Annotated in this window: 60 protein-coding genes, 1 tRNA gene and 3 rRNA genes (2 of these 64 running past the window's edge); 26 read left to right on the top strand and 38 right to left on the bottom strand. The window is 48.3% G+C overall.

Annotation, left to right across the window (positions count from 1 at the left end):
- Positions 1–1,153 carry the 3' portion of a methyl-accepting chemotaxis protein gene (locus N5E87_RS01425; RefSeq protein ID WP_279774935.1) on the top strand. Its footprint begins 764 nt before the window's first position, so 1,153 of the gene's 1,917 nt are visible here — the last part of the coding sequence; the start codon falls outside the window, past its left edge; its stop codon occupies positions 1,151–1,153.
- 82 nt (positions 1,154–1,235) lie between these two features.
- Here the strand turns inward: N5E87_RS01425 and N5E87_RS01420 are convergent, their stop codons facing one another.
- The 4 genes from N5E87_RS01420 to N5E87_RS01405 all read right to left on the bottom strand — a co-directional run bounded on the left by N5E87_RS01420 (position 1,236) and on the right by N5E87_RS01405 (position 5,046).
- A complete protein-coding gene (locus tag N5E87_RS01420; RefSeq protein WP_011621077.1) occupies positions 1,236–1,592 on the bottom strand; it encodes a DUF4870 domain-containing protein in 357 nt (118 codons plus the stop codon).
- Between the two features lie 36 nt (positions 1,593–1,628).
- Positions 1,629–2,324, bottom strand: a complete 696-nt coding sequence (locus tag N5E87_RS01415; RefSeq protein WP_220054421.1) for an MOSC domain-containing protein — start codon at positions 2,322–2,324, stop codon at positions 1,629–1,631.
- A gap of 116 nt (positions 2,325–2,440) precedes the next feature.
- Positions 2,441–3,898 carry a diguanylate cyclase gene (locus N5E87_RS01410; RefSeq protein ID WP_279774934.1) on the bottom strand — a complete coding sequence of 486 codons (1,458 nt, stop codon included), beginning with the start codon at positions 3,896–3,898 and terminating at the stop codon, positions 2,441–2,443.
- 308 nt (positions 3,899–4,206) lie between these two features.
- Positions 4,207–5,046 (bottom strand): PfkB family carbohydrate kinase, encoded by an 840-nt coding sequence (locus tag N5E87_RS01405; RefSeq protein WP_279774933.1) that lies wholly within the window; start codon positions 5,044–5,046, stop codon positions 4,207–4,209.
- A gap of 366 nt (positions 5,047–5,412) precedes the next feature.
- On the opposite strand from N5E87_RS01405, the gene N5E87_RS01400 reads away from it, so the two are divergent.
- Positions 5,413–5,610, top strand: a complete 198-nt coding sequence (locus N5E87_RS01400; protein WP_086903937.1) for a hypothetical protein — start codon at positions 5,413–5,415, stop codon at positions 5,608–5,610.
- Between the two features lie 8 nt (positions 5,611–5,618).
- Here the strand turns inward: N5E87_RS01400 and N5E87_RS01395 are convergent, their stop codons facing one another.
- Complete coding sequence (locus N5E87_RS01395) at positions 5,619–6,014, bottom strand: hypothetical protein (RefSeq protein ID WP_086903936.1); 396 nt, start codon at positions 6,012–6,014, stop codon at positions 5,619–5,621.
- A 339-nt stretch (positions 6,015–6,353) separates the two neighbouring features.
- Between N5E87_RS01395 and ovoA the strand changes: the two genes are divergently transcribed.
- Complete coding sequence (gene ovoA / locus N5E87_RS01390; RefSeq protein ID WP_086903935.1) at positions 6,354–8,453, top strand: 5-histidylcysteine sulfoxide synthase; 2,100 nt, start codon at positions 6,354–6,356, stop codon at positions 8,451–8,453.
- Positions 8,454–8,600: 147 nt separating this feature from the next.
- On the opposite strand, the gene N5E87_RS01385 is transcribed toward ovoA, so the two are convergent.
- Positions 8,601–10,556, bottom strand: a complete 1,956-nt coding sequence (locus tag N5E87_RS01385) for a methyl-accepting chemotaxis protein (RefSeq protein WP_126512279.1) — start codon at positions 10,554–10,556, stop codon at positions 8,601–8,603.
- Positions 10,557–10,867: 311 nt separating this feature from the next.
- Between N5E87_RS01385 and N5E87_RS01380 the strand changes: the two genes are divergently transcribed.
- The 6 genes from N5E87_RS01380 to glnG all read left to right on the top strand — a co-directional run bounded on the left by N5E87_RS01380 (position 10,868) and on the right by glnG (position 16,629).
- Entirely contained in the window at positions 10,868–11,179 is a 312-nt protein-coding gene (locus tag N5E87_RS01380) for a pyrimidine/purine nucleoside phosphorylase (RefSeq protein ID WP_086903933.1), read from the top strand.
- Positions 11,180–11,295: 116 nt separating this feature from the next.
- Entirely contained in the window at positions 11,296–11,892 is a 597-nt protein-coding gene (locus tag N5E87_RS01375) for a TetR/AcrR family transcriptional regulator (RefSeq protein WP_126512278.1), read from the top strand.
- 150 nt (positions 11,893–12,042) lie between these two features.
- Positions 12,043–13,200: an iron-containing alcohol dehydrogenase gene (locus N5E87_RS01370; RefSeq protein ID WP_126512277.1), complete on the top strand. Its 1,158-nt coding sequence runs from the start codon at positions 12,043–12,045 to the stop codon at positions 13,198–13,200.
- A gap of 274 nt (positions 13,201–13,474) precedes the next feature.
- The gene (locus N5E87_RS01365) at positions 13,475–14,008 is read left to right on the top strand and encodes a DUF4124 domain-containing protein (protein WP_086903930.1); all 534 of its coding nucleotides are present in this window, start codon (positions 13,475–13,477) and stop codon (positions 14,006–14,008) included.
- A 121-nt stretch (positions 14,009–14,129) separates the two neighbouring features.
- The gene (gene glnL / locus N5E87_RS01360) at positions 14,130–15,176 is read left to right on the top strand and encodes a nitrogen regulation protein NR(II) (protein ID WP_279774931.1); all 1,047 of its coding nucleotides are present in this window, start codon (positions 14,130–14,132) and stop codon (positions 15,174–15,176) included.
- Between the two features lie 37 nt (positions 15,177–15,213).
- A complete protein-coding gene (glnG, locus tag N5E87_RS01355; RefSeq protein ID WP_279774930.1) occupies positions 15,214–16,629 on the top strand; it encodes a nitrogen regulation protein NR(I) in 1,416 nt (471 codons plus the stop codon).
- 68 nt (positions 16,630–16,697) lie between these two features.
- On the opposite strand, the gene N5E87_RS01350 is transcribed toward glnG, so the two are convergent.
- The 3 genes from N5E87_RS01350 to N5E87_RS01340 form a co-directional block, all read right to left on the bottom strand.
- Positions 16,698–17,255: a porin family protein gene (locus N5E87_RS01350; RefSeq protein WP_037425095.1), complete on the bottom strand. Its 558-nt coding sequence runs from the start codon at positions 17,253–17,255 to the stop codon at positions 16,698–16,700.
- A gap of 616 nt (positions 17,256–17,871) precedes the next feature.
- Positions 17,872–18,762: a cation diffusion facilitator family transporter gene (locus N5E87_RS01345; protein ID WP_140907479.1), complete on the bottom strand. Its 891-nt coding sequence runs from the start codon at positions 18,760–18,762 to the stop codon at positions 17,872–17,874.
- Between the two features lie 50 nt (positions 18,763–18,812).
- Entirely contained in the window at positions 18,813–19,205 is a 393-nt protein-coding gene (locus N5E87_RS01340; RefSeq protein ID WP_176370344.1) for a Spy/CpxP family protein refolding chaperone, read from the bottom strand.
- A 305-nt stretch (positions 19,206–19,510) separates the two neighbouring features.
- Between N5E87_RS01340 and N5E87_RS01335 the strand changes: the two genes are divergently transcribed.
- Positions 19,511–20,197 (top strand): response regulator, encoded by a 687-nt coding sequence (locus N5E87_RS01335; RefSeq protein WP_086903926.1) that lies wholly within the window; start codon positions 19,511–19,513, stop codon positions 20,195–20,197.
- A 14-nt stretch (positions 20,198–20,211) separates the two neighbouring features.
- Entirely contained in the window at positions 20,212–21,561 is a 1,350-nt protein-coding gene (locus N5E87_RS01330) for an ATP-binding protein (protein ID WP_140907478.1), read from the top strand.
- 58 nt (positions 21,562–21,619) lie between these two features.
- Here N5E87_RS01330 and N5E87_RS01325 read toward each other — a convergent pair whose 3' ends face one another.
- Positions 21,620–23,479 carry a sigma-54-dependent Fis family transcriptional regulator gene (locus N5E87_RS01325; RefSeq protein ID WP_099458485.1) on the bottom strand — a complete coding sequence of 620 codons (1,860 nt, stop codon included), beginning with the start codon at positions 23,477–23,479 and terminating at the stop codon, positions 21,620–21,622.
- A 367-nt stretch (positions 23,480–23,846) separates the two neighbouring features.
- On the opposite strand from N5E87_RS01325, the gene N5E87_RS01320 reads away from it, so the two are divergent.
- On the top strand, positions 23,847–25,367 hold the full coding sequence (locus tag N5E87_RS01320) for an aldehyde dehydrogenase family protein (protein WP_140907477.1): 1,521 nt from the start codon (positions 23,847–23,849) through the stop codon (positions 25,365–25,367).
- 68 nt (positions 25,368–25,435) lie between these two features.
- Here the strand turns inward: N5E87_RS01320 and N5E87_RS01315 are convergent, their stop codons facing one another.
- Positions 25,436–26,197 (bottom strand): SDR family oxidoreductase, encoded by a 762-nt coding sequence (locus N5E87_RS01315; protein ID WP_279774929.1) that lies wholly within the window; start codon positions 26,195–26,197, stop codon positions 25,436–25,438.
- Positions 26,198–26,334: 137 nt separating this feature from the next.
- Here N5E87_RS01315 and N5E87_RS01310 point away from each other — a divergent pair, with 137 nt between their 5' ends.
- Positions 26,335–27,252: a LysR family transcriptional regulator gene (locus tag N5E87_RS01310; RefSeq protein WP_279774928.1), complete on the top strand. Its 918-nt coding sequence runs from the start codon at positions 26,335–26,337 to the stop codon at positions 27,250–27,252.
- Here the strand turns inward: N5E87_RS01310 and N5E87_RS01305 are convergent.
- Both N5E87_RS01305 and N5E87_RS01300 read right to left on the bottom strand, forming a co-directional pair.
- A complete protein-coding gene (locus N5E87_RS01305) occupies positions 27,249–27,737 on the bottom strand; it encodes a hypothetical protein (protein ID WP_279774927.1) in 489 nt (162 codons plus the stop codon). The two genes, N5E87_RS01310 and N5E87_RS01305, sit on opposite strands and share 4 nt — an antisense overlap.
- A gap of 28 nt (positions 27,738–27,765) precedes the next feature.
- Complete coding sequence (locus N5E87_RS01300) at positions 27,766–28,188, bottom strand: DUF2809 domain-containing protein (RefSeq protein ID WP_279774926.1); 423 nt, start codon at positions 28,186–28,188, stop codon at positions 27,766–27,768.
- A gap of 206 nt (positions 28,189–28,394) precedes the next feature.
- Between N5E87_RS01300 and N5E87_RS01295 the strand changes: the two genes are divergently transcribed.
- From N5E87_RS01295 to N5E87_RS01270, 6 genes are read left to right on the top strand one after another with little or no spacing between them, the layout of a single operon-like run.
- The gene (locus tag N5E87_RS01295; RefSeq protein WP_086903919.1) at positions 28,395–28,991 is read left to right on the top strand and encodes a cytochrome b/b6 domain-containing protein; all 597 of its coding nucleotides are present in this window, start codon (positions 28,395–28,397) and stop codon (positions 28,989–28,991) included.
- A gap of 33 nt (positions 28,992–29,024) precedes the next feature.
- Positions 29,025–29,459, top strand: coding sequence for a DUF1924 domain-containing protein (locus N5E87_RS01290; RefSeq protein ID WP_086903918.1), 435 nt, complete (start codon positions 29,025–29,027; stop codon positions 29,457–29,459).
- A gap of 47 nt (positions 29,460–29,506) precedes the next feature.
- A complete protein-coding gene (locus tag N5E87_RS01285; RefSeq protein ID WP_086903917.1) occupies positions 29,507–30,070 on the top strand; it encodes a diheme cytochrome c in 564 nt (187 codons plus the stop codon).
- A complete protein-coding gene (locus tag N5E87_RS01280) occupies positions 30,063–30,329 on the top strand; it encodes a PepSY domain-containing protein (protein ID WP_011621049.1) in 267 nt (88 codons plus the stop codon). The genes N5E87_RS01285 and N5E87_RS01280 overlap by 8 nt, the downstream gene beginning before the upstream one ends.
- Entirely contained in the window at positions 30,329–30,991 is a 663-nt protein-coding gene (locus N5E87_RS01275; protein ID WP_086903916.1) for a response regulator transcription factor, read from the top strand. The genes N5E87_RS01280 and N5E87_RS01275 overlap by 1 nt, the downstream gene beginning before the upstream one ends.
- Positions 30,992–30,993: 2 nt before the next feature.
- Positions 30,994–32,310 (top strand): sensor histidine kinase, encoded by a 1,317-nt coding sequence (locus N5E87_RS01270; protein ID WP_086903915.1) that lies wholly within the window; start codon positions 30,994–30,996, stop codon positions 32,308–32,310.
- A gap of 38 nt (positions 32,311–32,348) precedes the next feature.
- Here N5E87_RS01270 and N5E87_RS01265 read toward each other — a convergent pair whose 3' ends face one another.
- The 9 genes from N5E87_RS01265 to N5E87_RS01225 all read right to left on the bottom strand — a co-directional run bounded on the left by N5E87_RS01265 (position 32,349) and on the right by N5E87_RS01225 (position 42,325).
- Positions 32,349–32,861: a DUF1993 domain-containing protein gene (locus tag N5E87_RS01265; protein ID WP_086903914.1), complete on the bottom strand. Its 513-nt coding sequence runs from the start codon at positions 32,859–32,861 to the stop codon at positions 32,349–32,351.
- A 201-nt stretch (positions 32,862–33,062) separates the two neighbouring features.
- A tRNA-Asp gene (locus tag N5E87_RS01260) sits at positions 33,063–33,139 on the bottom strand.
- A gap of 36 nt (positions 33,140–33,175) precedes the next feature.
- Positions 33,176–33,291 (bottom strand): 5S ribosomal RNA (rrf, locus tag N5E87_RS01255).
- Positions 33,292–33,512: 221 nt separating this feature from the next.
- A 23S ribosomal RNA gene (locus N5E87_RS01250) occupies positions 33,513–36,406 on the bottom strand.
- A gap of 306 nt (positions 36,407–36,712) precedes the next feature.
- Positions 36,713–38,255, bottom strand: a 16S ribosomal RNA gene (locus tag N5E87_RS01245).
- Together the 16S, 23S and 5S rRNA genes with 1 tRNA gene alongside form the textbook arrangement of a ribosomal RNA operon.
- A 470-nt stretch (positions 38,256–38,725) precedes the next feature.
- Positions 38,726–39,307, bottom strand: coding sequence for a TlpA disulfide reductase family protein (locus tag N5E87_RS01240; protein ID WP_086904161.1), 582 nt, complete (start codon positions 39,305–39,307; stop codon positions 38,726–38,728).
- Positions 39,304–39,783: a heme lyase NrfEFG subunit NrfF gene (nrfF, locus tag N5E87_RS01235; protein ID WP_086904162.1), complete on the bottom strand. Its 480-nt coding sequence runs from the start codon at positions 39,781–39,783 to the stop codon at positions 39,304–39,306. The genes N5E87_RS01240 and nrfF overlap by 4 nt, the downstream gene beginning before the upstream one ends.
- Positions 39,780–40,334: a DsbE family thiol:disulfide interchange protein gene (locus N5E87_RS01230; protein ID WP_011715476.1), complete on the bottom strand. Its 555-nt coding sequence runs from the start codon at positions 40,332–40,334 to the stop codon at positions 39,780–39,782. The genes nrfF and N5E87_RS01230 overlap by 4 nt, the downstream gene beginning before the upstream one ends.
- Positions 40,335–40,345: 11 nt before the next feature.
- A complete protein-coding gene (locus N5E87_RS01225; RefSeq protein ID WP_011715475.1) occupies positions 40,346–42,325 on the bottom strand; it encodes a heme lyase CcmF/NrfE family subunit in 1,980 nt (659 codons plus the stop codon).
- A gap of 399 nt (positions 42,326–42,724) precedes the next feature.
- Between N5E87_RS01225 and ccmI the strand changes: the two genes are divergently transcribed.
- The gene (gene ccmI / locus N5E87_RS01220; protein WP_279775835.1) at positions 42,725–43,972 is read left to right on the top strand and encodes a c-type cytochrome biogenesis protein CcmI; all 1,248 of its coding nucleotides are present in this window, start codon (positions 42,725–42,727) and stop codon (positions 43,970–43,972) included.
- A gap of 83 nt (positions 43,973–44,055) precedes the next feature.
- Here the strand turns inward: ccmI and N5E87_RS01215 are convergent, their stop codons facing one another.
- Positions 44,056–44,355, bottom strand: a complete 300-nt coding sequence (locus N5E87_RS01215; protein WP_011621040.1) for a c-type cytochrome — start codon at positions 44,353–44,355, stop codon at positions 44,056–44,058.
- Positions 44,356–44,680: 325 nt separating this feature from the next.
- On the opposite strand from N5E87_RS01215, the gene ccmA reads away from it, so the two are divergent.
- The 6 genes from ccmA to N5E87_RS01185 all read left to right on the top strand — a co-directional run bounded on the left by ccmA (position 44,681) and on the right by N5E87_RS01185 (position 48,578).
- A complete protein-coding gene (ccmA, locus tag N5E87_RS01210; RefSeq protein ID WP_086904164.1) occupies positions 44,681–45,331 on the top strand; it encodes a cytochrome c biogenesis heme-transporting ATPase CcmA in 651 nt (216 codons plus the stop codon).
- 11 nt (positions 45,332–45,342) lie between these two features.
- Positions 45,343–46,029, top strand: a complete 687-nt coding sequence (gene ccmB, locus N5E87_RS01205) for a heme exporter protein CcmB (RefSeq protein ID WP_011715472.1) — start codon at positions 45,343–45,345, stop codon at positions 46,027–46,029.
- A gap of 1 nt (position 46,030) precedes the next feature.
- On the top strand, positions 46,031–46,777 hold the full coding sequence (locus tag N5E87_RS01200) for a heme ABC transporter permease (RefSeq protein ID WP_086904165.1): 747 nt from the start codon (positions 46,031–46,033) through the stop codon (positions 46,775–46,777).
- Complete coding sequence (gene ccmD, locus N5E87_RS01195) at positions 46,777–46,977, top strand: heme exporter protein CcmD (protein ID WP_011621036.1); 201 nt, start codon at positions 46,777–46,779, stop codon at positions 46,975–46,977. The genes N5E87_RS01200 and ccmD overlap by 1 nt, the downstream gene beginning before the upstream one ends.
- Positions 46,974–47,459: a cytochrome c maturation protein CcmE gene (gene ccmE, locus N5E87_RS01190; protein ID WP_011715470.1), complete on the top strand. Its 486-nt coding sequence runs from the start codon at positions 46,974–46,976 to the stop codon at positions 47,457–47,459. The genes ccmD and ccmE overlap by 4 nt, the downstream gene beginning before the upstream one ends.
- Positions 47,460–47,624: 165 nt before the next feature.
- Positions 47,625–48,578 carry an ABC transporter substrate binding protein gene (locus N5E87_RS01185; protein ID WP_279774925.1) on the top strand — a complete coding sequence of 318 codons (954 nt, stop codon included), beginning with the start codon at positions 47,625–47,627 and terminating at the stop codon, positions 48,576–48,578.
- A 64-nt stretch (positions 48,579–48,642) separates the two neighbouring features.
- Here N5E87_RS01185 and rplQ read toward each other — a convergent pair whose 3' ends face one another.
- From rplQ to rplE, 15 genes are all read right to left on the bottom strand, one after another.
- Positions 48,643–49,038, bottom strand: a complete 396-nt coding sequence (rplQ, locus tag N5E87_RS01180; RefSeq protein WP_011621033.1) for a 50S ribosomal protein L17 — start codon at positions 49,036–49,038, stop codon at positions 48,643–48,645.
- 40 nt (positions 49,039–49,078) lie between these two features.
- Positions 49,079–50,068: a DNA-directed RNA polymerase subunit alpha gene (gene rpoA / locus N5E87_RS01175; protein WP_011070632.1), complete on the bottom strand. Its 990-nt coding sequence runs from the start codon at positions 50,066–50,068 to the stop codon at positions 49,079–49,081.
- A 24-nt stretch (positions 50,069–50,092) separates the two neighbouring features.
- Positions 50,093–50,713 carry a 30S ribosomal protein S4 gene (rpsD, locus tag N5E87_RS01170; protein ID WP_011715468.1) on the bottom strand — a complete coding sequence of 207 codons (621 nt, stop codon included), beginning with the start codon at positions 50,711–50,713 and terminating at the stop codon, positions 50,093–50,095.
- Between the two features lie 31 nt (positions 50,714–50,744).
- The gene (gene rpsK, locus N5E87_RS01165) at positions 50,745–51,137 is read right to left on the bottom strand and encodes a 30S ribosomal protein S11 (RefSeq protein ID WP_006083577.1); all 393 of its coding nucleotides are present in this window, start codon (positions 51,135–51,137) and stop codon (positions 50,745–50,747) included.
- Positions 51,138–51,151: 14 nt separating this feature from the next.
- Entirely contained in the window at positions 51,152–51,508 is a 357-nt protein-coding gene (gene rpsM, locus N5E87_RS01160) for a 30S ribosomal protein S13 (protein ID WP_011070630.1), read from the bottom strand.
- Positions 51,509–51,623: 115 nt separating this feature from the next.
- Positions 51,624–51,737: a 50S ribosomal protein L36 gene (gene rpmJ, locus N5E87_RS01155; RefSeq protein WP_006083579.1), complete on the bottom strand. Its 114-nt coding sequence runs from the start codon at positions 51,735–51,737 to the stop codon at positions 51,624–51,626.
- A gap of 21 nt (positions 51,738–51,758) precedes the next feature.
- A complete protein-coding gene (gene secY / locus N5E87_RS01150; RefSeq protein WP_011621032.1) occupies positions 51,759–53,099 on the bottom strand; it encodes a preprotein translocase subunit SecY in 1,341 nt (446 codons plus the stop codon).
- A 7-nt stretch (positions 53,100–53,106) separates the two neighbouring features.
- Positions 53,107–53,541 carry a 50S ribosomal protein L15 gene (gene rplO / locus N5E87_RS01145; RefSeq protein WP_011070628.1) on the bottom strand — a complete coding sequence of 145 codons (435 nt, stop codon included), beginning with the start codon at positions 53,539–53,541 and terminating at the stop codon, positions 53,107–53,109.
- A 3-nt stretch (positions 53,542–53,544) separates the two neighbouring features.
- The gene (gene rpmD / locus N5E87_RS01140) at positions 53,545–53,727 is read right to left on the bottom strand and encodes a 50S ribosomal protein L30 (RefSeq protein WP_007644440.1); all 183 of its coding nucleotides are present in this window, start codon (positions 53,725–53,727) and stop codon (positions 53,545–53,547) included.
- A gap of 6 nt (positions 53,728–53,733) precedes the next feature.
- The gene (rpsE, locus tag N5E87_RS01135; RefSeq protein WP_007644438.1) at positions 53,734–54,237 is read right to left on the bottom strand and encodes a 30S ribosomal protein S5; all 504 of its coding nucleotides are present in this window, start codon (positions 54,235–54,237) and stop codon (positions 53,734–53,736) included.
- Positions 54,238–54,249: 12 nt separating this feature from the next.
- Entirely contained in the window at positions 54,250–54,600 is a 351-nt protein-coding gene (rplR, locus tag N5E87_RS01130; RefSeq protein WP_086904166.1) for a 50S ribosomal protein L18, read from the bottom strand.
- Positions 54,601–54,610: 10 nt separating this feature from the next.
- On the bottom strand, positions 54,611–55,144 hold the full coding sequence (rplF, locus tag N5E87_RS01125) for a 50S ribosomal protein L6 (protein WP_011715466.1): 534 nt from the start codon (positions 55,142–55,144) through the stop codon (positions 54,611–54,613).
- 10 nt (positions 55,145–55,154) lie between these two features.
- A complete protein-coding gene (gene rpsH, locus N5E87_RS01120) occupies positions 55,155–55,547 on the bottom strand; it encodes a 30S ribosomal protein S8 (RefSeq protein ID WP_007644434.1) in 393 nt (130 codons plus the stop codon).
- Between the two features lie 24 nt (positions 55,548–55,571).
- Positions 55,572–55,877, bottom strand: a complete 306-nt coding sequence (gene rpsN / locus N5E87_RS01115; RefSeq protein WP_011715465.1) for a 30S ribosomal protein S14 — start codon at positions 55,875–55,877, stop codon at positions 55,572–55,574.
- 10 nt (positions 55,878–55,887) lie between these two features.
- Positions 55,888–56,033, bottom strand: partial view of a 50S ribosomal protein L5 gene (rplE, locus tag N5E87_RS01110; protein WP_011715464.1) — the 3' portion only. The gene runs 394 nt beyond the window's last position; the window shows 146 of its 540 coding nt (coding positions 395–540); its start codon lies beyond the right edge, outside the window — the gene reads right to left on this strand; the stop codon is at positions 55,888–55,890.

The following is a 56,033-nucleotide window of genomic DNA, read 5'->3' as shown; positions in this document are numbered from 1 at the left end:
AGCCAGCAGCTATATTCCCTCCATGGATTGGTATCTCGTGGCTCAAGTGCCCGAAGCCGAAGTGTTCGCCCTGCTAACGGATGCCGCCTACCAGATCTTAATTTGGACCTTCATCATTGCCGCGGGCTTTATCATGCTGGCGATTGTGGTGGCAGGTTCAGTAAGCCGCCCTATCGCACAAGTCGCGGCAATGTTCCGTGATATCGGCGAAGGTGAAGGCGATTTACGTCAGCGCCTACCCGTTAAAGGTGAAGATGAGATTGCCCAACTGGCACAAGGATTTAATAGCTTTATCAGCAAAATCCAAGACTCAGTGATTGAGGTTGCGCAGACCAGTGAACAGCTCGGCTTCTCGGCGAAGGATGTGTCTAATCAGGCGCAGCAAACCCTTGAAGACAGCCATGAGCAAAAAGATCGCACTATGATGGTAGTGACCGCCATCAATGAGATGGGTGCCACTGTAAATGAAATCGCCAGCAATGCCGCCCAAGCCGCTGTTGCGGCGAAAGATGCCGATACCGAATCCAATAGTGGCCAAGTGGTGGTAACCCGTGCTCGAGATACCATTAATCAGCTCTCTCAGGATGTGGAACAAGTTGGTGAAGTGATTGAATCCCTCGCGACTCATACCAAGTCTATCGGTGGCATTCTCGATGTGATCCGCGCGATTTCGGAGCAAACTAACCTGTTAGCCCTAAACGCCGCGATTGAAGCCGCACGTGCTGGTGAGGCGGGACGAGGCTTTGCAGTGGTAGCCGATGAAGTCCGTAATCTGGCATCGCGCACCGCCGCATCGACCAACGAAGTCCAAGGCATGATCGACAAGTTGCAATCCGAAGCCAGCCGAGCGGTGAATGCCATGGCCCAAAGCCGTGCGCGCTCCCACGAAGGGGTGGCCGCCGTCGATGAGGCCAGCCAATCTCTGGTAGGCATTAGTGACCGTATTGGCCTGATCAGCGATATGAACATTCAAGTGGCCGCGGCGACGGAAGAGCAATCGACCGTAGTGGAAGATATCAACCGCAACGTGACCGAAATTAACGAGATCACCCAGCGCACCGCCAGCACGGCACAAGCTGCGGCACAGGCGAGCTTAGCGCTAAATCAACTCGCCCACCGCTTAGACACCTTAGTGGCGAAATTTAAGGTGTAAGTCCAAGATGGGTTGAAACCAAACAACAACGCCTTAGCGAATCTCTCCCTAAGGCGTTTTTATTGAATCGCTTTAAAAGCAATTAGTTGTCGGAAAGGAACTTAATCGTCAGCGGATAACGATACACTTGCCCTTCGCTCGCCTTAATGATCCCAAGGATAGTGCAAACTAAGTCGAGAATGCCGAGGATGATCAAGAAGATAAACCCAATGCCCACAAAGGCTAACAGCCCGCTGATAATCACATAGATCAACAGGCTTAATTTAAAGTTCAAGCAACTACGGCCGCATTGGTCGACAAAAGCCGACTCTTCACGTTTCATCAACCACATAATCAGTGGTCCGAGAATCGAGCCTAATGGCACTAAATAACCGATTAAACTGGAGGCATACACAAGTAAGCCAAAATCTCTTTCACTCTTAGTCACTGACTCTATCATTACACTTTCCCTGTATTATTGTTTGAAAAATAAAGTTTATTTACCTTTTGGCCCATATAAGCGCATCTGCCAATCTTCGACTTGCTGTGTCGCTAAGCGCCGCTGCAGACTATTCACCCAGCTTTGTGCCAACCCTTCACATGAGGCGAGTCTATCATAGGCTTTGGCATCGTATTCGGGTGAGAAGTACAGCGCCATGGCCTCGGCAACACTGATATCGGTTTTACGCTCGACTAATTCTATCCTGTCGTTTAGCTGAATCACACCAGGGGTTAATACTCTGTAAAACCAACCACATAGCTGACTCTGCTGCATGGCGAGGGCAAAGTCTCTATGGCCAAATTGCAAGTTCAATTTAAAGCAAGGTGAACGCGGCTGAGTCACCTGCACTGTGACGGCACCGATTTGCAGGATATCGCCGATATTGACCTCGGTTTCATTCAAACCAACAGTGCTGATGTTTTCACCCATGCTCGGCGCATCTTCGAGTTGGGTGATTAAATCCCAGCGACGATACTGACCATAATGCTCGCGGGGAAAATGATGCAGCACTCGGTCGAGTCCGCCATGGTGCTTAGGATCGGCTTGCGCATCGCCTTCGACACGATCGACATTCACTCGCAACTGCTGCGCCGATTTTTTACCGTCGATACCAGTAGAAACACCGTCAATCTCTTGCAGAACCGCCCCTAAATACAAACCCGATAATCTATTTACCAACAAGGTCGACATTTGTTACTCCTACTTCATCGCTATCCGTCACCGAACTCTGCCCGCACGCCTCAGCCACTAAACGCGGCGTTAAGCAAAACAATCCCTTTGGCAGATTTGGCCATCATAACAGCATACTACTGATTGAGAACCACTTGATTGCGCCCCGCTTCTTTCGCCTGATACAAGGCGAGATCCGCTCGTTTAATCAAATCTTCCGCGGGCTCAAGTTTTTGGTATTCGGCAACCCCAATACTCACAGTGATAGCGATATGCACGCCATTGACTTTTAATTCGCGCTGGAAAATTAAATCACGGAAATGCTCCGCCAATTCAGCGGCATGGCTAAGATCCATCTCAGGCAATAACACGATAAATTCCTCGCCGCCCCAACGGCAAAGTACATCCTGCTCTTTTAACTGACTACGCAGCAGGTTAGTGACGGTTTTTAATACTAAGTCACCAATGCTGTGACCATAGCTATCGTTCACTTTTTTAAAGTGGTCGATATCGACAAGGAGGATTGAAATCGCTTGCTTGGATAGCTTTGCCTTCTCTAATGCCTGATGGAAATACTCTTCAAACACTTGGCGATTAGCGGCACCAGTGAGTTTATCGGTTGAGGCCATAATCTCCAGTTTGCGCTGATAACGACCTAAGGTCATGTTTGAAATCAGTAAAATCCCAATTGTCACCAATAAACTTAAGCCCAAGTTACCCCAAAAGGTATTCAGCAGCTCTTGCTCCTGCGGCACATCTTCCTGCTCAACGATAAGATACCATTTGAATTCAGGCACGAGGCGACTGTTTAAGTGGACCGTTTTACCATTGCGTTGATAGCTAAAGGCCGCGCTCGGGCTGGTTAAAATCCGCGTGGCTAGCAGCTCGAGTCCGGCAGTAGTCTGCAAAGAATCGGCACCATCATATTCATCCCCATGGAGGGTGACGTTGCCCTGCCTATCGGTGAAAAATACCCGGCGGTTGTAACGTTTCTGATAGAGCTCGATCAGCGCCTTGACCTTTTCAACCGCAAGGCCGACACCGGTGACGCCAATAAACTTACCTTCAAAATCAAAAACCTTGTAATTAACAAATACGGTTGTCTTAGTCCGATCCGCCGTATCGGCATCGATATTAATCTCGTAATGTTCTGACTCGGGTAACGAGCGCACACGAAAATACCAGGCATCGTTTGGGTCGATATCTTGGATTTTCTTTAGGACTCCCGAAGAATGGTAGTAATTACGGCTCTGCTCCGAGACAAAAAAGCTGGTGACTGTGTCGTATTTATCTTGGATTTCTTTGAGATAACGGATCAGTTTTTCGGGTTCTTGTTCATGGTTTAACATCCAGTCACGCACAAAGGTATCCTGCGCCATAAGCGAGGAGATAAAGATGGGACGAAGCAGATCCTGTTGAATTTCAGAATAAATATTGTCACTGGTTAGGGGTAAAGTATTGCTCTCAATCTGCTGACTCAAGGAGTCATGGGCCACTTTATAACTAATGCCACTGGTGACTAAAAAGGCCACCAGTAACAATACTGACAGCAACCAAATAAACTTCTTTTTATCATTCCAAACGTGATTGCCCATTTCCAACTCCAACAACTGCAGGCTTATTATTCTATTTCAACGAGATGCGTTGCCTGAATGTTAACGTAAACCCTCGCCAACCGCACAATATTTCCACAATATGAATGTTCGGTAACGGAATAACATTATTCGAGCTAAAAAAATGCCCCGTTGGGGAAACGGGGCAAACATGCGAACCAACAAAATGGGAGAAAAGCACAAGAAAACGTTAAGGGACAAGAGCTATTCGTCACTGAACACACTCTAGCAAGCCTAGATGACAGAAAGATGACTTCCCTTGGACGTCACATTGAGGCTAATCAGCCATTCTAACCTTCTAAATAGTGTTTCAATGCTTCACCGGGGATAGAGCTGTCGGTGGCCACGGCAAATGCTGCCCAAATCGCGCCTTCGGCCATAGCTTCGGTAATGGTTTTTCCCGCACATAAGCCATGGATAAGCCCTGCGGCATAGGCATCTCCCGCTCCTGTAGTATCGACAACCTCAGCAGGCACAGCCGGCACATGCTGCACATCATCTCGGGTGTACACCTTAGCGCCACGCACACCGTCGGTGACAACAAAATAACGTAATGATTCTCCACCAATGCTCACGCCATAATCCCAAGACGCGACATCACAGCGGCCTTGCATATCACTCACAGAAGCCAGTAACACGTGGCAAGGGCGCGGCCTGTCATCCTTCGCCAGTTGTGCGATCACAAGGCAATGCTCCAGTGCGGTTTTCGCCCAACTAACGGTACCCTCAGCCGAGGTATTAAAATACAGCGCATCCCAATGCTGCCATTTGGGTGGCACAGATAATTCAAAAACTGGCCGCTGCGGACGAATGATGGTGCGCTCACCATCGGGCGTCATCACCAGTAACATTTCACAGGTATTTCCCGCGCGGCGCTGCACTAAACGACAATCGAGCCCTTGAGTACTCGCCTCTGCGATGACCCAGTCGCCCATTTCATCCCGCCCGACTTGGCTCACCAAGGCAACTCTATGACCCGCCCATACCAGTCCGAGCCCAGTATTGGCGCCACCACCACCTAACCTTTGTCCACCATCTTGATAATGAAAGCGCCCGCCCGTTTTCAATGGCTTATCAAGGATCAGCACTCGGTCACAGTTAAGATTGGCCACCAGCAAAATATTTGCCATGACAGGACTCCATAATGAAACAACAGACCGCGCTAACTCTCGGCGATGACTCGGTTAAAAGAGCCCTCAATCTAGACCAAAACCTCAGGTGACACAATCGCCGCTATCAAGGTGTTGAACCCCATCACAGCAGCCAATAGCAGTTTTTGCTGTAAGACTTTATCCATATTTGAATTCAGCGAGTTAACCCACCAGGCAACTTAAACGTTAAATACAATCACTCAATATATTGATAAATAATAAAAATATTCTTCAATGTGTGATTTTTAGACATTTATTCATAAAAGTGTCATCAAATGCCATCCCACACTAGATTAGAAAAAGGTTAAGCTGGCGCTTCAAGGATGAAAGACGAAAGGAATTCGTATGCTTATCGACTGGCTACATCAAGATATTGATGGACAAGAGCAACTGCGTCGTTATCGACAATGTTTAGAAGAGTTTAGCGAGTTGGAGTTTCATGACGCCTATGTCGCCAAGATTCAGCATGAATATCAGTTATTAAAGGCGTTATTTGAGGAGCAGTCGGTTCAACATTTTGAGCCTAACTGCTCCGAACAATAGGATGTTGGTTAATCGATCATCTTAAAGGGAGAAAGCGAGGTAAACTTTACATCCAGTTGCCAATCTTGGATCACCATCTCCGAAGGTTGCCAACTGTCATCCACCCATTCGTAAATGAGGCCAGGATCTTCCTCTGCGTTCACCAATAAACGACGACCATCTTTTAACACAACCGTATAATCAAGCCCTTGAGCATCAACACTTTCAATATCCCCCAAGACTTTGTGATGAATGCTTGAAATTGCGCCTGTCGCTTTCACTGCATCAGCTTCTTTCGCGCCACTGTAAAATCTCAGTGCCTCATTGGTAGCGGGTTTATGAAATACAAACTCTTCAGTCACGCCCACAACGATCGACGGATCAAGCTCATACCAAGCGGGTATCCATAATGCGTTCATTGCCATCCCGTTATATCCTGCATAATAATTTTACGGACGAGAACATTCTGCCTTAACCTTGGCAGATAAAATACTGGTCAGGGATAAAATAATTTTAACCTTCTGCAGACAATTCCCCTCAGACTGTAACCCACATAACTGCAATAAAAATGACGCCGCTAAGGTCATATGCTGAACTTCGAGTTAATGATTGGAGCCATGAGGACTTTCTGTTAGCTTGAAAAAACAGCTCAATAACTGCCACATTTTGTTGATAGAGTGATCCAATAAACCCGCGCCACGTATTGAGCCTGACAACCCATAGCCACCACTATGGCACCAGCTTGCCCTATGGAGAAATCGAATATGCCAGTTTTGCAAACACTCAAACTTACGGGTGAGAATGAGGCGCTGAAACGTCAAGAGCTTAAACAATACTTCAATCAAACTTGGGCACTCTACGAATCCCTCTTCGAGCTGATAAAACACGACGAGGCTTATTACGTTAAAGCCGAACCGCTGCGCCATCCGCTGATTTTTTACTTTGGTCATACCGCCACTTTCTATATCAATAAACTCAAGCTGGGTAAGTATCTCGATGAACGAGTGAATGATCACTTTGAATCTATGTTTGCCATCGGTGTAGACGAAATGTCTTGGGATGACCTCGACGAAACCCACTATCAATGGCCAAGTGTCGCAGAGGTAAAGACTTATCGGGATCAAGTCAAACAGGTCGTCAATCAACTGATTGATACCATGCCAATCACTCTGCCGATCAGCCAAGACAGTCCCGCTTGGGTCATCTTGATGGGCATAGAACACGAGCGCATTCACTTAGAGACCTCTTCCGCCATTATTCGCCAGCTTCCATTAGAGGATGTGTGTGCTAATTCCCAGTGGCCAGAATGTCAGGATGTGGGTAGCGCCGAACCCAATCAACTGCTTACCGTAGCGGGTAAAAAAATCACCTTAGGTAAAAAAGAGCAAGACAACACCTACGGCTGGGATAACGAATACGGTAATAAGAGCTTTAAAGTCGCCGACTTTAAAGCCTCAAAGTACTTAGTGAGCAATCAAGAATACCTAGCTTTTGTCGAAGCGGGAGGCTATCAAACTCAAGACTATTGGAATGAGGAAGGCCAAGCTTGGCTGGCGTATACCCAAGCCCAAATGCCGCGCTTTTGGCGTCGCCGCGATGATAAATGGTGGCAACGTAACCTCACCAGCGAAATCCCTTTGCCGCTCAATTGGCCCGTCGAAGTCAATCAACTCGAAGCTAAGGCCTTTTGTAATTGGAAGGCGCGCCAAAGCCAGAGCAATATTCGCCTACTCACCGAGGCCGAGTGGTATATCTTGCGGGAAAATGTACCGAGCGATGCCCCCGATTGGCATGAAGTTCCAGGCAATATCTCACTGGCTTATTACGCCTCTTCCTGCCCGGTGAACCGCTTTAAACACAATGATTTTTATGACATTGTCGGCAATGTCTGGCAATGGACTGAAACCGCTATCGACGGTTTTAATGGTTTTGCAGTACATCCGCTCTACGATGATTTTTCGACGCCTACCTTCGATGGCAAGCACAATCTGATTAAGGGCGGCTCGTGGATTTCAACGGGCAATGAAGCCATTGCCGCTTCACGCTATGCCTTTAGGCGTCACTTTTATCAACATGCCGGATTCCGTTACGTTGAGTCGTTGCAAAATCCAGAGCAAATGGCCGAGGTCAATGTGTACGAAACCGATGAACTGATTTCCCAGTATTTAGAATTCCACTATGGTGCCGAGTACTTTGGTGTGCCGAATTTTTGCGTAAATGGGGTACAACAAGCACTCAACGAGATCCAACTCGAGCACACCACCAAAGCCTTAGATATAGGTTGCTCAGTCGGACGTGCTAGTTTTGAGTTAGCCAAAGTGTTCGACCACGTGGATGGCATCGACTTTTCGGCGCGCTTTATCCAGCAGGCTTACGCCCTGACCGAACAAGGCGAAAAACGCTACACCATTCGCACCGAGGGAGACTTACAGGAATTCAAGAGTGCCAGTCTTGCTAAACTGGGATACCTTGGCGAAGCCAAAAAAGTCAATTTTATCCAAGGGGATGCCTGTAATCTCAAGCCTCTCTACACAGGATACGATTTGGTCTATGCCTCAAATCTCATCGACAGATTGAACGATCCTCAACATTTCCTCACCAGTATTGGGCAACGCATCAATCAAGGAGGATATCTGGTTATCGCCTCGCCCTATACTTGGCTCGAAGACTACACGCCAAAGGATAAATGGCTTGGGGGGATTAAAGTCAAAGGGGAAAACTTCACCACTTTAGATGGGTTAACCGAAACCTTGATAGGCCAATTTGAACTGGTCGCAGTGAAAGAAATCCCCTTCGTTATCCGCGAAACCAAGCGTAAATTCCAGCATTCGATTTCAGAGATGACGATCTGGCGTAAGCGTTAGCTTTCAAGATTAATAGTCGCCCTAAAGAAAAAATCCGCCAGATAATCCCTTCTGGCGGATGCATAACAAACGGCGCAGCAATAATAGTCATCCAGTTGCAAGAACGACGAATGCTCGGCATTGCTTACCTATGCTTGGCACTGCGTCCTAGACCTTAAACTGAGCCGTTGTTAAACCAAGTTGGTTTGCTAGCCCTAACAGGCTTCGGGTGCTCGCGGCCACTTGGCTGATAGCCGCGCTATTTTCCTCCGCCGCCGCGCTGAGCCCTGCAATGCCTTGGGCTATCGTCGCCGACACTGTGGTTTGTTCCTCTGCGGCCGTTGCCGTTTGGATCATTAAGGCTTTAAGTGTTTCAAGCCGCATAGCAATATCATCCACCGCCGCTTGCATGCCTTCGGCATCCTCAGCCGTTTTAGATGCCTCAGACGAACAAGTCACACTATGCTGCGCCAGCACACCCGATTGCTGCTGGATCCCCTGCAATACCTTTCCAATGTCCTGCGTCGCCTCTTGTACCTTCACCGCAAGTTGCCGCACTTCATCGGCTACCACCGCAAATCCACGCCCATGCTCTCCTGCTCGGGCAGCTTCAATCGCCGCATTGAGGGCTAACAGATTGGTTTGCTCGGCAATCGCATTAATCACATCCAGAACGCTGCCGATTTTCTGGCTATCTGCCTCAAGATTTCCGACCTGCTGATGAATGGCGGCAAAACTTGCTAGCGTCACCTGTAAGCTTTGGCGAGTACTCGCAAGATTTTGTGAAAGAATGCCACTCGATTGAGTACAAGAGGCCACCTCGTCGGAGGATTTCAGTGTATTGGTACTGATTTCGGCGGCGGCATAACTCATTTCCTCTACGGCCGTGGCCAACATATCTGTCTCTTTCGCCTGCAATTGAATGCTGCAATCGGCCTGACACATAGCCGCAGAATTTTGCTCCGCGGCAGACTCTAGCTCGTGGCCCATCCCCACCAATTGGCTAATAATTTCCTTTAATTTGGTCTGCATCCTCGCCAGCCAGCTCATTAAATGATTATCAGCATGGCCGTGGGAGAGACTATGGGTTAAGTCCCCAGAGGCGATAAGGCTAGTCAAATGGCACATATCCTCGGGCTCACCGCCCAGAGGTTTAAGCACAAAGCTGGTCACGAGTTTTGCCGCCGCGATCGCCAGCACCACAGACAAGGCACACACCATCAGCCCGATATACATCATATGGTAGGCAGGCGCGGCAATTTCACTCACATCAATCTCGGCCATTAAGCCCCATTTGAGCCCCATTTCAATGACAGGCGAGTAGGCTGAGAGAACAAGATTATGATTGTAATCATAAACCTGCATAACCCCCTCTTTACCAGCTAACGCAGCTGCCACCGCCAGAGTATCGACCCCATTTTTAGCGACCGAGCCTGCAAAGGAGGCAGATACGGTGCGATTGATGGGGTCAAGAAAAGAGTCAGAACGCATTCGATTATCGGGGCCGATGAGATAGGTTGCCCCCGAATCCCCCATCCCTTCGCGGATCTGCATCACGCGGTTGATCCGCTCGATAGAAACCTGTGCAGCCACCACAATATGCTGCCCATGGTATTGAATGCCTTGGCCAATAAAGGCGGCCGCTTGTCCGTTTGATGGTGCATAGGCAGAAAAATCCTGTAAAAACACAGTGTCCGATGTCGTAAGTGCCTTATCGAAGAGTTGTGCAAGCCCTGAAGAACGATAGGGCCCAGTACGCAAATTGGTCCCGTAATCAGGCTCTTTCGCCACAGTATAAAAAACCGTACCGTCATCGGTGATGATAAACAGATCGTAAAAACCCAGCAGTTTGTTGAGGGATTTGAGCGTTGAGTCTAAATCGCTCAAGGTTTCTAGATTCGGCTGGCTGGCAATCACCGCGCTAACGGACTGTAAGTTATCTGAGAAATCTTGAAACATACCGTTGATCTGCCGCTGTTTAATCTCTCGAACGGCCACCAAACGGGATTGAGCCTCTGCAAATAACTCATTTTTGGCAAGATAGGTCACTATCGCTGTCGATAGGATCAGAGGTAACAGAACGATCAACAGACTAATCAGTTGAATTTTACGCGTAAATCCCATGGAGACACTCCTTGTCGCACCCAAGATTCCATAATTACTGGCAAAACAACCACCGTTAAAACTATAGGTGAAGATTGAAACCTCAACCAAGTGAGGCCATTTTTTTATTCAGTACGCAACTCGCTAATTAAATAACCATTAACCTTGCTCAGGCGCTTTTATGCATATTTCATTGAAATGTATAAGAGGCAATAGAAATAGCGTTGTTAAGTGATACATAACGTTGACGATGAAAATTTTCACATTGACGCAAGAATAAAAATCACATCAAATTGAATACAAATTCACATCTGCACAAATGGGAGCGTAACATGGAGTTAATCGAGCAAGTCTCAGTCGCGAAAAAAGCCAATATTTACTTTGAGGGTAAAGTTGCCAGCCGCAGTGTATTTTTCAGCGATGGCAGCAAAAAGACCTTAGGCGTGGTCCTCCCTGGAGAATATGAGTTTTCCACCTCTCAGGGAGAAATCATGCAGGTTACCAGCGGCAGTTTCGAGGTGTTACTGCCAAATAACACAACCTGGCAAACCTTTAGCGAAGGCAGTCAATTCGAACTCGCGGCCAACGTCAGCTTTAAAATCCGCAACAATGCGATAGCCGAGTATTGCTGTAGCTACCTGTAAGACCCTTACCGAGGAATGCTTAACCAGCTTAGGCATTCCTTAATCGTTAGCGCTTTTGTATTGATGCAAACCAGACTACTAGACGACTGGTCTAATACACTTTATAATCCTTCGCCATGAAATCTGAAACCCAATCGACACGTCAGCATATTCTCGACGTTGGATACTCACTGATCCTCAAACAAGGCTTTTCGTGCCTAGGCTTAGCCCAATTACTCAAGGCTGCCCAGGTCCCTAAAGGCTCGTTTTATCATTATTTTAAATCCAAAGAGCAATTTGGTGAGGCCTTGTTAACGGGGTATTTCGAGCAATACCAAGCTGAGCTTGATGGCCTGTTTAACGAGACTCAACTCTCAGGCTTTGAGCGCCAAATGCAATACTGGCAAAGATGGTTGCACGTACAGCAGGACGGCTGTGTCGATCAAAAATGCCTAGTCGTTAAGTTAAGTGCTGAGGTGGCCGATCTCTCTGAGGCCATGCGCCTTGTGCTTTTAAAGGGGTCGGCAGGGATCATCGAGCGCTTAACCCAGTGCATTCAAGTGGGGATTGCCGATAAATCCATCTGTGAACAGGATGCCCAGGCAACAGCAGAGTTGTTGTATCACATGTGGCTCGGCGCCAGTTTGATGAATAAACTCGGCCACAGCCACGCAGCTTTAGAGCGCGCCCTTGCAATGACCGAATCTATTTTAAAGACCAAAACCATGGGTTAATGCCAGCAACACTGGCACACCAATTAATCCGCAACCCGTTAATGAACAATGAAATATCGCCTCATCGGCTTGATTTATCATATAGTAGCCAAACAAATCTAGACGACTGGTCTACTAAAATCATTTTCCAACCATAGGACACATAGCAGTATGTTCAATTTCGCCTACTACAACCCAACCCGAATCCACTTTGGTAAAAACACCATAGCTGAAATCGACACCTTAGTGCCTCGCGATGCCAGAGTCATGGTGTTATTTGGCGGCAGCAGCGCCAGAAGAACAGGCACCTTAACCGAAGTAAAACAAGCGCTTGGAAATCGTTTCGTGGTCGAGTTCGAGGGAATAGAACCTAACCCAACCTACGAAACCCTGATGCAGGCTGTCGAGCAAGTTCGTGAATTAAACATCGACTTTTTACTCGCAGTCGGCGGCGGTTCTGTGATCGATGGAACTAAATTTGTTGCGGCGGCAGCGGTATTTGAAGGCGAGCCTTGGGATATTCTCACCAACTGGGGCGCGAATGTGACTAAAGCCATGCCATTTGGCTCGGTATTAACCTTGCCAGCGACGGGTTCGGAGATGAACAACGCCAGCGTGGTGACCCGTAAGTCATTGAAAGCTAAACTGCCGTTCCGTAACGACTTAGTTTATCCGCAATTCTCAATCCTCGACCCAACTAAGACCTTCACCCTGCCAGAAAGACAAGTGACGAACGGCGTGGTCGATGCCTTTGTGCATATCACAGAGCAGTACCTCACCTACCCAGTCAATGCGGCGGTGCAGGACAGATTCGCCGAAGGCTTGCTGCAAATTTTGATTGAACTGGGGCCACAGGCACTCACACAGCCAGAAGATTACGATATCCGCGCTAACTTGATGTGGGTCGCGACTATGGCACTCAATGGCACTATCGCGACGGGTGTACCGCACGACTGGGCAACACACATGATCGGCCATGAGCTCACAGCCTTATATGATATTGACCATGCCCGCACCTTAGCCATTGTATTGCCAGCATTATTACGCTGCACTAAAGCCGCTAAGCGTGAAAAATTACTGCAGTTTGCTGACAGAGTGTGGCACATCAACACCGGCTCGGAAGATGAACGTATTGAGGCGGCTATTGCGAAAACCCAAGCCTTCTTCGAATCCATGGGCATTGCAACCCACTTATCTGCCTACGATTTAGGTAAAGAAGCTGTCGATGCTGTCGTCACTCAGCTTGAGCAACATGGCATGGTTGCCCTAGGCGAACATGGCAATATCGATCCCGCTATGAGCCGCGATATTTTAACCCTGGCGCTCTAAGCTTTCGTTACTGCAGTCAACGCACCATAGTGGTGCGTTGACACTCACCTAAAAGAGGCAAACTCGGCTGCGCCTCAACATCCAAACCGCTCTCACCTTCACTCCACTAGATATTTGCCGACAGAACCAGGCGCTCCACCGATTTGAAGGCATAAAATCAACCCCGCGTTTATTCCCACGCTAAACCTCAACCGAGCTGAATAAACACCATGATTTTTGGTGAAAAAACGACTAATCTTGTAGAACTTCATCTCCAAGGCAAAAGGACTTTCGCATGCGTACATTCACCCTCATCAGCTTATTGCTGCTCAGCCTGTTCGCTCAGGCAACAGTGTACAAATGGGTCGATAAAGATGGAAAAGTCCATTACTCAGATGAGCCACATCCCAATGCCGAGGTTGTTGAGTTAAAAGAGAAAACCCTCAATCAAATTGCACTTCCCCCCGTAAAAAATGACGCGGATGACTCGCAAGTGATCCAACAAATCCAGTATCAAGTCGTCATCACCTCCCCAGAAGAAGAGGAAACAGTGAGAGACAATAACGGCGACTTTCAGGTCACGGCCACTGTCACCCCGGAGATCAAAAGCCAGTATCTGATGGCACTAAAACTCGACGGTCAAACGGTCGGCCAGCCTCAAGTGGGTGGCATCTTCCAACTTAAGAACATCGACCGAGGTGAACATACCATTGTTGTCGATGCCATGACTCAAAACGGCAAAGTCTTTGCATCTAGCTCCCCACGAAAGATATTTCTTCATCAAGCGGCGATGAATCCAGTCCCGAAAAAACAACCGAAATCTAATTAAATCATTTAATAACAATTGATTAGGTCGTTTTTATTCAATCTAGCCGTTTGATGAAGTCGTGTTGCAGCCTGCACCAAATCGGTGCAACATAATGGTGCAACCCCATTTTCAGGAACGGTAGATGGATAAAGAGACTCTGCTTAATCATTTAGTCACCGCGGTACTTGTCATCGATAAGGATCTTAAGCCTTGTTATGCCAACGCAGCAGCAGAGCAACTGTTAGGTGTAGGTAGCCATAGGTTAGTCGAGCAAGCCCTTCCGGAGCATTATCAAGTCCTTGGCGTTGATGCCCAATTACTGAGTGATGCGGTGAAAGCTGGCCAAGGCCTCACGGTTAACACGGCGACCTTAGTGACCTTAGATGCCCAGCACCATACCGTCGACCTAACGCTGATCCCGCTCGAAGACGAAGCACAATTGAGCCTGCTTGAACTGAGACAGGTGGACCAGCAACGCCGGATCCACCAGCAACTCAGCCAGGATGCCCAGCAACAGGCGGCGCAATTTCTGGTGCGAAATTTGGCCCACGAGATCAAAAATCCCCTGGGTGGCCTGCGTGGCGCGGCACAGTTGCTCTCACGGGAATTAGAGGATCCGGCACAAAAGGAATTTACCAATCTGATCATTGAGCAGGCCGACCGCCTGCGCAGCCTAGTGGACAGATTGCTCGGCCCGCAGCGACCGACCCAACATAGCCTGCACAACATTCATCAAGTGGTGCAGAAGGTTTATAAACTGGTGGAAATGGCTCTGCCCGCCAATATTCAGCTAAAGCGCGACTACGATCCCTCGATTCCCGATATCGAGATGGATCCCGACCAAATGCAACAAGCAGTGTTGAATATTTTGCAGAATGCGGTGCAAGCCCTCGAGTATACTGGCGGTGAAATCCTGATCCGCACCCGCACGCAACACCAAGTCACTATCGGTTCGCAGCGCCACAAGCTCGTACTGACCCTGTCCATTATCGACAATGGCCCAGGCATTCCACCTGAGCTCATGGACACACTGTTTTATCCCATGGTCACCAGCCGTGAGCAAGGTTCTGGGCTGGGTCTATCGATTGCCCACAACATTGCCAGATTACACTCGGGCAGAATTGATTGCGTCTCCAGCCCAGGACACACAGAATTTATTATCTCTCTACCGATTTTAAGTGCCAAATAATTAAGCAAAACCAACACATACCGTATGAGGAAGCAAAATGCGAATCAGTGAACAAGTGTGGATCCTCGACGATGATAGCTCAATACGTTGGGTGCTCGAAAAAGCGCTCCAAGGCGCTAAACTCAGCACCGCCAGCTTTGCTGCGGCCGAATCACTTTGGCAAGCATTAGAGATTGCCCAACCACGGGTCATCGTCTCGGATATTCGTATGCCGGGCACCGATGGCTTAACTCTGCTTGAAAGACTGCAAATCCACTATCCGCATATTCCCGTTATCATCATGACGGCGCATTCGGACTTAGACAGTGCCGTGAGTGCCTATCAAGCTGGGGCGTTTGAGTATTTGCCAAAACCCTTTGATATTGATGAAGCAATTTCCCTCGTTGAGCGTGCGCTGACCCATGCAACAGAGCAAAGTCCAACGCCAGCGGCGCAGGAAACTCAAGTCAAAACCCCCGAAATTATCGGTGAAGCCCCCGCGATGCAGGAAGTGTTTCGTGCCATTGGTAGGTTGTCGCGCTCTTCAATCAGCGTACTGATCAATGGCCAATCAGGCACAGGTAAAGAGCTAGTCGCAGGCGCACTGCATAAGCACAGTCCGCGTAAAGATAAACCTTTTATCGCCTTGAATATGGCGGCGATTCCCAAGGATTTAATCGAATCAGAACTGTTTGGCCACGAAAAAGGCGCCTTTACTGGTGCGGCTAACGTGCGTCAAGGGCGCTTTGAGCAAGCTAACGGCGGCACCCTGTTTTTAGATGAAATCGGCGATATGCCGCTAGACGTGCAAACCCGTTTGCTACGGGTTCTCGCCGATGGACAGTTTTATCGAGTCGGCGGCCACAGTGCTGTACAAGTGGATGTGCGCATCATTGCTGCCACCCACCAAGATCTTGAGCAATTAGTCCTAAAAGGCGGATTTAGGGAAGACTTATTCCACCGCCTCAATGTGATTCGTATCCATTTGCCACCGCTGTCACAACGCCGTGAGGATATTCCTCAGCTTGCTAGCCACTTTTTAGCCTCCGCCGCCAAGGAGATTGGTGTCGAAGCCAAAATCCTCACCAAGGAGACCGCCGCTAAGCTATCGCAATTGCCATGGCCGGGCAACGTTAGACAACTCGAGAACACTTGTCGCTGGCTCACCGTCATGGCCTCAGGACAAGAAATCCTGCCCCAGGATTTACCCCCAGAGCTACTTAAAGAGCCCGCCAGCATTAATCCTATGGCAAAAGGCAGCCAAGATTGGCAATCGGCACTCACAGAGTGGATTGACCAAAAACTGTCTGAGGGAAATAGTGATTTATTAACTGAGGTTCAGCCGGCCTTTGAACGTATTTTGCTCGAAACCGCATTACGCCATACCCAAGGGCATAAACAAGAAGCGGCAAAACGTTTAGGTTGGGGAAGAAATACCTTAACGCGAAAACTCAAAGAATTGTCTATGGATTAACCATCCATTTAAAAGCAAAAAAGGGATAGTGATATCCCTTTTTTATTATTTAGATTAAATCTAAATAATTAGAACTGGTAATGCACACCAATCGCCAGTTGTTTAATATCGGTATCGATATCTTTCACATTTAAATAATTGTGGTCAGCGTCTAAATCACCGCTAGTAACATCGTAACTCAAGCGAACATTTAAATGCTCTGTCACAGCAGCGTTAATACCAACACCGTAGGTCCAGCCATAGCCTGTGAAATCTTCATCAAAACCAAAACCGTCAATATTCATAGCCATAGATGCAACACCGACCTTTGCATAAGCTGAGAACATATCATTGATTTGCATAGTAAACTTAGGTGTAAAAGTAAGTGCACCCGCAGAAATATCGACATCGTTATCGCCTAAATCGCCAGTTGCAAATAAATTCGCCTCTAAACCAAACCATTCGTTAAAGTTGTAACCACCGTATACACCGAAACCTGTCCCTGTTTCTCCATCATCAAGCACATCAACAGTCACGCGATTTAGTGCACCACCCACATAAAAACCTGTGGTGTCAGCTGCCGCTACAGCTTGGCCTGTCACTAATACTGCTAGTAAAGAACCCGCAACTAAAGATAGTTTTTTCATTACATTTCCCTAATGAGTTAACCTAAGTAGTAAACGCCGCGAATAATATAACAAACACAAAATAAGAGTAATAGTTTGTAAAGGCTAAATACACTTTATACAGAAAGCATTCAGCTTTAAATAAAACGAGCATGTATGAGAAGAGACTTAAGCATTAACTAACGACTCGCAATACATTCATAATCGCGAAATAACACTAGAGAATAAGGGAACGACGTTTTCGCTCATCGAGGCATTCACTAATCATAACTTTTCTCGATTGTGCACAAATTACCCGGCTGCGCCACATTAATAATGGCCAAACATGTAGTCGATACTCCCGCTGCGCAATATTGAACGGAATAATTCTCGGCCAATAATATAAGGATTGACGCAGGATAAGCTCGCTCCAAACGCCCATAGGAAGATTCACTAGATTATGATCAGAGAGGTTTGAGTCAAGTCCCCCGCTCGCGCTGGGGACATGCTCGGCAATCAACTCAAAGCGAGTGAGTCGACAATCGATGATAACGGCAGATGAGCCGCGTATTAGCATCAAACAGGTGAGACTGCCGCTGCATCCATGGCATAACCACTCCTTTGGTATGTCAATAATCGCTTTAGTGTTTTACCGCGGTTATTGAGTCATTGGCTCCACTTGTACGGGATCTTGGTGAATAATCACCTCGGCATCTTCAAAGGCGGCCTTTACCCTAAGCCCTGTGGTATCGGCAATACTGTGGGCCTCGTTTAGGCTTAAATGGCCGTCTAACTCCAAATGGAATTGAATAAAAATGGTTTTACCTGCTTGGCGCGTCCGTAAATCATGAAGCCCTAATACTCTTGGATCTTCCTTAGCAATTTGTTTTATCCGCTGGCGGGTTTCTTCATCTAACTCACGATCTAACAATGCTTGAATCGAGCGGTAACCTAAATCAAAAGCCTGTTGGCCGATATAGCAAGCGATAAGCACGGCAAAGAGCCCATCGGCCCACCACCAACCATATTGGGACAAAACGAGTGCGAGCAATACTGCGCCATTGAGGAATAAATCCGACTTATAGTGCAACGAATCGGCTTCGACTACCGTACTATTGGTCGCCGCCAGCGCCCGCTTTTGCAACATCACTAATGCTAATGTCAACACAATCGCGACAACTGAGACCACCACACCTAAAGTTGCGTGCTCAACCGGGGCGGGATTCAGTAACCGCTCTCCACCATAAAACAGCAGCAGGAATGCCGAGCCCATAATAAAGGCCGATTGCGCCAACGACGCTAATGGCTCCGCTTTACCGTGGCCGTATCTGTGGTCATGGTCGGCGGGGACGATGGCATAACGAATGGCGATAAAGTTGATGATTGAGGCGAGTGCGTCGGCGAAGGAGTCCGTTAAGGATGCCAGCATACTGGCCGAGCCAGAATATAACCAAGCTAACAGCTTGATAAGAATAAGGGTCAAAGCGGTAGCCACGGAAGCGCGACTAGCCAGTTTGACCCAAAAATCGTATTGGGAAGTCTGAGTCATAAGGGTCTATATCGGGAAGCTATGACCCTATTGTATATCAGCTTACAAGCTTAACCGCGAGGTTCTTTACCAGCTTGTGCTTCAAATCGCGCTTTAAACTTAGCTTGCTGCTCCGGTGTCAGCAGATTGTAGATTTGATTCTGCATCGCCTGCATTTCAGCACGATGCGCTGAACGCTCCTCCTTGCACGGCTTGTCGTCGCTACGTGCGGCGCGTTGCTCAGCAAACAGCTTTTTAATGTCTGCTTTTTGTGCATCAGTTAAGTCTAATCCTTCGAACATTCTATGCATGCCATCATGCTCCATGCGATCGCCACGTTTATGAAACTCGCCACGAGGATGGTCACAACCTTGGCCTGGCTCGGCATTAACTGTCGTCGCGAATACCGCGGAGCTTGCTAGGATGGCAAATAGGCCTGCTTTAAAAGGAGATAATGTTTTCATCATGTTAACCTCAATAGTTCAACGTTATGTTGTAAAGACAAGATACAGTGACGACCCTTTTAAAAGCCGAATCACTTTCGACGATTACAGTCTAAAGCGTCATATGTAAGTGAGGGCGTGACCTGAGTAAATCAGTGTAAAGTTGCGACAAGAACTAACAAATTCCCTATTCTTTACTTTGGCTTACATTGCTACACAGCAATTGACATCAAAAGAGGTATACTCAGGCAAAATACTCAAGCCGTCTGTGGTTTAGCACATCGCTTTGAGTCTTTCACACCAGTTCACCCAGATTAAGGAACACTATGAGTCGGATATTATTAATCGATGATGATCTTGGTTTATCAGAACTCCTCGGACAATTACTCGAGCTCGAAGGGTTTAAACTCACGCTGGCCTATGATGGCAAGCAAGGCCTAGAACTGGCCCTAGCGGGGGATTACGATCTGATCTTACTCGATGTGATGTTACCTAAATTAAACGGTTTTGAAGTGCTACGCGCCCTTCGCCAACACAAGCAAACACCGGTGCTGATGCTCACCGCCAGAGGTGATGAAATTGACCGTGTGGTAGGGCTTGAAATCGGTGCCGATGACTATTTACCTAAACCCTTTAATGACAGGGAGCTTATCGCTCGGATTCGCGCCATCATTCGCCGCTCACACTTAACCGCCCAAGAGATCCACGCCACCCCAGCGCAGGAATTTGGCGATTTGCGCTTAGATCCCTCACGCCAAGAAGCCTACTGCAATGAGCAACTGATTATCCTCACGGGAACCGAGTTTACCCTGCTACACACCTTAGCGCTCCATGCTGGCGAGTTGATGAATAAAGAAGAGCTTAACGAGATGGTGCTCGGCAAAAAACTCATGCCCTTCGACCGCAGCCTAGATATGCACCTCTCGAATCTACGCAAAAAACTCCCCGAGCGTAGCGATGGCAGACCTAGGGTGAAAACTATCCGTGGCAAAGGCTATATCTGGCTACCATAACGACGGGAACAACTGTGCCTAATCGCTTATTTATCAAGTTACTGCTCGGATTTTGGCTCTGTAGTTCGTTGATTATTGCCTTAGTCGGGCTGTTGCCTTTGTTGCAACAAAATCACGACCGCGCCCCAATTCCGCCGCATCTGCAAAAAGTGCTGGCAAGCATAGCGCAGCGTATTCAAGACAATCCCGAGCTAGTCACATCTGATTTTCTGCGCCGCTGGGAAAGACGTGGTGATATGGAGGGCAAACCCCCTAGGCTCTATCTGGCCAACAGCCAAGGCCAAGTGATTAACACCAATAGAATCAGCCGTGGCGTACGCAGTTTTATGCTAATGACCGACGAGGAAAAACAGCCGATTAGTCATCAGTTTAAAGATGAATTGGTCTTCGGCCCACACCAATTTACCCTTCAGGGTGAAACCTACTATCTCTATGGTCGCTTGCCGGATATTCACCCTCGTCCCTGGTTCTTCTTCTTTATTGAAAACAAGCTACTCACCCTAAGCCTAGCCATAGTGCTCTCGGGATTACTGTGCGCCATACTCGCTTGGCATTTAGGTAAACCATTAAACTCGCTCAAGAAAAGTGCCGATGCCCTCGCCGAAGGTGATCTCAGCAATCGCGTCGATAAGGCGACCACTCAACGTAACGATGAAATCGGCCAGCTCGCCACCGCCTTTAATAGCATGGCGGATTCGATCGAAGCCATGGTGAAGAATCAGCAACGTTTGATGGGGGATATTTCCCACGAACTGCGCACCCCACTGACCCGCCTACAATTATCACTGGCATTGGCCCGCAAGAAAGGCCAACAGACTACGGAAACCGACCGTATCGCCTACGAGGCCGAGCAACTAGAGAAATTGATCGCAGAGCTCTTGGAGTTGTCGCGGGTCAAACTCAGCACCAATGAGACCAAGGTGCGCCTTGGCTTAGCCGAGTCGCTAAGCCAAGTATTGGACGATGCCGAATTTGAAGCCGATCAACAGGGCAAAAAGATCACTATCGATATCGATGAAGCCATCGAACTCAGCCATTATCCGAAATCCCTGTCCCGGGCGATAGAAAACCTGCTGCGCAACGCGATTCGTTATGCCCAGAGCGATATTCACCTGCGCGCGAGCCAAGCCAGCGGCCAAGTACAGATCACCATTAAAGACGATGGCCCGGGGATAGATCCTGCTGAACTTGAAGCGATTTTTAAACCCTTCTATCGCCCCGATTCGGCAAGGCAGCGGGAAAGCGGTGGTTGGGGCCTAGGACTCGCCATTACCGAAGCAGCCATTAGCGCCCATAAAGGCAAAATCAGAGCCGAGAATCGTCAGCCCCACGGCCTTGAAGTCAATATCAGTTTACCGACCTAAAAACATAAGCCCCGCTAACACTGTTAGCGGGGCTTATATTATCAACAACCAACTGCCGTTAATTCTTAATCCCTAGCTGTTTTAATTTGCGATACAAGGCATTACGGCTAATCCCCAAACGCTTAGCACATTGGCTCACATTACCCTCGCAGGCGCGGTAAGCCTGCAACACGTTCAGATTTATGGTTCCATGGAGCGAGTCGATGGTGGCGGAGCTAGACTCGGCCAGTTCGTACGGATGCGCCGTGGTTTCCGCGTCGACAACCTCAGTTAAGGTGTGCGGCTCAAACGCCAGATCCATTAGCTTTTGAGCAAGGTAATCGGGGAGATGATTTATCTCGAGTACGGCCTCACCTTCGGCCATCAAACACGCCACCTGCATTAGGTTATCCAGCTCCCTTAGGTTGCCGGGCCAATCGTAACGCATTAGCTGCGCCAACAACTCAGTACACAAGGTTTGCGCGCTACTGCGGTGACGGCGGTGCAATTTATGGATAATGCGCTCAATATCCTGCCGCTCACGTAGCGCAGGCAGCCGCACCTGCAATCCATTTAGGCGATAAAACAAATCCTGACGGAACAGCCCCTGCGCCACCAGCGACTCTAAATCCATATGGGTCGCGGCGATGATCTGAATATCGACCTTAACACTTTGATTACTGCCGACAGGAACGACCTCACGCTCCTGCAGCACCCGGAGTAACCGGCTCTGCGCCGCCAGTGGCATCTCGCCAATTTCATCGAGGAACAAAAAACCACCGTGGGCTTGGCGGATCTTACCGATAAAACCAGTTCGATTAGCGCCAGTAAAAGCCCCTGCCTGATAGCCAAATAACTCAGACTCAACTAACTCAGCGGGCAAGGCGGCGCAATTCACCGCCACTAACGGCTGCGCGCGGCGGGCACTCTGGGCGTGGAGCTTTTTCACAAATTGCTCCTTGCCGACACCCGTTTCGCCAAGCACCAGCAAAGGGATTTGTTTAGTGATGACCTTATTCGCTTGCTGCCAAGCCCGCTCAAGCAAGGGATCGCGAAACCTTACCCCCAATTGACTCTGCGGCTTATCTTGAATCGTCTTCGCACTTTTGGTCTGCGTAACACCCAACGCCTGAGTCTGTAAGTGCAGGGCCAAATCCCGATTAAAGCCCCCCGTACGCGTCCAGCTATCCCCAAAATGCAGCTCGAGGCTATCGCCCAGCTTGGCTTGACTCAGCAATTGTTTTGCCATGGGATTACAACCCACAATTCGCCCATCACTGTCAGCGATCACTATGCCTTGCCAGCCAGAACTTAATAAACTCGGTTCAGCGGCTAAATCAATCCGATAGTGACTATCGGGCAGATGGCACAACAACGCAGTCTCAACCTGCTGCGCCAGACTCGACACTAACATTAAGGTCTGCTGTGAATGCCGCTGTTGCTCACTGGTGATATCGAGCACTCCGAGCATCTCGCCTTGGGGTGAAAAAATAGGGCAAGCAGTGCAACTCATAAAACGATTTTGGCGGATAAAATGCTGCTCACCGACCACTGACACCGCCTGTTTGGCCATGAGCGCCGTACCTATGGCATTGGTGCCTTTATACTGTTCAAGCCAGTTAACCCCAATATCAAGCGCTACATCCGCTAACTTACTGGAATAACGACTCACGCCCCAATGTTTCAGCACATAACCGTCAGCATCGGAGAGCAATAATCGACTATTAGAGTGCGCCATTAGTTGATTAAATAGCGGCAAGGCATGGGATTGTACTAATTCGATGAGTTGCTGATATTGTTCATGTTTGTGTTTGAGTTCAGCGCGCGTGAGCCTGAGATCCTCACCAGCACGAAACTCTGACAAGCCAGCACCTAAGCTGCGCTGCCATGAATCGGTTAACCATGCCTGTGTGGTTGGAAAATGCGGTTTTACTGTCATAGCCAAGCTCCCCGAGCGCTGTTCCATTTTGGCACACCCATGGTGTGTCGTTGGATGACAAAATGACCACAGGGCACCTTTCCTTCCGTGAGTGCCCCCATTGTTTGGGATCTGCAAAATTAGCTTTTCATCATACTGTTAGCTCAACAAGTGTACAACTCCTGCCAGTTTGGCACTGTCCTTGCGATGTCTGTTTGTACGCAGTACTCGAGTGTTGCGTAAGAGAACAATAACTTAATCAATAGCTTTGTCAGTTAACTCTTGGCAAAGGATAAAAATAACAACAGTGCTCAAACCCATTTCAACAAGACCCATGCTGAGACGCTACACATTTAGCGTTTTCGGCAGCCACAGAAGGAATAACACTATGATTTATGCTCAACCCGGAACTCCTGGTGCCATCGTTAACTTTAAAGAAAAATACGCCAACTTTATCGGTGGCAAATGGGTCGCCCCAGTTAACGGCGAATACTTCGATAATCGCTCCCCCGTCAATGGTCAAAACTTCTGTAAAATTCCCCGCTCCGACTATCGCGATATCGAACTGGCGCTCGATGCGGCCCATGCCGCTAAGGATGCATGGGGAAAAACCTCGGTCACCGAGCGTGCGAATTTACTGCTGCGTATCGCCGATCGCGTTGAGCAAAATCTCGAATACTTAGCCGTTGCCGAAACCTGGGAAAACGGCAAAGCGGTGCGTGAAACTCTCAACGCCGACTTGCCTCTGTTTGTAGACCATTTCCGTTACTTCGCTGGCTGCATTCGAGCACAGGAAGGCAGTGCTGCTGATATTGATGGCAACACCGTCAGCTATCACTTCCCTGAACCTTTAGGTGTCGTCGGGCAAATCATTCCGTGGAACTTCCCGCTGTTGATGGCGGCATGGAAAATCGCCCCTGCGCTCGCCGCAGGTAACTGTGTGGTGCTCAAACCCGCCGAGCAAACACCCGTCTCTATCCTTGTGCTACTCGAACTGATTGAAGATCTGCTGCCGCCCGGCATCCTCAACGTCGTCAACGGTTTTGGCGCAGAAGCGGGCCAAGCCCTCGCCACCAGCAAACGCATCGCTAAACTGGCCTTTACTGGCTCCACCGAAGTCGGTTACCACATCTTAAAATGTGCTGCCGAATCGCTGATCCCATCGACAGTCGAACTCGGCGGTAAATCGCCTAACCTGTATTTCGCCGATGTGATGGACCACGAAGACGAGTATTTAGATAAGGCCGTCGAAGGCATGTTGCTGGCCTTCTTCAACCAAGGTGAAGTCTGTACTTGCCCATCAAGGGTGCTAATCCAAGAATCGATTTACGATCGCTTTATCGAAAAAGTGCTCGCCCGTGCGCAAACCATCAAGCAGGGCAACCCGCTGGATACCGCCACCCAAGTGGGCGCACAAGCCTCCCAAGAGCAGTTCGATAAGATCTTAAGCTATCTCGCGATTGGTAAAGATGAAGGCGCGCAGGTGCTCTTAGGCGGCTCGCTCTGCCAGCTTGAAGGCGAGCAAAGCAAAGGCTATTACATCAGCCCAACCATCATGAAAGGCCATAATAAGATGCGGATTTTCCAAGAGGAAATCTTCGGTCCGGTTATTTCGGTCACCACCTTCAAGGATGAAGCCGAAGCCTTGGCAATTGCCAACGATACCGAATACGGCCTTGGTGCGGGTGTATGGACTCGGGATATGAACCGCGCCCAGCGTCTAGGTCGCGGCATTCAAGCGGGTCGCGTTTGGATTAACTGCTACCACGCCTATCCTGCCCATGCGGCCTTTGGCGGTTATAAGAAGTCGGGCATCGGTCGTGAAACCCACAAAATGATGCTCAATCACTATCAAAACACCAAAAACCTATTGGTGAGTTACGATATCAATCCGCTCGGGTTCTTCTAACCCAGCTGAAATTTACCTTGATAACAAGAAAGGGCCACTGGCCCTTTCTTTATTTTTATCGGGTAGAACTATAAGAACATACCGCCAGATGCCTCGATACGTTGTGCGTTTATCCACGCCGCGGCGGGTGATAACAAGGCACTGATTGCTCCGCCAATATCTTCAGGTAATCCCACCCGCCCCAACGCCGTTTGCTGCGCTAAAAACTCATTCATCTGTCGGTTATCCCGGACGGCACCACCACCAAAGTCCGTTTCGATTGCACCGGGAGCCAGCACATTAACGCGAATGCCGCGTGGACCAAGCTCCTTCGCCCAGTATTTGGTCATGGTTTCGACCGCGCCTTTCATAGTGGCGTAGGCACCAAATCCCGGAACAGCAAAGCGCGTTAACCCCGTAGAGACATTGATGATACTGCCATTATCGGCAAGCAGAGGCAGCAAAGCCTGAGTTAAGAAGAAAGGCCCTTTGACATGAATATTCATCAAGGTATCGAACTGCTCCATACTGGTTTCAGCCATGGACACATGGATACCAATCCCTGCATTATTAACTAGATAGTTAAAACTATCCCGCTGCCAAGTCTGTTCGAGTGCGGTTTTAACGCGTTGAGAAAAATCGCTAAAGGACTGGCTATCACCCACATCTAACGGTAACGCGACAGCCTTGCGTCCGTGCCATTCAATTTCCGCAACCACCTCGGCGGCCGCTGCAGCATTACTTTGGTAAGTTAGAATAATATCAACACCTTGTGCGGCTAAGGTCTGGGCCGCATTTTTACCTAAACCACGGCTTGCACCGGTGATCAGCGCGATGGGAGTTGTGTTCATTGTGTATCCTCTTCATTCATCTATGTTAATGCCGCCGCACAGCATGGCGATTCCACTGCACACAGCTTATTACTTGCACAAAGAGGGATAAACACACTATAAATGGCAAGACTGTTAGCTATTAGAGAACAATTGCAATGCAAGATAGACTACAAGCCATGCAAATTTTTATGCGGGTGGCTGAATTAGAGAGTTTTACTCAAGCCAGTATCAGCCTAGGTCTGTCGAAAACCCATGTGTCGAATGTCGTAGCCCAGTTCGAAACCGCGTTAGGTGCACGTTTACTACAACGTACCACTCGCACAGTGCGCCTCACTCAAGATGGTATAAGTTGTTATGAGCGCTGCAAAAACTTGCTCACCGACTATCAAGAATTAGAAAGCCTTTTCCAGCTACAGGCGGCGCAAGTTTCCGGTCGCTTAAGAGTCGATATGTCCACAGGGATTGCGCGAAACTTAGTGCTTCCTCATCTTCCTGACTTTATTGAGCAATATCCCCAAATTGAGTTGGAGCTAAGCAGTACCGACCGCAAGGTCGATATCGTCGCCGAAGGTTTTGACTGCGTGATCCGCGTTGGTAGCGTGCAGCAAGAAGGCGTTATCGCTAAAAAAATTGGCCACTTTAAGATGCTGAACTGCGTTAGCCCAAGCTATATCGCAAAATACGGTAAACCATCGAGTTTAGAAGATCTTAGCCAAGGGCATAAGCTTATCCATTACGTTGGCCAATTGGGCGGCAGCGATTCAGGATTTGAGTATCTAAGCCAAGATAATCACGAATTATGCGCCCTAGCCTTACCTAAGCTAATCACAGTCAATAATGCCGATGCCTACAGCGCGGCCTGTCTGGCGGGTTTAGGAATTATTCAAGCGCCGAATATTGGGGTGGCAAAATATCTCCAAACTGGCGAACTGATAGAGATCTTGCCAGATTACCCTGCGCCCTCAATGCCAGTGAGCTTGCTCTATCCCCATAGACGTCATCTTTCTAAACGCCTTCAGGTATTTATGGCTTGGTTAACCGAGTTGCTGACGCCTTTTTTAGTATCGCGTTAACGGTCAGTTTCGATATTCGCTAACCGCTGCGACAGTTCTGCTATCGAGCTTGCCGTGCGGGGATCGCACTCAGGATTGGCTACTGGGCTAAATTCGAGACGCGGCCCGCCGAACCGACCTAAACGGCTTGGCAGAACATGCAAATCCCAAACTAACTGATCGTAGTAATGCAGCCGCAGGCCATTATCCGCAACAGGCCAATGGGCATAGAGTAAAAACGAATGATAACTCTGCGAGAAGGAGCGACTCGCCACTAATTTAAAATTTGTATCGAGCAGGCTGCACTCGGTCGATTCTTCAAAGGGACAATCGTAGGAGGTCAACAGTAAATAGCCTTGGGTGCCACAGGGTAAAGTGCAGCGGTACTGGGCCTCAAGCGGCCTTCCCGCAATCTTGGCCCCAGTAGCTTGCTCATTGAAATACAAAGGCTGAGTGAGCGCCTCAGTATCGGACACTCGCAGTGTGAAGGCTGTTATCGGCTGCATGTTGTATCCTTCCTTTGCCTTGAAATAGCTAATTTCGCTTCCAATACAAGCCCATCAATATCAGGTATCCCACAAAATACGCCAGCAAGTCGAGTGGGTCGAAATGGCTACCAATCACGATTCGCGCTAAACGATTTCCGCCCAACCCCAGCTTGTCCACTAAGCCCCAATACTGACCAAATTCGATACCGAAGGCAAACAACAGCACAGCCAGCGCCAACCATGGCGTTTGCCAAAACCGATTGATTGACTCCCCTTTTGCATTCACCACGGGCACTAGCGTGCGCGCCATGCAAAACAACAGGATCACCACTAACACGTCACCTACAAAACCGCGAATAAACCCCGAAGGCACAAAACGCGCGATCAACACTTCGATGATAAACAGCAGCACCGCATAAATTAAAAAAGATTTTCGATCGGGCTGACGGCTAAAAAGATGGACTGGCATAAACAGGTTGCTCCCTTACCTCTCGAAGATGAAGCGGCAAAATCTATCTTAAAACCAATACCTTAACAAGCTTAGTTCGATGGATTTATCTCCTATTTACCCATTTCACTCACCAGAACAGCGGGCAAGTCACTCCGCAAAATTTAAGCGCCGTTTAAGTTTGGCTTTAGTAGCCTGCAAGCACACCACCTTAGGAGCAACAGATCATGTCCTCAAATATGCAGCAAAACATCAAAGTCTGGGATCCCTTGATCCGTATCTTTCACTGGTCATTGGTGGGCTTTTTTACCTTAGCCTACCTCACCGAAGGTGAAGACGAATGGATGAACATCCACAGTTACGCTGGCTACAGCATCTTAACCCTGCTGGTATTTCGCCTGTTATGGGGCGTGATTGGCACTCACCATGCGCGTTTTATCAACTTTGTTACCCGTCCGAGCATCGCATGGGCTTACCTGAAGGAACTCTTCACGGGCAAGGCTAAAGATTACATCGGCCACAATCCGGCAGGCGCGCTGATGATAGTCGCCCTGATCCTCAGCATAGGGTTCACGGGCTTCTCCGGCATGGCGCTTTATGCCACCGATGGCCAAGGTCCACTAGCCACAAGCTTTTTCGCCTCTTGGCCCGAGGGCGCATTAAAAGAAGTGCATGAGTTTTTCGCCAACTTCAGCCTGTTTCTTATCGTCACCCATGTCGGCGGCGTGATCGTCAGCAGCCTGCTGCATAAGGAAAACCTCGTCAAAGCCATGCTGACAGGTAAAAAGCAGCGTCCGCTGATCCAACAAGATGAACATCAATAACAGTCACAATCCGACCGTTCAAAGGAGTTAGAGATGAACAACAACCTGAATAAAAGCCTGATGGGACTGGCGCTCACTGTGGTACTGCTCAGCAGTGTTAATGCCAATGCCGCCAATTCCAAGGTCGCCAGCTTGCCACTCAGCGCCGAGCGAGTTGGCTTACAACTACAACAATATCAGGCACAAGGTGCAGGCCCCTTTAGCGCAGCCGCTGGACAAACACTGTGGCTACAGCAGAGTGAAGATCGCAGCTGTGCCAGCTGCCACACCGCCAAAGTGACAGACCCAGGTATGCATCAAAACACCCGAAAGCCCATCGAGGCCATGGCGCCGTCACTCACCAGTAACCGTTTAACCGATGCGGCCAAGATAGAGAAATGGTTTACCCGCAACTGTAACTGGACCTTTAAACGCGAGTGCACGCCTCAAGAAAAAGGCGACGTACTGCTGTGGCTGAGTTTGCAATAACGGCGTTATTCACACCCATTTTAATCAGTAAAACTTAAGGAAATACCATGACTAAACAAGCCCATCCCCTAAGCTGGATTGCCGGAACCACACTCACCGTTCTCGCCCTTGCGATAGGCGCCGTAGGCCTTAGCTTAACCTTTACTGGCACAGGTTATGCCCACGATGGCTTCGAACATAATCAAGCCATCCCACAAAATGCAGAATATTCAGCAGAATGCGGTAGCTGCCATATGGCGTATCCCGCAAATGTACTGCCCGCCGAAAAGTGGCAAGCAATTACCAGCAACCTAAGCAACCACTTTGGTGATGATGCCAGCCTGCCCCCTGAAGCAACGGCTAGAATTGAGCAATATCTCGTTCAACATGCTGCGCAAAATGGTAAGGTGATGAAAAATAGCAAACCTTTGATTGACGGCATGGGGCCGCAGAAAATTACCGAGCAGGCATTTTTTATCCGTAAGCACGATGAGATCCCAAGACGCATGGTGCAAGATAACCCCAAAGTCGGCTCATTCAGCCAATGCAGCAATTGCCATAACCTCGCAGAGAAGGGCATATTCGATGAAGATACCGTTAATATTCCTGGCTTTGGCCGCTGGGATGATTAACAGCCCAAGCTGTCTAGCCCATGATGAAGACCTCTCCAACAAAGTGGTCGAATGGGTGAAGGAGGGTAAAGTATTACCCTTCGACACCATCATGCAACGCTATGAGTCGCGCCTTAAGGGGCGCTTGCTAGACCTCGAGGTCGAGCAAAAACACGGGCGCATCATCTATGAACTCGAAATCCTGCGCGACGATGGAGTGGTCTATGAGATTAAGATCGATGCCAAAACGGGTGAATGGCTTAAGGAAAAGGTCGACTGATGCGCTTACTCCTAATTGAAGATGATACTGACTTAGTGGCTCGCCTCATCCCCGCCCTTAACAAGGCGGGCTACACGGTTGAACATGCCAATAATGGTATCGATGGTGCTTTTCTGGGTGAGGAAGAAGCCTTCGAAGCGGTGATCCTCGATTTAGGCTTGCCCGGAAAGCCGGGCTTAAGCGTACTGAGCCAATGGCGCCAAAAGGGTCTGCTGATGCCAGTGTTAATTCTTACGGCTCGCGATGCTTGGCACGAACGCGTCGATGGCCTCAAGGCTGGCGCCGATGATTATCTCGGTAAACCTTTCCATGTTGAGGAGCTGCTCGCCAGATTAGAAGCGCTGATCCGCCGCCACTTTGGCCGCGCTGATAATCTGCTGCAACATGCGGGCGTCTCCCTCGATGTGGATAAACAAGCGGTGACCAATGCCGAAGGAGAAGTAATCGAGCTGACTAAGATTGAGTATCGCCTGCTGCATTATTTAATGGCCAACCCGACTAAGATTGTCTCCAAATCCGAGTTGAGTGAGCGCATTTACGAAGAGGAACAAATCAAAGACAGCAATGTGATTGAAGTGTACGTCAACCGACTTCGCCAACGCCTAGGTAAAGACTATATCGAGACGCGGCGCGGCCAAGGTTATCGACTCAAGGATGCATAAGCGTGTATTCACTCAAAGCCTACCTCACCCGCAATCTGCTTATCACCCTCACCTGCGCTATGGCGCTATTGTTGTATTTGCTATTTCAAGGCATTCAAATCTTAACCCAAGACTTTGTCGCCTCGCGCCTGCAACACGATGCCGATAGTCTGATCTCCGCCCTCGAACCGCAAGCCGATGGCACTTGGGCACTGAGTACCGACAGGCTTCCCAATGTGTATCACAGGGTCAATTCGGGCCACTACTTTGCGATTAAAATCGGTGAGCAGCAGCTCCGCTCTCGATCGCTTTTCGATCATAACGTCTCCCTGCCAACACTAAAGGTTGGTGAAGAACAACTCGCCACTCAATATGTTGGCCACCATCATTGGCTGATGCTCAGTCAGGCAATCGTCAAGAATGAGCAAACCATTATCCTCTGGGTGACGGAAGACATTAGCTCACTCGAGCAAACCCAATTACGCTTTTTAGGCTTTGCCGCGGTAGTGGTACTGCTGACCATTATGATCCTGCTATTTGCCCAGCACCTGTTGCTCAAACGGGGCTTTAAACCGCTAGAGCAAATGCCAGATGCCATCAGGCAACTACGGCTCCAAGGGCAAGAAATCGATACCCAGCACACGCCAACAGAGATTAGTCCTTTGATTGAGGAAATCGAACGCCTCATGAATCAACTCGGGCAAAGGGTGCAACGTTCACGCAATGCCTTGGGTAATCTTGCCCACGAAATGAAACGCCCACTGCAAGGGCTACAATCCTACCTCGATAGCCTAGCGCCAGAGCAAAGACGCGAAGGCAGTAAGGTGCTCGCGGATCTGCACCATATTATTGAGCGAGAGCTTAAGCGCACTAAAATCGTCGGGCTTTCAACGCCTGGGCGTTTTACCGTGCTCAATGACGATCTGCCGCCACTCATCCAAGTGATGCAGCGCATCTATCCAGAGCGTCAAATTGATTATCAGTTTGATAAATCACTGGTCATGCCCTTCGACCGGGACGACTTACTGGAACTACTTGGCAATCTACTCGACAACGCCTGCAAGCATGCACGGCATCAGATAAAGCTGTGTATTGAGCAGACTCATGTCAGCAAGCGGGCGTATCAGATTGAGGTCAGCGACGATGGTGAAGGCGTATCCGATAGCGATTTAGCTGTGATTACGGAGCGAGGAATTCGGCTCGATGAGAGCATTCAAGGCCACGGTTTAGGCCTGTCGATTTGCAAAGATATTGTCGAGAGTTATCAGGGGGAACTTAGCTTTACACATTCAGAACTTGGCGGGCTAAAGGTTAGCGTACTATTACCTCAGCCGCATTAAACGCACAGCAAAGCAAATGCTCTGCCGTGCGATGAACATTACGACTTGTAAGGCATAGGGCCAAGATAATCTTTCTTACCCACATCCACACCGTTATGGCGCAGAATCGCATAGGCCGTCGTTACATGGAAATATAAGTTCGGAATGGCATGCTCAATCGCAAACTCGTATCCCGTCAAATACTTACCTTCCCAACGCGGTTGAGAGACGTGAATTGTCGCCGCATCGGCAAAATCTGCTTCGGTAAATTGAGCTAAGTAGTCGATAACAGAAGCAATACGCGCCTGCAGCTCAGGCAGAGTCGTTTCAGTATCATCATGCTTAGGCACTGTATCTAAATTACCCGTCAGACGCGCAACCCCAATCTTGGCGGTATCACAGGCAATCTGGATCTGACGGATCAGATTAAATTGATCGGGTGCTAAGCGGGAATTCAATAATACCGCCATATCCACCTTCTTCAAGTTGGCAAAAATCTCACCCTTTTCCAGAATAAGACTCAAGTTTTTCAGCATCTTGCTAAATTGAACAGCCGTTAAATCATAAAGCATGACATAAACTCCTGTGATAAACGCCACCAGATTGCAGCACTTCGGATTATCTTGGGGCAAATAGCATGATTTCAACAGCAGAAAATAAAGATTTATTTTGCGCTAGCCAGAAGATAGACAAAGAGATAAGAGCGACTCAAAAATGAAACAGATAAAACGAAAAAAGCCTCTGCATTGCTGCAGAGGCTTATCTCTTAATGTTGGCGGAGCGGACGGGACTCGAACCCGCGACCCCCGGCGTGACAGGCCGGTATTCTAACCAACTGAACTACCGCTCCTTTAACTTAACGTTTGCACATTAAGCTAAATTAGGCGCTTGGCGATGACCTACTCTCACATGGGGAGACCCCACACTACCATCGGCGCGATTGCGTTTCACTTCTGAGTTCGGGATGGGATCAGGTGGGACCACAATGCTATTGTCACCAAGCAAATTCTTACTGGTTAATTCTACGTCTGACGGCATTGTTTCCTCACTCCAGTGCTCATGTACTACCGTACACTCCGCCCTTCGCTCGTCACGGCTTTGTCTGCCGCACAATTACCTGCGTAATTAACCTTTATTTGTTAATTTAGAAAGCTGTATTGAGTACCACTTCTTAAGTGTTTGTATTCGTCTAAGTGCTACTTAGCAAAACCCATCTGGGTTGTATGGTTAAGCCTCTCGAGTCATTAGTATCAGTTAGCTCAACGCCTCACAACGCTTACACACCTGACCTATCAACGTCCTAGTCTCGAACGGCTCTTTAGTGGACTTATAGTCCAAGGGATGACTCATCTTGGGGCTCGCTTCCCGCTTAGATGCTTTCAGCGGTTATCGATTCCGAACATAGCTACCGGGCAATGCCATTGGCATGACAACCCGAACACCAGCGGTTCGTTCACTCCGGTCCTCTCGTACTAGGAGCAACTCCCCTCAATCATCCAACGCCCACGGCAGATAGGGACCGAACTGTCTCACGACGTTCTGAACCCAGCTCGCGTACCACTTTAAATGGCGAACAGCCATACCCTTGGGACCGACTTCAGCCCCAGGATGTGATGAGCCGACATCGAGGTGCCAAACACCGCCGTCGATATGAACTCTTGGGCGGTATCAGCCTGTTATCCCCGGAGTACCTTTTATCCGTTGAGCGATGGCCCTTCCATTCAGAACCACCGGATCACTATGACCTACTTTCGTACCTGCTCGACGTGTCTGTCTCGCAGTTAAGCTGGCTTATGCCATTGCACTAACCGTACGATGTCCGACCGTACTTAGCCAACCTTCGTGCTCCTCCGTTACTCTTTGGGAGGAGACCGCCCCAGTCAAACTACCCACCAGGCACTGTCCTTAACCCCGATTAGGGGCCCAAGTTAGAACATCAACACTACAAGGGTGGTATTTCAAGGACGACTCCACGAGAACTAGCGTTCCCGCTTCAAAGTCTCCCACCTATCCTACACATGTAGGGTCAATGTTCAGTGCCAAGCTATAGTAAAGGTTCACGGGGTCTTTCCGTCTAGCCGCGGGTATACGGCATCTTCACCGCAATTTCAACTTCACTGAGTCTCGGCTGGAGACAGCGTGGCCATCATTACGCCATTCGTGCAGGTCGGAACTTACCCGACAAGGAATTTCGCTACCTTAGGACCGTTATAGTTACGGCCGCCGTTTACCGGGGCTTCGATCATGAGCTTCTCTTGCGATAACCCAATCAATTAACCTTCCGGCACCGGGCAGGCGTCACACCGTATACGTCATCTTGCGATTTTGCACAGTGCTGTGTTTTTGATAAACAGTTGCAGCCACCTGGTATCTGCGACTGCCGTCAGCTTAGGGAGCAAGTCCCATCACCAACAGCAGCGTACCTTCTCCCGAAGTTACGGTACCATTTTGCCTAGTTCCTTCAGCCGAGTTCTCTCAAGCGCCTTGGTATTCTCTACCCGACCACCTGTGTCGGTTTGGGGTACGATTCCCGCTAACCTGAAGCTTAGAAGATTTTCCTGGAAGCATGGCATCAACTACTTCATCCCCTTGGGGACTCGTCATCAGCTCTCAGTGTTAAGAACGCCCGGATTTGCCTAAGCGTTCCACCTACCACCTTAAACGCGGACTACCAACGCCGCGCTAGCCTAGCCTTCTCCGTCTCTCCATCGCAGTTAGCGGAAGTACAGAAATATTAATCTGTTTCCCATCGACTACGCCTTTCGGCCTCGCCTTAGGGGTCGACTCACCCTGCCCCGATTAACGTTGGACAGGAACCCTTGGTCTTTCGGCGAGGGGGTTTTTCACCCCCTTTATCGTTACTCATGTCAGCATTCGCACTTCTGATACCTCCAGCGTGGGTTACCCCTTCACCTTCAACGGCTTACAGAACGCTCCTCTACCGCGCAACCCTAATGGATTGCACCCGTAGCTTCGGTGGTATGTTTAGCCCCGTTACATCTTCCGCGCAGGCCGACTCGACTAGTGAGCTATTACGCTTTCTTTAAATGATGGCTGCTTCTAAGCCAACATCCTAGCTGTCTAAGCCTTCCCACATCGTTTCCCACTTAACATACACTTTGGGACCTTAGCTGACGGTCTGGGTTGTTTCCCTTTTGACGACGGACGTTAGCACCCGCCGTCTGTCTCCCGGATAGCACTCTTTGGTATTCGGAGTTTGCAAAGGGTTGGTAAGTCGGGATGACCCCCTAGCCTTAACAGTGCTCTACCCCCAAAGGTGTTCGTCCGAGGCGCTACCTAAATAGCTTTCGAGGAGAACCAGATATCTCCCGGTTTGATTGGCCTTTCACCCCCAGCCACAAGTCATCCGCTAATTTTTCAACATTAGTCGGTTCGGTCCTCCAGTTGATGTTACTCAACCTTCAACCTGCCCATGGCTAGATCACCGGGTTTCGGGTCTACGCCTTGCAACTAAACGCGCAGTTAACACTCGGTTTCCCTACGGCTCCGCTATTCGCTTAACCTCGCTACAAAACGTAAGTCGCTGACCCATTATACAAAAGGTACGCAGTCACGGTCTCAAGAACCGCTCCCACTGCTTGTACGTATACGGTTTCAGGTTCTATTTCACTCCCCTCACAGGGGTTCTTTTCGCCTTTCCCTCACGGTACTGGTTCACTATCGGTCAGTCAGGAGTATTTAGCCTTGGAGGATGGTCCCCCCATATTCAAACAGGATATCACGTGTCCCGCCTTACTCGTTTTCATCAAAGGTTAGTTTTCGTGTACGGGGCTATCACCCTGTGCCGCTGGACTTTCCAGACCATTCCACTAACACCCCTCTGACTTAAGGGCTAATCCCCGTTCGCTCGCCGCTACTAGGGGAATCTCGGTTGATTTCTTTTCCTAAGGGTACTTAGATGTTTCAGTTCCCCTCGTTTGCCTCACTACACTATGTATTCATGTAGTGATAACAGCTTATGCTGCTGGGTTCCCCCATTCGGACATCGTTAGCTCAAATGCTTGTTACTAGCTCGCCAACGCTTTTCGCAAGTTACTACGTCCTTCATCGCCTCTGACTGCCAAGGCATCCACCGTATACGCTTAGTCGCTTAACCATACAACCCAAATGAGTTTCACTTGAATTGTTGCGACCAGCTGGTTTTACTTGTCTCATTTCCGACCAAGGAAATGGACTCGCCTTAGACTTGAATATTCAAGACACTTAAAAAGTGTTTTAAGAACTCAATTTTTTTCGTATTAACACAACGACAGACATCATTGCGTTAATTACTATCAGCTTTCCAAATTGTTAAAGAACAATGCTTACCGGCTCGCGGTGCATTTCGCTCTCCCTCCTCTTTCGAGAAGTTCAACAAGCCATCTGTGTGAACACTCAACAAACATCGAGTTAGTCGTATAGGTAAGGAGGTGATCCAGCCCCAGGTTCCCCTAGGGCTACCTTGTTACGACTTCACCCCAGTCATGAACCACAAAGTGGTGAGCGCCCTCCCGAAGGTTAAGCTACCCACTTCTTTTGCAGCCCACTCCCATGGTGTGACGGGCGGTGTGTACAAGGCCCGGGAACGTATTCACCGTGGCATTCTGATCCACGATTACTAGCGATTCCGACTTCATGGAGTCGAGTTGCAGACTCCAATCCGGACTACGACGAGCTTTGTGAGATTAGCTCCACCTCGCGGCTTTGCAACCCTCTGTACTCGCCATTGTAGCACGTGTGTAGCCCTACTCGTAAGGGCCATGATGACTTGACGTCGTCCCCACCTTCCTCCGGTTTATCACCGGCAGTCTCCCTAGAGTTCCCACCATTACGTGCTGGCAAATAAGGATAGGGGTTGCGCTCGTTGCGGGACTTAACCCAACATTTCACAACACGAGCTGACGACAGCCATGCAGCACCTGTCTCAGAGTTCCCGAAGGCACTAAGCTATCTCTAGCGAATTCTCTGGATGTCAAGAGTAGGTAAGGTTCTTCGCGTTGCATCGAATTAAACCACATGCTCCACCGCTTGTGCGGGCCCCCGTCAATTCATTTGAGTTTTAACCTTGCGGCCGTACTCCCCAGGCGGTCTACTTAATGCGTTAGCTTGAGAGCCCAGTGTTCAAGACACCAAACTCCGAGTAGACATCGTTTACGGCGTGGACTACCAGGGTATCTAATCCTGTTTGCTCCCCACGCTTTCGTGCCTGAGCGTCAGTCTTTGTCCAGGGGGCCGCCTTCGCCACCGGTATTCCTCCAGATCTCTACGCATTTCACCGCTACACCTGGAATTCTACCCCCCTCTACAAGACTCTAGTTTGCCAGTTCGAAATGCAATTCCCAGGTTGAGCCCGGGGCTTTCACATCTCGCTTAACAAACCGCCTGCGCACGCTTTACGCCCAGTAATTCCGATTAACGCTTGGACCCTCCGTATTACCGCGGCTGCTGGCACGGAGTTAGCCGGTCCTTCTTCTGTAGGTAACGTCACAGCTGCAAGGTATTAACTTACAACCTTTCCTCCCTACTGAAAGTGCTTTACAACCCGAAGGCCTTCTTCACACACGCGGCATGGCTGCATCAGGGTTTCCCCCATTGTGCAATATTCCCCACTGCTGCCTCCCGTAGGAGTCTGGGCCGTGTCTCAGTCCCAGTGTGGCTGATCATCCTCTCAGAACAGCTAGGGATCGTCGCCTTGGTGAGCCATTACCTCACCAACTAGCTAATCCCACCTAGGTTCATCCAATCGCGAGAGGCCCGAAAGTCCCCCTCTTTCCCCCGTAGGGCGTATGCGGTATTAGCAGTCGTTTCCAACTGTTATCCCCCTCGACTGGGCAGATCCCTAGGCATTACTCACCCGTCCGCCGCTCGCCACCTCAGGAGTAAACTCCCTTGTGCTGCCGCTCGACTTGCATGTGTTAGGCCTGCCGCCAGCGTTCAATCTGAGCCATGATCAAACTCTTCAATTAAAAGTTTTGTGAATCCGAAGATTCGACTCAATGAATTCTGAATCGACTTAACTTAATAAGTCGTTGTACATATTGCTATGAACACTCATTCATTGATTTAAATTTTGATTACTCGCCAAACGGCAGAGTAATTTCGATTAACTCAACACCTGTGAGTGTCCACACAGATTTCTTGTTTAGATTGTTAAAGAGCATTTGACCATTTACTTCGCGTTACCGCTCAGCGGGTCAGGGCTGCGTATTCTACGCATTTCCCCAGTCGCGTCAAGTAGTTTTTTCAACTTTCTTTTCGCTCATCGAGGACTAAATCACTCGATGAACTGGCACTTGAAACTGCGTATCGCTGTCTGCCGTGTCAGTGGATGCGCATTATAGGCAGCAGAACTTTTTGTGCAAGGGCTTTTTAAAAGAAAAAAGATCGCATGGCGATCTTTTCTACAATGGCGTTCTATTTACACTCAATCTGCTGCTTAATTCAGCTTTTTCGCGCCTTTATCGATAAAACCTTGGATTAGCGATACGGCTTTTGCGTCATCCCAGTCGACAAATGATCGCACAAACGCGATCAATTGACCGTTTTGATCGAGAATAAAGGTCGCGGGGATAGTATCTAACGGAAACACCTGCCCGAGGTTTTGCTGGGGATCATAGTAGGAATTAAAGTTCGCCATTCCTAATGAGGTTAGAAATGGCTGAACCTGCTGTTTGCCATCCGCATCGATAGAGATAGGTAATAGTGCAAACTCTTCCGCTTTGAACTTTGTCGCCAAGCGTTCAATCGCAGGTAACTCTCTGACACAGGGAGGACACCAAGTCGCCCACATGTTCACCATTACGACTTTGCCTTTGTATTGGCTGAAATCGACAGCCTTACCATCGACATCACTAAAGGCAACTGGCTCGATAGGATAAGTCTTGGGTAAAACGTTAATCAGGTCGACTGTCGACTCTATCGGCTTATTTGCCTGCTGCATGCCGGGGTACGCTTGGGCACCACCAGCAAAGGCAACAGACAGACTCGCAAGGATTGCAGCTAAGGCAAATGACTTCATTTAGTATCACGCTTTAATAAAGCATCGAGCGCTTTTTGATCTTCGGCGCTGATCTCGGCCTCAGTGCTGCCACCGATACGTTGCTTGCGGATAAAGATGAAGCCAATGATAAGACCGAGCAGCAACAAACCCACTGGACCTAACCAAAGAATATAGGTTTTGGTTTCCATTTTAGGTTTGTAGAGAACGAACTCACCATAGCGGCTCGTCATAAACTCGATGATCTCATCATCGCCCTTACCTTCGTCGACCATCTTGTAGACTTCAAGACGCAGATCTCGGGCAACGGGTGAGTTAGAGTCGATCAGGTTTTGGTTTTGACATTGCGGACAACGCAGTTCATGGGCCAGCGATAGACCACGTTTTTGGTTTTCTGGCGATTTAAACTCGTAGGTGTCGACGGGTGTCGCCATCGCCGTTGTTACCATACTCAGCAACAACACTAAACCACCGATGATTTTTGTCAGTGTTCTCACGCTGCACCATCCTTCGCCGCTTCAGCTTGTAGTTGTTGGATCATGGGGTACAAAGTTTCGCTCCATACGCGCTGGTCGATTGGACCCGCGTAACGGAAACGAATGATGCCTTTATGATCGACAATAAAGCTTTCTGGCGCACCATAAACCCCGAGATCTAATCCTAAACGGCCATCCTTATCGAAGATGTTGGTATGGTACGGATCGCCTTGACGTTTTAATTCTTCCAATGCGGGAATACGCTCGTCGCGATAGTTAATCCCGTAGATAGGCAGAATATTTTGGCGTTTCAGCATGACTAAGAAAGGATGCTCATACTTACAAGATGGACACCAAGTAGCCCATACGTTGAGTAGTGAGACTTTGCCTTTCAGTTGCTCATTGGTAATCATCTCGCTTGGTGTTTCGAGACGTTCCAGTTGGAAAGCCGGGATCGGCTTTCCTTCCAGAGCTGAATCCAGTTTCTGTGGATTTAAAAACAATCCTTTGTATAAAAATACCCCCATGCCAAGAAAGATGACTAATGGGATAAACAGAACCAACTTCTTCATATATTCCCCAACTATTGCGCGGTAGCTAATTTCGCTTTTTCAGCTTGTGGCTTAACCGTAGCGGCCACTTTTGAGCGATAGCGTTTATCCGATGCGGCAAAGAAACCACCGACCATCATGAATATTGCTCCAAACCATAACCAACGAACAAATGGCTTGTAGTTCAAACGCACAGCAAATTCGGTGCTGCTGATTGGGTCGCCCATGGTGACATATAAGTCACGGAACAGACCCCAATCGATACCCGCTTCGGTCATGTCCATAGTACGCACATTGTATTGGCGACGATCAGGCTTGAGTAACGTCAGCAGTTTATCGCCTTTGTAGATCTCAATTTGACCTTGTTGCGCGGTGTAGTTAGGACCGACGACGTTCTTAGTCTCGAGATACTTAAAGGTATAACCCGCAAGCTCTTGGCTCACGCCAGGGCCCATACGCACACTCTTCTCAACCGAGTAGTTCGATACCATAGTGGCACCAATCACCGACACGGCAATACCTAAGTGGGCTAAGATCATCCCTAGTTCGCTGCGGCCCATACGTGCCACGCTCACTTCGCCTTCTTTTGGCTTAACGATGTTATACGCGGCTCTTGCCGTCGCTAACACAATCCAAGACGCAGCGGCGATACCACAGGCAACCCAAGCGTTGAACGCACCATCCACAATAAACGGTGTCACGATACCAATCGCTGCAGAGACTAATGCAGGTACCAGTAATTGACGTTTGAGCTCACCGGCTTTGGATTTCTTCCAGCGGATGATTGGACCGACACCCATAAAGCCAAACAGTACGAGGACGATAGGCACAAACACAGCATTGAAGTATGGAGGTCCAACAGAAATCTTACCCATGCCTAAGGCATCGATCAGCAGTGGATATAGAGTTCCTAACAACACAGTACCCGCTGCAACCGTGAGTAACACGTTACAGACTAACAGCATGGTTTCTTTTGATTTCAGCTCGAAACGTGCAGGGCTGCTCATTTCACTGGCGCGGAAGGCGAACAGCGTGAGTGAACCACCAATCGCAAGACCCAGCAGTAACAGAATGAACATACCGCGGCTTGGATCGGCTGCGAAGGAGTGTACAGAGGTCAATACACCAGAACGCACGATAAAGGTACCGAGTAAGCTTAAAGAGAACGCGAAGATAGACAGTAATACGGTCCAGTTACGGAACGCACCACGTTTTTCGGTCACGATCAGCGAGTGAACTAATGCAGTACCTACTAACCAAGGCATAAAGGAAGCGTTTTCTACGGGATCCCAGAACCACCAGCCGCCCCAGCCTAATTCGTAGTATGCCCACCAAGAACCTAATGCAATACCGCCTGTGAGGAAAATCCAAGCGGCTAAGGTCCAAGGACGTGACCAACGTGCCCATGCAGAGTCAAGGTGACCACTCATGAGAGCGGCAATCGCAAACGCGAAGCTCACCGAGAAGCCCACATAACCTAAGTACAGCATAGGTGGATGGAAGATTAAGCCCACGTCCTGCAGCATTGGGTTTAAGTCACGACCTTCGGCTGGCATTGGGAATAGGCGTTCAAATGGGCTAGAGGTGAGTAGCATAAATAAGCTAAAGCCAATCACGATCAGCGCCAGTACAGCTAAAACCCTAGCGGTGAACACTTCTTCTAAGCCTTTACTGAATAAGGCAACCGAAGCCGCCCAGGTCGATAGCGCAAACACCCAGAACAGCAGTGACCCTTCATGACCGCCCCATACGGCCGCAATCTTAAAGAAGATAGGTAACTGGGAGTTCGAGTGATGTGCCACATAGGCAACGGAGAAGTCATCAACGGCGAAGCTGTAACCAAGAGATACTACGGATAAAGCGATAAAAAAGAACATTCCGTAGGTTAACGGCCAAGCATACCTCACTAGATATTGGTCTTTACGGGCAACACCTATAAGGGGAACGCTGACTAATAAGAAGGCGAATGCCACTCCTATAATCAGCGAAAAGTGTCCAAGTTCTGGGATCATGGGTTTTCCTCAGTCTCTAATAATATGTTGATTTAGAAAGACTCTAGACCAACGCACAACATGCTGTTCACACAAATGCACGAAATTTTGTTCATTTTAGTATTTGCTATTGTTCCTGTCTGCCTCTTTCATACAAAACTGGGTGACTTGTCTCATTCTCGATTTTTGTCGAAATGGAGCCATCACAGGCCTACAGTTTTGCATGTGACAGATAAATGAGCCTTAAGTTTCATACAAAATTTACCTGATGGATCAATTTGTGAACCAGTGCCCAACTCTCAGTTTTCACTGCGTTGAAGGTCTTATATTACTGTTCAATGAATAATCTTTACGTATAATCTTGCTTCCAAGCCGGCGGTAACAACCGCTTTTATGCAAACTAAAGTGAATATAGAAACAATGACGACATTTTGGATTTTTATTGCGCTTGTTGTGTTGGTCAGCTTAACGCTGATCTGGATCCCGCATTTCAGACAGCAAAAGTTGTTACGCACTGAAGAAGCCGGCGTTCGCAGACAAACTAACCTTGAATTGTTCAATGAACGTCTTGCCACTCTTGAGAAAGAACTCAATGAAGAACTGCTCGACCAAGCTGAATTTGATGCACTGAAGAAAGAGCTAGAAATCAGCCTGCTCCAAGACATCAAACAAGCGAGCGATGATTCACTCGTCAACCAGATCAAACCTAAGAGCATTTTATGGCCATCGGTCATGTCGGTCTGCTTGATTGCGATTTCAGGTTACCTCTATCAGCACTTGGGTGCCTTTGAGAATATCGGCAACACCCAACCTGCTAACCCACATGCGGGTATGGACGCGGCGCAAATCATGGCACAACGCGTACAGATGATGGAGGCACAAGTACAAGCCGAGCCTGAAAACAGCCAAGCTTGGTTCAGCCTAGGTCACGCTTATATCTCTGCTAACCAATTCGATAAAGCCGTTGCAGCCTTCGATAAGGTGATGGAATTAGTCGGTAAACACGCTGAATTAATTGGTCCAAAAGCAACAGCTATGTACTATAAAGCGGGTCAGCAAATGACTCCGCAAATTCAAGCTTTAATTGATGAATCTTTAGCGTTAGATCCACAGGATCCATCAACCTTACTGCTCGTGGGTATGGATGCTTTCTTCACCGCCAACTATCAAAAAGCCATTGATTCATGGCAAACCATTCTCAATAGCGACCGCACCGATGTAGACCGCGCCGCGCTGATGAATGCCATTGAAACGGCAAACCTGCGTATGCAAGGCGAAACCGCTGGCATGCCTAACGATGATGTCCACAAGCAGGCAAAAGTTGCGACTAAGTCTGTAAGTATTGCGATTTCAATTTCACCTGAACTGGCCGCACAAGCTGGCCCTGATGACATTATCTTCGTCTTCGCCCGTGCGACCGAAGGTCCTAAAGTACCATTAGCGGCAACTAAGGTGAGCGCAAAATCTTTACCGGTAACAGTGACACTCGATGACAGCACTGGTATGGGTGGCGATGTGAAACTGAGCCAAACTGCGAGTGTTGAAGTGATCGCGGTGTTGTCTAAACATGGCAATATCAAACCTCAAGCAGGTGATATTCAAGGCAAGGTCAGCAAAGTGAATGTGGGTGATACTGCAAGCTTAGTATTAGATACCCAAGTACAATAAGTTATCCGCACCTAGCGCTAAGCCTCGGCTTAGCGCAGACATAAAAAAACCGGCTGATGCCGGTTTTTTTAACACTGCAAAAATTACTGAGCTTTAGACATAAACTCGATAGCTGCTTTGTAATCTTCGTCAGTACAATCAGTACACATACCACCTGGTGGCATTGCGTTTAAGCCAGTTTTTACACTGTGTAACAGAGTGTCCATACCTTTTGCTAAGCGTGGTTCCCACTCAGCAGCGTTGTGCGCCTTTGGAGCACCAGCAACACCCATGCTGTGGCATACGGTACATGCCTTGTTGAAAATAGCTTCAGCATCTTGAGCTGAAACGTTGACTGACATAGTCAAAGCAGCGACTGCAGTCATTGCTAACAGTTTTTTCATGTTCAATGTTCCTAATGCAAATACGTACAAAGCTCTCGCTGCCCTTTGAGGCAGACTCATTATAGCGAACTAAGATTACTACAAACTTCAATAAATCTCATCTTTTTGTGATTAGAATCTCAGCACAAATGATATAAGGCGACAAGCGTGACAAATTCGTTAATATATTAGCAAGTATTAAAAAAGTTCGATTAGTTCGAGAAATATTGCGGTTATTGGAACCACATCAAATTGCTGACATCTAGTATTAAGCAAGTGTAAACCCCGCAATATCGTTTGTGTTAGAATCACTTGTGTTTCCTTCCGGCTTGAGATAGAGGGTTCAGTGACAAATATAACTTCAGTAAACACACTGGTATCGGCGAGCAAGCTGACATGTATCCGCGAAGAACGCATCCTGTTTGATGAATTAAGTTTTGATATTAATGCTGGCGATATCGTCCAGATCGAAGGCCCAAATGGCGCCGGCAAAACCAGTTTATTACGTATATTGGCAGGCTTATCTCGCCCCTACGCTGGGCAAACTTTTTATCTCAATGAAGATATTAACCGTTGCCGCGACGAATATAACGAAGACCTATTGTATTTAGGCCATCTTGCCGGGGTGAAATCCGAATTAACCGCCGAAGAAAACCTTAACTTCAATTTAAGAATCAGTGGCTATGATGATTTCGATACTTCCGCCATTCTCGCTAAAGTGAATTTAGCCGGGTTTGAGGAAGCACTCGCCGGGCATTTATCCGCTGGTCAACACCGCCGTACAGCACTAGCCAGACTCTGGCACAATGACTGTAAAGTGTGGATCCTCGATGAGCCTTTTACCGCAATCGATAAAAGAGGTGTCGAAGAGCTTGAACAGTTATTTATTCAACATGCGGATAATGGTGGCTGCGTGATCCTCACCACTCACCAAGATATGGGCATTATCAAAGATGATAGGCTTCGTAAAATTCGTCTAGATTATCGCTTCGTATAAGGTTTGGCATAATGAAAAGAGGCATCAGCTTTACCCAAGCGTTTTTAACATTACTGCAGCGGGATCTAAAAATCGCCATTCGTCACCGCGGCGATATCTTTAATCCCTTGTTATTCTTCATCATGGTTGTGACTCTATTCCCTTTGGGGATTGGTCCTGAACCACAAATGCTAGCCCGTATTGCTCCAGGGATTATTTGGGTTGCGGCATTACTCGCGTCTATGCTTTCACTCGAGCGCCTATTTAAAGCCGACTTTAGCGATGGCAGCTTAGAGCAAATGCTACTCAGCCCACAGCCACTCTCGGTATTGGTATTGGCCAAAGTATTAGCCCACTGGCTACTGACTGGTGTACCACTGATTATTATCGCGCCCCTGCTGGCGGTGCTGCTCAATTTAGACGCCAACAGTTATGGTGCGCTGATTGCAACACTCGCACTAGGCACGCCAGTATTATCCCTCTTAGGCGCAATTGGTGTGGCCCTAACCGTGGGTCTGCGTAAAGGCGGCGTGTTACTGAGTCTGCTTATTTTACCACTTTATATTCCTGTGCTGATTTTCGCGACCAGCGCCATAGATGCTGCAGGAATGAATTTACCCTATGATGGTCAGCTCGCTATAATTGGCGCCATGTTGATCGGTTCGTTAACCTTAGCACCCTTTGCAATTGGTGCATCTCTGCGAGTGAGTACTAACTAAAATGTGGAAATGGTTACACCCTTACGCGGATCCTGAGCGCGCTTATAAATTATCAGGAACATTATTTCCATGGTTTGCCACCTTAGCCTGTCTTTTTATTACCGTCGGCACGGTATGGGGATTAATGTTTGCTCCAACAGATTATCAACAGGGCGACAGCTACCGGATTATCTTTATCCATGTCCCGGCAGCCTCAATGTCAATGGCCGCCTACATGGGTATGGCGACAGCCGCATTTATCGGCCTCGTATGGCAAATTAAACTGGCCGATTGGGCCGCCGCATCCATTGCACCGATTGGCGCCGTGATTACCTTTATCGCCCTCTTTACTGGCGCGACTTGGGGTAAACCCATGTGGGGTACTTGGTGGGTATGGGATGCACGTCTAACGTCTGAATTAGTCCTGCTATTCCTCTACTTAGGTGTGATCTCGCTCTATGCTTCCTTCGAAGACAAAGTGCTAGCAGCACGTGCAGCAGGGATCTTAGCGATCGTCGGCGTGATCAACATTCCGATCATCAAATACTCGGTTGAATGGTGGAGTTCACTGCATCAACCATCAACTATCAAAATTACCTCTAAATCGACTATGTCGAGCGAAATGTTATACCCACTTTTAATCAATATTTTAGGTTTCGGCCTTATGATAGGGGCTATCACAATTGTGAGATTTAGAGCAGAAATCTTAGCAAGAAACGGCATGCGCCCTTGGGTACGTGAACTTGCTAAAGCTGAGGAGGTCAAATAATGCAATTCGATTCTATCAGTGATTTTTTCAACATGGGTGGCTATGCCTTTTATGTGTGGCTTGCCTATGGCGTGACCTTCTTCTGTTTATCGACGCTGATCATCACTAGTGCGCGCCAAAAGCGCAAAGTATTGATTGAAATCGCGAAGAAGATGAACCGCGAAGAACGCCTTAAAGAGACTAGGAGTACCAAATCGTGAACCCAAGACGCAAAAAGAGACTGACGTTAGCTGTAGCATTAATCGGTGGCGTAGCCGCGATTGCTTCGCTTCTGCTGTATGCGCTGAACTCCAACTTAAACTTATTCTATACACCGTCGGAGATCGTACACGGTAAAACCGATACCGGTGTTAAACCCGAAGCGGGCCAACGTATTCGCGTAGGTGGTATGGTAACGGTTGGTTCTATGGTGCGCGATCCAAACAGCCTGCACGTGCAGTTTGCCGTGCATGACTCATTAGGTGGCGAAATTCTCGTGACCTATGACGATCTGCTGCCGGATCTGTTCCGTGAAGGCCAAGGTATTGTGGCACAAGGCGTATTAGGTGAAGACGGCAAATTGGCCGCAACCGAAGTACTGGCGAAGCATGATGAAAATTACATGCCGCCAGAAGTGGCCGAAGCCATGGGCCAAAAGCATGAGAAGTTAGATTACAGCCAGCAAAAATCGGCGGCGCAATAATCGCCATGCTGTAAATGTTGATAAACAAAGAGCCTCTTCGGAGGCTTTTTTATTGTCCATTCACAATTAACGGCTGAACTATACTCAAGACAGTATTCCGGCAGGACGCTGTCTATGAATGTGATTAAGCCATTTAACAAAAGATGGCGACTGTTGCTACTCCTAATGCTCAACAGTCACCCGCTGATGCTCTACGCTGCTAAAGTGGTGGTTATCGAAAGTTACCATCAAGGCTATCAGTGGGATAAAGAATACTATCAAGCCATTGTCGATAAACTGGCCCCACAACATCAAGTTAGCCACTTTGAGATGGACACCAAGCGTTTAGCTAAAGAGCGCTACGCCGAGCGTACAGAACTGGCTTGGCAGTTCATTGTGGAGCAACAACCACAACTCGTGATCCTTGCCGATGACAACGCCGTTCATTATCTCCATCAACGCCTCAATAGCAGCCAAATTCCCGTGGTTTATCTCGGGGTGAATATAAATCCTCGGGAATACCATTTAAATGAGCATAAGCGCTTCACAGGCGTGCTAGAGCGCCCGTTACTCAAGCGTTCCTTACTGTTACTCGAGAGATTATTGCCACAAGCCAAGCATCGTAAAATCCTAGTGCTCTTCGATGGCAGCAATACTTCGAAAATCGCGGCCGAGTACATCAGTAAGCAACCATCGAGCATGTTAAGTGATATCGAAGTTCACATTCTCCAACTAACCCAATTAGCAGAGTGGCAACAACAAGTCAGAGCAGCAAAGGATAATGGTTATAGTGCAATTGTGGTGGCGCTGTATCACGCTGTCAGAGATGAAGACGATCAATCAGTGGATGCCGATAACTTACTCGAATGGATTACCAACCACACACACGTGCCGAATTTCGGCTTTTGGGGATTTAGCATCTATGCCAATGGCAATCTAGGTGGCTATGTGCTCGATGGCTATCATCATGGCTCAATCGCAGCCAACATGGCCCTTAGAATACTTGCAGGAGAAAAGCCTGAGAACATCTTCCCTATTACAGATGATCTTGGCCAATATCGATTTAGCCGTGCAGCGATAAAGAGATGGCAACTCAAACTGCCAAAGGAAATTGAGAAACAAACGACTTGGGTAGATTAACTAAGATGTGCTAAAAACAAAAAACCGGGCTTAGAGCCCGGTTTTTCAATCTTTGTAGCCTTAATTACTCAGCAGCTTCAACTTCAACAGCTTGAGCAGCTTCTGGACGACCTACTAGCTCGATGTAAGCCATTGGGGCTTTATCACCAGCACGTAAACCGCACTTAAGGATACGGGTGTAGCCACCAGGACGTTCCTGGTAACGTGGACCCAATTCAGTGAATAACTTACCTACGACTTCAGCGTCGCGAGTACGTGCAAACGCTAAACGACGGTTTGCAACGCTGTCACTCTTAGCAAGTGTTATCAGAGGCTCAACTACGCGACGCAGTTCTTTCGCTTTAGCTACGGTTGTCTTGATGATCTCATGACGAACCAGTGAGCTTGCCATGTTACGGAACATAGCTTGGCGGTGGCTGCTGTTGCGGTTAAGTTGACGACCACTCTTACGATGGCGCATGACCTAATCCTTATAACCTAAATCTGTACAAACCTGAGACTTATAGGTCGTCTGCTAAACTAGCTGGAGGCCAGTTTTCCAGACGCATACCTAACGACAGTCCGCGAGAAGCTAAAACGTCCTTAATTTCAGTAAGAGACTTCTTACCTAAGTTAGGGGTTTTCAGCAACTCAACTTCAGTACGCTGTACCAGATCTCCGATGTAATGAATCGCTTCGGCTTTCAAACAGTTAGCCGAACGTACAGTTAGCTCTAAATCGTCGACAGGACGCAACAGAATCGGATCGAACTCCGGCTTCTCTTCTTTCATTTCTGGCTCAGTCACGTCGCGCAGCTCAACAAACGCATCCAGCTGTTCAGCTAAGATGGTTGCAGAACGACGGATAGCTTCCTCAGGATCGATAGTACCGTTAGTGGTCATATCGATAACAAGTTTATCCAAGTCAGTACGCTGTTCAACACGAGCTGCTTCTACATTGTAGGCAATACGTGCAACTGGCGAGAAAGAAGCATCAACCAGCAAACGGCCGATTGGGCGATCATCGTCTTCAGTCTGTGCACGAGCAGATGCTGGCACATAACCACGACCACGCTCAACGCGAATACGCATGCTGATATCATTGTTACCTGTTAAATGACAGATAACATGATCAGGATTCACGATAGTGACATCACCATCATGCGTGATATCTGCTGCGATGACAGGGCCTGCGCCGGACTTGCTTAATGTAAGCATAGCCTCGTCTTTACCCTCGATAGTCACTGCTAACCCTTTCAGGTTCAGCAAGATTTCAAGGATATCTTCTTGTACGCCTTCCTTACTGCTGTATTCGTGCAGTACGCCGTCAATCTCGACTTCGGTAACCGCGCAGCCGGGCATAGACGACAATAGGATGCGACGCAACGCGTTACCTAAAGTGTGGCCGAAACCACGCTCAAGCGGTTCCAAAGTAACCTTGGCACGTGTTGAGTTAACCTGCTCGATATCAACGAGACGCGGTTTAAGAAATTCTGTAACAGAACCCTGCATTGTGTCCTCTCTTGTTTGTTAGCCTTACTTAGAGTAAAGCTCGACGATCAGCTGTTCGTTAATTTCCGCAGACAAATCGCTACGTTCTGGAATACGCTTGAAAGCACCTTCCATTTTCGCGCTGTCGACTTCAACCCATGTAGGCTTCTCGCGTTGAGCTGCCACTTCTAAAGCCGCTTTGATACGAGCTTGAGTGCGTGACTTTTCACGGATGCTTACAACATCATTCGCAGACACTTTGAATGACGGAATGTTAACAACACGACCGTTAACCATAATTGATTTATGGCTTACTAGCTGACGTGATTCTGCACGAGTCGCACCGAAACCCATACGATAAACAACGTTATCTAAACGAGTTTCTAAAAGTTGCAACAGGTTCTCACCAGTGTTGCCTTTCAGACGTGCAGCCTCTTTGTAGTAGTTACGGAATTGCTTTTCTAACACACCGTAAATACGACGAACTTTTTGTTTTTCGCGTAACTGTAAACCGTACTCTGACAGACGTGGCTTACGAGCGCCATGCTGTCCTGGTGCAGATTCCAGTTTACACTTTGAATCGATTGCTCTCACACCGCTTTTTAAGAAAAGGTCAGTACCTTCTCGGCGGCTGAGCTTGAGCTTGGGACCCAAGTATCTTGCCATGATCTTTCTCCAACTATCCTAATGAAACGCGTTATACACGACGCTTTTTAGGAGGACGACAACCATTATGAGGGATCGGCGTCACATCGGTAATGTTGGTAATTTTATAACCAACAGCGTTCAGCGCACGAATGGCTGATTCACGACCTGGACCTGGACCCTTCACAAACACTTCAAGGTTTTTTAAACCGTAGTCTTGAGCAGCAGCACCTGCACGCTCAGCAGCTACCTGTGCAGCAAATGGCGTAGATTTACGTGAACCACGGAAACCTGAACCACCTGAAGTAGCCCATGACAACGCATTACCTTGACGATCTGTAATGGTGACAATTGTGTTGTTGAAAGAAGCATGGATATGAGCCATGCCATCTGCAACCTGTTTACGTACGCGCTTACGCGGAGAACGTGACGGAACTTTAGCCATTGTCTACCTTCCCGTTACTTCTTGATTGGTTTACGTGGACCTTTACGCGTACGCGCATTGGTCTTAGTACGTTGCCCACGAAGAGGCAGGCTACGACGATGGCGGAGACCACGATAGCAACCAAGGTCCATCAGACGCTTGATGTTCATGGAAATCTCACGACGTAAGTCACCTTCTACTAAGTATTTGGCAACTTCTTCGCGTAGGGTGTCGATTTGAGCTTCGCTCAATTCCTTGATCTTAGCAGTTTCAGCAATTGACGTAGCTGCGCAGATTGCTCTAGCGCGAGTACGGCCGATGCCGAAAATTGCAGTCAATGCGATGACTGTATGCTTTTGATCAGGAATGTTAATGCCAGCGATACGGGCCACTATGCACTCCTTAAGTTAAAGGCCAACTGCGAAAAGCCCGAAAGGATACTCGACAGTTGACAGATTTGCAAACAATATTTTGTTCAGCCCAACACTGGGCTGAACAATTTTTCTATTAGCCTTGACGCTGTTTGTGTTTTGGTTCAACACAGATAACGCGTACAACGCCACTACGCTTGACGATCTTGCAGTTACGGCAGATCTTCTTCACGGAAGCTCGAACTTTCATTTCATCACTCCGTAAAGCTACTTAGCGACCAAAGCGATCTAAGTTCGCTTTGTTTACTAGGTTAGCTTTCTTCATCACAGACTCATACTGATGTGACATCATATGGGTCTGAACCTGAGCCATGAAGTCCATGATTACGACTACCATAATTAGTAGTGAAGTACCGCCAAAATAGAACTGTACTTTCCACGCAATTAACATGAACTCCGGAATTAAACAGATAAAGGTAATGTATAACGCGCCAGCTAATGTCAGGCGAGTCATTACTTTATCAATGTAACGCGAAGTCTGTTCTCCAGGACGGATCCCAGGGATGAATGCACCACTCTTCTTCAGGTTATCTGCTGTTTCACGTGGGTTAAATACCAACGCAGTATAGAAGAAACAGAAGAAGATAATCGCTGCTGCATACAATAATGAGTAAAGCGGTTGTCCTGGTGACACGGCCAGTGAAAAATCACTTAACCATGACATAGACTCATTTTGACCAAACCACTGAGCCAGTGTGCCTGGGAACAAAATGATGCTTGACGCAAAAATTGGAGGAATTACACCCGCCATGTTTATTTTCAGCGGCAAGTGAGTAGATTGCGCAGCGAATACCTTACGGCCTTGCTGGCGCTTAGCGTAGTTAACAACGATACGACGTTGACCACGTTCTACAAACACCACGAAATAAGTCACAGCAAAAATAATTACCGCGAGCAACAACAATACTAACACATTCAGGTCACCTTGACGCGCCTGCTCAGCCGTTTGGCCGATAGCGGAAGGTAATCCAGCAACAATACCTGCGAAAATTAAAATCGAGATACCGTTACCTATACCTCGTTCGGTAATTTGCTCACCTAGCCACATCAGGAACATGGTTCCTGTTACTAAGCTCACAACCGCAACAAAGTAGAAACCGAATCCAATGTTGACCACTAGGCCTGGGACTAAGTTTGGTAACCCTGTTGCAATACCGATCGACTGGAATGTACCCAGCACCAACGTACCCCAACGTGTGTACTGACTGATTTTTTTACGTCCAGACTCGCCTTCTTTTTTCAATTCAGCGAGTGCAGGATGCACCACAGTCAATAACTGCATGATAATCGATGCCGAAATGTACGGCATGATACCTAATGCAAAGATAGAAGCACGGGAAAGAGCACCACCCGAGAACATGTTAAACATGCCAAGGATGGTACCTTTTTGCTGAGCAAACAGCTCTGCTAATACAGCTGCGTCAATACCAGGAATTGGCACAAACGAACCGGCTCTAAAGACGATAATCGCACCAATCACGAACAGGAGGCGAGCTTTCAATTCAGAAAGTCCACCTTTCGCGCTTTTTAAATCAAGTCCTGGTTTTGCCATCGACGTATTATTCCTCGATCTTACCGCCAGCAGCTTCAATCGCTGCACGTGCACCTTTGGTTACCTTCAGACCTTTTACGGTCACTGGGCGCTCAATGGTACCTGAAAGAACGATTTTCGCAAACTGGATGTTGCGAGTAATAACGTTCGCATCTTTCAGAGCGTTTAAGTCGATAACATCACCGTTAACTTTAGCCAGTTCGAGTACACGAACTTCAGCTGTTACCATAGCGCGACGCGAGGTAAAACCAAATTTAGGTAAACGGATCTTAAGTGGCATTTGACCACCCTCGAAGCCTGGGCGTACACCGCCACCGCTACGAGATTTTTGGCCTTTGTGACCACGACCTGCAGTTTTACCTAAGCCTGAACCCATACCACGGCCTACACGCTTTGGTGCATGCTTAGCGCCTGCAGCTGGAGATAGAGTATTTAAACGCATCTATTAATCCTCCACCTTAACCATGTAGTAGACCTTGTTGATCATACCGCGAACTGAAGGAGTATCTTCTAATTCAACAGTGTGACCAATGCGACGCAGACCAAGACCAGTTAAGGTCGCACGGTGCTTTGGTAAACGACCGATAGCACTTTTAGTCTGAGTAACTTTTACAGTTTTAGTTGCCATGGTGCATTACCCCCGAATTTCGTCAACATTCAGGCCACGCTTAGCTGCGATTTGCGAAGGTGACTTCATGTGCACCAGAGCATCTACAGTCGCGCGAACGATGTTGATCGGGTTAGTAGAACCGTATGCTTTTGACAGAACGTTATGAACGCCTGCTACTTCCAATACGGCACGCATTGCGCCACCGGCGATAATACCGGTACCCTGTGATGCTGGTTGCATGTATACACGTGAACCAGTATGACGACCTTTAACTGGGTGATGCAGAGTGCCTGCATTCAACTCAACGGTCACCATGTTACGACGGGCTTTTTCCATAGCTTTTTGAATCGCTGCTGGAACTTCGCGCGCTTTACCATAGCCATAGCCGACCTTACCGTTACCATCACCCACTACTGTTAGTGCAGTGAAGCTAAAGATACGACCGCCCTTAACTACTTTAGAAACACGATTAACTGCAATTAATTTCTCTTGCAGATCGTCTTTTTGCTGAGCTTCTAATTTAGCCATTTTTATAACCCCTTAGAACTGGAGGCCAGCTTCACGAGCAGCATCTGCCAGAGCAGCTACACGACCGTGATACTTGAAACCAGAACGATCGAACGCAACATTAGTTACGCCTTTCTCGATCGCGCGTTCAGCAATAAATTTACCTACTGCTTTAGCCGCGTCTACGTTACCGGTACTCTTCAGTTGCTCTTTAACCGCTTTTTCCACGGTTGAAGCAGCTGCCACCACCTGAGCTTCAGGATTGATCACCTGAGCATAAATGTGACGCGGTGTACGATGTACAACCAGACGGTTCACGCCCAGCTCTTGGATCTTCTTACGAGCGCGAATAGCGCGACGTAAGCGAGATGTTTTCTTATCCATATCGCGTTACCTACTTCTTCTTAGCCTCTTTACGGCGTACTTCTTCGTCGTCATAGCGAACACCCTTGCCTTTGTATGGCTCTGGTGGACGGTATCCGCGAATCTCAGCAGCGACTTGGCCAATTAACTGCTTATCAACGCCACGTAGGACGATGTCAGTTTGGCTTGGACACTCTGCAGTAACGCCTGCGGGCAGTTTGTGTACTAACGGATGAGAGAAACCTAAAGTCAGGTCAATGTCAGAACCGACGAGCTTCGCACGGTAACCAACGCCAACTAACTTTAACTTACGCTCAAAACCTTGAGATACACCAACAACCATGTTGTTTACTAATGCACGTGTGGTACCAGCCTGTGCCCAAGCGCCAACAGCGCCTTCAACAGGTAGGAACTTGATCACGCCATCTTCAATAACAACATTGACCGCATTGTTGATCACTCGAGTCAGACTTCCTTTCGCGCCTTTGACGGTCAGGGTCTGTTCGTTTAAGGTCACCTCTACGCCAGCTGGAATAGATACTGGTGCTTTTGCTACACGAGACATTCCTAGCTCCTTATGCTACGTAGCAGATAACCTCGCCACCCATGCCTGCAAGGCGGGCGGCACGATCAGTCATCAGGCCTTTAGAAGTGGACACAATTGCGACACCCAGTCCGCCCATCACTTTTGGTAACTCGTTTTTACCTTTGTAAATACGAAGACCAGGACGGCTTACGCGCTGGATAGTCTCAACGACTGGTTGGCCTTGGAAATACTTTAAAGTGATTTCCAGTTCAGGCTTGGCTTCATCTGCTACGGCGTAATCAGCGATGTAACCTTCTTCTTTAAGCAGTTTCGCGATAGCGACTTTCAGCTTAGCAGAAGGCATCTTCACAGATACTTTGTTAGCAGCTTGGCCGTTACGAATACGGGTTAACATATCCGCAATAGGATCTTGCATGCTCATATTAGCTTACTCCGTGACAAGTGCTTACCAGCTAGCCTTACGCAGGCCAGGAACTTCACCACGCATGGTTGCTTCACGTAACTTGATACGGCTTAAACCGAACTTACGCAGGAAACCATGTGGGCGACCAGTTTGATTACAACGATTGCGTTGACGCGATGCGCTGGAATCACGTGGTAGAGCTTGCAGCTTTAATACTGCGTCCCAACGGTCTTCGTCAGAAGAAGCTGGACTTGCAATAATTGCTTTCAGAGCAGCGCGCTTTTCAGCGAACTTAGCTACGAGCTGTGCACGCTTTGCTTCACGTGCTTTCATTGATGTTTTTGCCATTACGCTACCCTTATTTCTTGAATGGGAAGTTAAAAGCGTCTAACAAAGCACGACCTTCTTCGTCAGAATTCGCAGAGGTAGTGATAACAATATCCATACCGCGAATTTTATCGATTTTATCGTAATCGATTTCTGGGAAAATGATCTGCTCACGCA

Origin of the sequence: Shewanella sp. GD03713, from assembly GCF_029843705.1 — a bacterium.
In the GTDB taxonomy this organism is placed as follows: domain Bacteria; phylum Pseudomonadota; class Gammaproteobacteria; order Enterobacterales; family Shewanellaceae; genus Shewanella.
The sequence above is the reverse complement of the archived record's forward strand: the minus strand, read 5'-3'. Positions and strand labels throughout refer to the sequence as shown.

Excerpts from the sequence above, each read along its gene's own strand:
- N5E87_RS01420 (WP_011621077.1), bottom strand. The coding sequence starts at position 1,592 with ATGATAGAGTCAGTGACTAAGAGTGAAAGAGATTTTGGCTTACTTGTG.
- N5E87_RS01415 (WP_220054421.1), bottom strand. The coding sequence starts at position 2,324 with ATGTCGACCTTGTTGGTAAATAGATTATCGGGTTTGTATTTAGGGGCG.
- N5E87_RS01410 (WP_279774934.1), bottom strand. The coding sequence starts at position 3,898 with ATGGGCAATCACGTTTGGAATGATAAAAAGAAGTTTATTTGGTTGCTG.
- N5E87_RS01405 (WP_279774933.1), bottom strand. The coding sequence starts at position 5,046 with ATGGCAAATATTTTGCTGGTGGCCAATCTTAACTGTGACCGAGTGCTG.
- N5E87_RS01400 (WP_086903937.1), top strand. The coding sequence starts at position 5,413 with ATGCTTATCGACTGGCTACATCAAGATATTGATGGACAAGAGCAACTG.
- N5E87_RS01395 (WP_086903936.1), bottom strand. The coding sequence starts at position 6,014 with ATGGCAATGAACGCATTATGGATACCCGCTTGGTATGAGCTTGATCCG.
- ovoA (WP_086903935.1), top strand. The coding sequence starts at position 6,354 with ATGCCAGTTTTGCAAACACTCAAACTTACGGGTGAGAATGAGGCGCTG.
- N5E87_RS01385 (WP_126512279.1), bottom strand. The coding sequence starts at position 10,556 with ATGGGATTTACGCGTAAAATTCAACTGATTAGTCTGTTGATCGTTCTG.
- N5E87_RS01380 (WP_086903933.1), top strand. The coding sequence starts at position 10,868 with ATGGAGTTAATCGAGCAAGTCTCAGTCGCGAAAAAAGCCAATATTTAC.
- N5E87_RS01375 (WP_126512278.1), top strand. The coding sequence starts at position 11,296 with ATGAAATCTGAAACCCAATCGACACGTCAGCATATTCTCGACGTTGGA.
- N5E87_RS01370 (WP_126512277.1), top strand. The coding sequence starts at position 12,043 with ATGTTCAATTTCGCCTACTACAACCCAACCCGAATCCACTTTGGTAAA.
- N5E87_RS01365 (WP_086903930.1), top strand. The coding sequence starts at position 13,475 with ATGCGTACATTCACCCTCATCAGCTTATTGCTGCTCAGCCTGTTCGCT.
- glnL (WP_279774931.1), top strand. The coding sequence starts at position 14,130 with ATGGATAAAGAGACTCTGCTTAATCATTTAGTCACCGCGGTACTTGTC.
- glnG (WP_279774930.1), top strand. The coding sequence starts at position 15,214 with ATGCGAATCAGTGAACAAGTGTGGATCCTCGACGATGATAGCTCAATA.
- N5E87_RS01350 (WP_037425095.1), bottom strand. The coding sequence starts at position 17,255 with ATGAAAAAACTATCTTTAGTTGCGGGTTCTTTACTAGCAGTATTAGTG.
- N5E87_RS01345 (WP_140907479.1), bottom strand. The coding sequence starts at position 18,762 with ATGACTCAGACTTCCCAATACGATTTTTGGGTCAAACTGGCTAGTCGC.
- N5E87_RS01340 (WP_176370344.1), bottom strand. The coding sequence starts at position 19,205 with ATGAAAACATTATCTCCTTTTAAAGCAGGCCTATTTGCCATCCTAGCA.
- N5E87_RS01335 (WP_086903926.1), top strand. The coding sequence starts at position 19,511 with ATGAGTCGGATATTATTAATCGATGATGATCTTGGTTTATCAGAACTC.
- N5E87_RS01325 (WP_099458485.1), bottom strand. The coding sequence starts at position 23,479 with ATGACAGTAAAACCGCATTTTCCAACCACACAGGCATGGTTAACCGAT.
- N5E87_RS01320 (WP_140907477.1), top strand. The coding sequence starts at position 23,847 with ATGATTTATGCTCAACCCGGAACTCCTGGTGCCATCGTTAACTTTAAA.
- N5E87_RS01315 (WP_279774929.1), bottom strand. The coding sequence starts at position 26,197 with ATGAACACAACTCCCATCGCGCTGATCACCGGTGCAAGCCGTGGTTTA.
- N5E87_RS01310 (WP_279774928.1), top strand. The coding sequence starts at position 26,335 with ATGCAAGATAGACTACAAGCCATGCAAATTTTTATGCGGGTGGCTGAA.
- N5E87_RS01305 (WP_279774927.1), bottom strand. The coding sequence starts at position 27,737 with ATGCAGCCGATAACAGCCTTCACACTGCGAGTGTCCGATACTGAGGCG.
- N5E87_RS01300 (WP_279774926.1), bottom strand. The coding sequence starts at position 28,188 with ATGCCAGTCCATCTTTTTAGCCGTCAGCCCGATCGAAAATCTTTTTTA.
- N5E87_RS01295 (WP_086903919.1), top strand. The coding sequence starts at position 28,395 with ATGTCCTCAAATATGCAGCAAAACATCAAAGTCTGGGATCCCTTGATC.
- N5E87_RS01290 (WP_086903918.1), top strand. The coding sequence starts at position 29,025 with ATGAACAACAACCTGAATAAAAGCCTGATGGGACTGGCGCTCACTGTG.
- N5E87_RS01285 (WP_086903917.1), top strand. The coding sequence starts at position 29,507 with ATGACTAAACAAGCCCATCCCCTAAGCTGGATTGCCGGAACCACACTC.
- N5E87_RS01280 (WP_011621049.1), top strand. The coding sequence starts at position 30,063 with ATGATTAACAGCCCAAGCTGTCTAGCCCATGATGAAGACCTCTCCAAC.
- N5E87_RS01275 (WP_086903916.1), top strand. The coding sequence starts at position 30,329 with ATGCGCTTACTCCTAATTGAAGATGATACTGACTTAGTGGCTCGCCTC.
- N5E87_RS01265 (WP_086903914.1), bottom strand. The coding sequence starts at position 32,861 with ATGCTTTATGATTTAACGGCTGTTCAATTTAGCAAGATGCTGAAAAAC.
- N5E87_RS01240 (WP_086904161.1), bottom strand. The coding sequence starts at position 39,307 with ATGAAGTCATTTGCCTTAGCTGCAATCCTTGCGAGTCTGTCTGTTGCC.
- N5E87_RS01230 (WP_011715476.1), bottom strand. The coding sequence starts at position 40,334 with ATGAAGAAGTTGGTTCTGTTTATCCCATTAGTCATCTTTCTTGGCATG.
- N5E87_RS01225 (WP_011715475.1), bottom strand. The coding sequence starts at position 42,325 with ATGATCCCAGAACTTGGACACTTTTCGCTGATTATAGGAGTGGCATTC.
- ccmI (WP_279775835.1), top strand. The coding sequence starts at position 42,725 with ATGACGACATTTTGGATTTTTATTGCGCTTGTTGTGTTGGTCAGCTTA.
- N5E87_RS01215 (WP_011621040.1), bottom strand. The coding sequence starts at position 44,355 with ATGAAAAAACTGTTAGCAATGACTGCAGTCGCTGCTTTGACTATGTCA.
- ccmB (WP_011715472.1), top strand. The coding sequence starts at position 45,343 with ATGAAAAGAGGCATCAGCTTTACCCAAGCGTTTTTAACATTACTGCAG.
- N5E87_RS01200 (WP_086904165.1), top strand. The coding sequence starts at position 46,031 with ATGTGGAAATGGTTACACCCTTACGCGGATCCTGAGCGCGCTTATAAA.
- ccmD (WP_011621036.1), top strand. The coding sequence starts at position 46,777 with ATGCAATTCGATTCTATCAGTGATTTTTTCAACATGGGTGGCTATGCC.
- N5E87_RS01185 (WP_279774925.1), top strand. The coding sequence starts at position 47,625 with ATGCTCAACAGTCACCCGCTGATGCTCTACGCTGCTAAAGTGGTGGTT.
- rplQ (WP_011621033.1), bottom strand. The coding sequence starts at position 49,038 with ATGCGCCATCGTAAGAGTGGTCGTCAACTTAACCGCAACAGCAGCCAC.
- rpoA (WP_011070632.1), bottom strand. The coding sequence starts at position 50,068 with ATGCAGGGTTCTGTTACAGAATTTCTTAAACCGCGTCTCGTTGATATC.
- rpsD (WP_011715468.1), bottom strand. The coding sequence starts at position 50,713 with ATGGCAAGATACTTGGGTCCCAAGCTCAAGCTCAGCCGCCGAGAAGGT.
- rpsK (WP_006083577.1), bottom strand. The coding sequence starts at position 51,137 with ATGGCTAAAGTTCCGTCACGTTCTCCGCGTAAGCGCGTACGTAAACAG.
- rpmJ (WP_006083579.1), bottom strand. The coding sequence starts at position 51,737 with ATGAAAGTTCGAGCTTCCGTGAAGAAGATCTGCCGTAACTGCAAGATC.
- secY (WP_011621032.1), bottom strand. The coding sequence starts at position 53,099 with ATGGCAAAACCAGGACTTGATTTAAAAAGCGCGAAAGGTGGACTTTCT.
- rplO (WP_011070628.1), bottom strand. The coding sequence starts at position 53,541 with ATGCGTTTAAATACTCTATCTCCAGCTGCAGGCGCTAAGCATGCACCA.
- rpmD (WP_007644440.1), bottom strand. The coding sequence starts at position 53,727 with ATGGCAACTAAAACTGTAAAAGTTACTCAGACTAAAAGTGCTATCGGT.
- rpsE (WP_007644438.1), bottom strand. The coding sequence starts at position 54,237 with ATGGCTAAATTAGAAGCTCAGCAAAAAGACGATCTGCAAGAGAAATTA.
- rplR (WP_086904166.1), bottom strand. The coding sequence starts at position 54,600 with ATGGATAAGAAAACATCTCGCTTACGTCGCGCTATTCGCGCTCGTAAG.
- rplF (WP_011715466.1), bottom strand. The coding sequence starts at position 55,144 with ATGTCTCGTGTAGCAAAAGCACCAGTATCTATTCCAGCTGGCGTAGAG.
- rpsH (WP_007644434.1), bottom strand. The coding sequence starts at position 55,547 with ATGAGCATGCAAGATCCTATTGCGGATATGTTAACCCGTATTCGTAAC.
- rpsN (WP_011715465.1), bottom strand. The coding sequence starts at position 55,877 with ATGGCAAAAACATCAATGAAAGCACGTGAAGCAAAGCGTGCACAGCTC.